Below are 55,855 nucleotides of genomic sequence, written 5' to 3'. Positions count from 1 at the left end.
GTGCGACACAGAAGTTGTGATTGAAGAAAACGGCGTCAAATATATTGTTGATATCGAAAACGGACAAAAAACGGGATTTTTCTTCGATCAGCGGCAAAATCGCGCTGCCATTAAACCGCTCATCGATGCCAATACCACTGTTCTCGACTGCTTCACTCACACAGGTTCGTTCATGCTGAACGCTTGCTTGTATGGGGCGAAGCACGTTACGGCCGTTGATATTTCTGAACATGCCATTGAAACAGCAAAGCGAAATGCCGCATTGAACGGCTTTACAAATGTCGATTTCGTCGTCGCCAATGCGTTCGACTATTTGCGCGAAGCCGTTCATGACGGAAAACGTTGGGATGTTGTGATCGTTGATCCGCCTGCATTCGCAAAATCGGCCCATGCCGTTCCGAAAGCGTTAGCTGGCTATAAAGATATTAACTTAAACGGCTTGAAGCTTGTAAAAGACGGAGGATTTTTTGTCACGGCAAGCTGCTCATACCATGTTCACGCCGACATGTTTCAAGCGATGATTGAAGAGGCGGCGTTCGATGCGAAAAAAATTTTGCGCCAAGTGCATTGGAGCGGAGCTGGTTACGATCATCCGAAACTGCTTGCGGCCGAAGAAGGCGACTATTTAAAATTTGCCATTTACGAAGTCTATTCACGCAAATAACGGACATCGAGATCGATGTCCGTTATCTTTTACCAGCCCATTCTCGATCGCAGCTGTTGTATATGCGCTGTATGATGTTTCCCGTGCCATGCGTACATCGCTACAAGAGTATACAAATCTACCGTTGCTTTTGTTCCTTCATGGTAAAATGTTTTTTGGAAGTCTTCCATTGCTAGTGATTCAAGCAACTGCGCCCATCTTCCATGAATTCCTTCAAGCAAACGAAGAGAGAAATCGACTGACAACGAACGAGCATCGATCGTTTCCGCCCAGGCGTTTTCATCAAACGGTCTAATGGAAGGAACGTTCTCGGTAAGAGTCCATTTCGTGCGCAAAAATGCATTCATGCTCGCGTCCGCCAAATGATGGACGACTTGTGCCACTGTCCAGCCACCTTCGCGATACGACGTGTTTAGCTGTTCTGCATTTAATCCGCTGACGGCTTCACGCAGCCCGTTCGGTAGTTGGCGAATATCATCAATCCATTTTTTTAAATCTTCTTCTTGAAAAGATGCTGGCTTTTCAAATGTTCCAATCGGATAACGAATTTTATCCATCTTTTTATCCCTCCTTTTTAATAAGTTCGGTAAACAGACAGAAAATCCCTCTTTTATATCGCCACTACTTCAACAAATATACGCGCGCCTCATATGGTTTCAATTTAAATCGCGTGGCGTTTTTATGCGGCTTCACTTCATAATTTTGTAGAACTAAATGGCTTGAAGAGAGCTTAATTGCATCATAGCGATAAAGAGTAGGCTGATCGCTCAAATTGACGATAATGACCGCTTTTTCGTTCCCCAGCGTTCGTGTATAAGCGTAAATCGCTTTGTCTCGTTCTAAAATGAGATCGTACGTCCCATAAATAAAAATTTCGTTTTCTTTGCGAAGACGGATCATTTTTTTATAGAAATTAAGAATAGAGTTAGCATCTTGCGTTTGCTTCTCCACATTAACATCTTTGTAATTTTCGTTAATGCCCATCCATGGCGTTCCGGTCGTAAAACCAGCATTCGCTTCTGCGGACCATTGCATCGGTGTGCGCGAATTGTCGCGGCCTTTTTTCCAAATAACCTCCATAATTTCCTCATGCGGCCGCCCTTTTTCCCGCTCAATACGATAAAAGTTTTTCATTGCGATGTCGTCGTATTCATCAATCGTTTGGAAACGGACATTCGTCATGCCGATTTCTTGCCCCTGATAAATAAAGGGAGTTCCTTGCATTAAAAAATAGAGAGCCCCTAACGCCTTTGCGCTTTCGACGAGATACTCTTTGTCGTTGCCCCATGTCGAAACAGAACGAGGCTGATCGTGATTTTCCAAAAACAAAGCGTTCCAGCCTCGATTTTCCAAACCTTTCTGCCACTTCGTTAACGTTCGTTTCAACTGCCGGACATCGACTGTGCCGCCTATTCCTTTTTCCCACAAGCCTAAATGTTCGAACTGAAAAATCATATTGAAAATGCCGTGCTCTTCTCCAACCCATTCTTCCGCTTGTTCTACTTTTACCCCGTTTGCTTCTCCGACTGTCATAATATCATAATGCGCAAACGTTTGCATTTTCAACTCTTTTAAATACTCCATAATCCCTTCTTGATTCATATGCGCATCGAACGATGGAACATAATCAAGTCCTTTCGGATTCGGCAGATCCGGAAGCCCTGGCTTCTTTTTAATATGCGAAATCGCATCAACACGAAAACCGTCAATTCCTTTATCAAGCCACCAATTAATCATTTCATACAACGCGCGACGCACTTCTTCATTTTCCCAGTTTAAATCTGGTTGTTTCGTTGCAAAAACATGCAAATAATATTGATCCGTCTTCGCATCGTATTCCCAAGCCGATCCGCCAAAAATGCTCTCCCAGTTGTTTGGCTCCTTGCCATTTTTGCCGTCGCGCCAAATATACCAATCGCGCTTCGGGTTGTCTTTCGACGAACGCGACTCGATAAACCACGGATGTTCGTCGCTCGTATGGTTGATCACAAGGTCTAAAATAACTTTCATGCCGCGGTTGTGCGCCTCTGCCAACAATTCATCAAAGTCCGCCATCGTACCGAACTCTTCCGCAATCGCGTGATAATCGCTAATATCATATCCATTATCAGCGTTCGGCGATTTATAGATCGGACAAATCCATATGATATCGATTCCAAGGTCGCGCAAATAATCCAATTTTGAAATAATCCCGCGCAAATCCCCTACTCCGTCTCCATTAGCATCCATAAAGCTTCGCGGATAAATTTGATAGGCAACCCCTTCTTTCCACCATGCTTTTTTCAATGCTGTATCCTCCTCTTTTCACCGGTATACAATTCCAATATTACCTTACATTATACGATGTTAATATACAATATACTTCTTGAAAAAATAAGTATTCGTTGTGGAAATTTCAAGGAAAAAAGGCTAGAAATTTTCTAGCCCTTCTGCTGTTCGTATAACTCCAAATGATGGTAAACCGCCTTGAGCAACGGTGCATCGATTTGGTGGTATTTTGCAATTTCAAGCAAATGCCCTTGCAAATGATCGGCTTCGACCATTTGTCCTTTCTCCATATCCCGCAGCATCGATGATTTTGTTTCCGGCGACATTTCCCTCATTTGTGCCCACTGTCTTTCTTCAATATCTTCCGCAATCGGTGCGCCGTGCGCTCTCATAATCCCCCCGATTTCCTTTAACAAGGATAAGACGATTTCTTGTCCGTACTCTCCCGACAACACTAATCCGATCGGTGCTCGGAACAATGTTGTAACCCCAGACATAGCCGCGATAAACAAATATTTATGCCACATATCTGTCACAATACGCTCACTCAAGTGAAATCGTGCATTGCAGTTCGAAAATAATTGCTCAAGTCTTTGTACCCGCTCCGTCACAGCACCTGACCATTCGCCAAATTTTACATCATGTACGGGACTCGTTTGAATAATTGATCCTTCCTCATCTAATGTCGTTTCTATAAAACAAAGACCCCCTAACACATTTTCCTTTCCAAACTCCCGCCAAAGAAGCTCCATATGGGCCATCCCATTTAGCAACGGCAAAATGATAGTTCCTTCTTCGACATATGGCTTGACATCGCGAATTGCCTCTTGTAAATGATATGCCTTGTTCGACAAGATCACAAGGTCAAACCGCCCCGCTCTTTCTCCTGCAATTAGGGTCTTCGGTGTTAACTGCGCATCGCCATGAACGCTCTGAATCACAAGTCCTCGCTCTTCCAATTGCTTTTTTCTCCGCTCACGAACAAGAAACGTTACGTCTTCTCCTTTCTCAAGCAATCTTCCGCCAAAATAACCGCCTACTGCACCGGCTCCAACCACTAATACACGCATCCGCCATTCCTCCCTCATGAAATCAATTGAAACAACACATATTAATTAACGAATCGCGTTATATGGAGGGAAATTATTATGAAAAAGAAAAATAAAGAAACAAAAACGGGACCGCAAAGCTCAAAGGCTGCCATCAATCCTGAAATCGCCAATGAGATGGTTGCACACAATGAATCATCGGTAACAAAAACATCCCGCTCGCGCTAATACAAAAGGGAGACTCGAGTCTCCCCTTTCTCAACAACAACGCGAAACTTTTCCGCCCTTGCCGTTATATCTTGCCTCTTGTGCTTCACAGAAAAATTCTTTTCGCGATTTAATTGGTTCTCCAGGATGATGTGTTTTCATATGCTCCACATAACGTTCGTAATTTGGTACACCCACAAGCAAATCAAGAAATTGCCTCCGGTACTTCTGCACTGATGAAAAAAGCTTATGCATAGTGTTTAACCTCATTTCCTCCATCACGCGGGATATAAGGTGCTTCTTTTAATGGTGTCGATTTATTGCTTAACACTTTAATCCACAAGTTTACAGACGAAATCAACACCGCTAACACGACAAGCATGAAAATTGCACATAATGTCGCATCGACATAATCGTTTGTAATAATTTGATGCATCTGCGCTTCCGTTGTCGCCGGAGCTATAATTTTTCCTTGGTTTAACGCATCTTTAAACACTTTGGCATGCGCCAAAAATCCAATTTTCGGATTTTCATGGAATAGCTTTTGATATCCAGCAGTCATCGTCACGACTAAAATCCATGTTGTCGGCACTAATGTCACCCAAGCATATGCCTTTTTACCCATTTTAAATAGAACAGTAGTACCTAGCAATAAGGCGATACCCGCAAGCATTTGGTTCGCAATACCGAATAATGGCCAGAGCGTATTGATTCCACCGAGCGGATCAATAACTCCTTGGTACAAGAAATATCCCCATCCGAACACGCAAAGTGTTGTCGCGATAATATTGGATGGCAAAGAATCTGTTTTGCCAAGCGGCTTGTAAATATGCCCTAAAATATCTTGAATCATGAAACGGCCAACACGTGTTCCTGCGTCGATCGTCGTTAAAATGAACAGCGCTTCAAACAAAATAGCAAAGTGATACCAAAACGCCATTAATGTTTTTCCGCCGATTACTTTGGCAAGAATAAAGGCCATACCGATCGCTAATGTTGGCGCTCCACCTGTCCGCGATAAAATCGTTTGCTCGCCTACGTCTTTCGCTAACTGTGTCAACATATCCGGAGTGACTGTAAAGCCCCAAGAAGAAACCGTGTTCGCTGCTTGCACAACATCTTGACCGATCACAGCCGGCGGACTGTTGATCGCAAAATACGCTCCAGGCGTCAGTACGCAAGCGGCGACAAGCGCCATCACCGCGACAAACGACTCCATTAACATCGCGCCATATCCAATCGGCCGAGAATGGCTTTCCAACTCGATCATTTTCGGCGTCGTTCCTGAAGACACTAAAGAGTGGAATCCTGAAACAGCTCCACATGCAATTGTAATAAATAGGAATGGGAATAAGTTTCCTGCAAATACAGGCCCCGTGCCATCGACAAACTTCGTCAGCGCTGGCATTTGCAAATCAGGAGCAACGACAAGAATGCCTAACGCCAAGCCAACGATCGTTCCAATCTTTAAAAACGTGCTTAAATAATCACGTGGCGCAAGCAACAGCCAAACAGGCAACGCGGAAGCGATAAATCCGTAAGCGATCATTAACAATGCAATCGTTTCGCCTTTGAATGTAAACATATTTGCCAATGTCGGATTTTCCGCTACATATTGGCCGCTAATGAGCGAAACGATCAATAAAATAAAACCGATTAGTGACGCTTCTCCTACTCGTCCCGGGCGAATGTAGCGCATATAAACCCCCATCAAAATCGCAATCGGAATCGTAGCTGCGATTGTAAACATTCCCCAAGGGCTTCCAACAAGCGCCTTCACAACAACTAGCGCCAAAACAGCTAATAAAATAATCATAATTCCTAAAATACCAAGCATAGAAATAAGACCTGTAAAGGAACCAATTTCCTCTTTAATCATTTCACCTAATGATTTTCCGTTTCGGCGCATCGAAGCAAATAAGATCACAAAATCTTGGACCGCTCCTGCCAACACAACGCCGACAACAATCCAAAGCGTTCCCGGCAAATATCCCATTTGTGCAGCTAAAATCGGGCCAACGAGCGGACCTGCACCGGCAATCGCCGCAAAATGATGCCCAAACAACACCCACTTGTTCGTTGGGACATAATCCTTTCCATCATTAAACACTTCCGCTGGCGTTTTTCGATTATCATCCAATTGGAATACTTTCTGTGCAATAAACTTACTATAAAAACGATAAGCCACTGCATATGAGCACACCGCTGCTACGATGAGCCAAATAGCATTAATCGTTTCACCGCGGTGCAAAGCCAGCACTGCAAATCCAACAGCGCCAAGGACAGAAATAAGCCCCCACAGCAAAATTGATTTAAGCGCTTTCAATCTTCTTTCCCCCTTTTGTCACATATTCAAATCAATTATACTAATTATTCAGAAAAGTTAGATAACCACTATCCCAACATGAATAAAATAAAACATAACATGTTGAAATAAACAACTAACATGTATTAGTTCCATTTTTTTACATAGCTATTTTATAAAAGTATAAAATGCTCTAATTTGCAAAAAATGTAATTATACAAAATGTAAAAAGGGGGATGATAAAAACAAGATAGGGACGGAACCCTTTCCATATACAGCTTTATCGGTATAGCCAGCATCCATCAAACAAAATCCATTAGTAAAGGGTTAAGAAAAAGTGAAAGCGATTGAACGGTTATTATGGAGTATTGCTTTACCAGGGTTTGGGCAACTTCTAAACAAAAAATACTTCAAAGGAACGATATTTATTTTGCTGGAGTTTATCGTAAACGTACAATCGAAGTTCAACGAAGCAATCCGGCTCAGTTTTTTAGGAAAAAATATAGAAGCAATTAAAATTATTGATTTTCAGTGGCTTATGTTTTATCCATGTCTATATTTTTTTGCAATGTGGGATGCTTACAAAGATGCGGGAGGAGGCCAATCCCCTTACGCTTTTCTCCCATTTGTTTTTTCCGCCTATTTTGTCACCGTCGGGCTTATCTATTCGACTCATGTCACTATTTTTGGCATTTTTTTTGGACCTATTTGGCTCCCAATTTTATCTGTCATTCCTGGTGTACTAGTTGGCTTATTGATCAAATCAATTCTTGTGAAGTTGCATTTATCTGGAAAGTAAACGCGCCCATAAAAGCGCGTTTTCGTTTGCGGCTAAAAAATATAGTTGAATTTTCCATTGATTTATTATATGATGGGACCAGCAATAAAATATACAATATGTTGTACCTTTAACACCTTTCACATCTACATATAGTGAATAATCAAACCGCAAGCAACGGTGTCCATCTGGACTTAATAGGGAATCTGGTGCAAATCCAGAACTGCCCCCGCAACTGTATGTGTGGACGAAATGGAGTTTCCACTGTATGCGAAAGCTGGCACGGCGCGTATACGGGAAGGATCCAAAGTAGAAGGAAGCACAAGTCAGGAGACCTGCCTTGCTTGTTTCGTTTCACATTCTTCGGGGATGGAGAAGATGAAACGATGGTTTAAGAAGGGCGTTCTCTACTCTTTTTATACTGTCGTTTCATCCACTCGACCGAGAGTGGATTTTTTTATTGGGATGAGGAGGAGACTATCATGCTGTCTACATTTCAAACATTTTCGCAAGAACAACTCGTTGCTTGGATTCACGATGTTACGAACGATTTTCCAGATTTACAAACAGATCGATATATCGAACGTGTCGTTCGCATCATCAAAAACAAACATGCAAATTCATTCGAACAAATAGCAAATGATTTAATCCTTGAAGGACTTTCGCTTATTAGTGAAACTGAACCGGATTGGACGTTTGTCTGTGCTCGGATTTACTTGCAGAAATTATACATTGAAGCAGCGAAACAACGAGGATACGCCCCAGAGCAGCGCTACGGGAACTTTTACGAATTGATTGCCGCTCTTGTGTCTCAAGGAATTTATAATCATTCATTGCTTGCTGACTACTCAAAAGAAGAGATGATAGCGCTTGGAACACTGATCGATCCAGAAAAGGACAAACTATTTACATATATTGGTCTTCGTACGCTTGCTGACCGCTATCTTGCGCGGGATTACGACCGCCATATTTATGAGCTGCCGCAAGAGCGATTTTTAATCATTGCAATGACCTTAATGGCTAAAGAGCCGAAAGCACGGCGCTTCTCTCTCATTAAAGAAGCCTATTGGGCACTAAGTAACTTGTATATGACCGTCGCCACTCCTACTTTAGCGAATGCTGGAAAAAGTTACGGACAATTGTCCAGCTGCTTTATCGATACAATCGATGATAGCTTGCAAGGAATTTATGATAGCAACACAGATATCGCGAACCTTTCAAAAGCTGGAGGCGGAATCGGGGTGTACCTCGGCAAGATTCGCAGCCGCGGCAGCGACATTAGAGGTTTTAAAGGCGTTTCATCCGGTGTCATTCCATGGATGAAGCAGCTCAATAATACCGCTGTTAGCGTCGACCAGTTAGGACAGCGAAAAGGAGCGATTTCTGTTTATTTGGATGTATGGCATAAAGATATTTTTGCTTTTTTAGATGCGAAACTAAATAACGGCGATGAACGGATGAGAACGCATGATTTATTTACTGGCGTCTGCATTCCTGACTTATTTATGGAGCAGGTAGAAGCACGGGGAGATTGGTATTTATTTGACCCTCATGAAGTGCGGAAAGTCATGGGATTCAGCCTTGAAGATTTTTATGATGAAGAAAAAGGAACCGGCAGCTTCCGCGAAAAATATTGGGAATGTGTCCACGAAGAGCGCCTACCGAAAGAAAAAGTGCCGGCTATTGAAATTATGAAAAGCATCATGCGCAGTCAGTTGGAAGCGGGCACGCCATTTATGTTTTATCGCGACGAGGTCAATCGAAAAAATCCAAACGCTCACCTCGGCATGATTTATTGCAGCAACCTTTGCACAGAAATCGCCCAAAATCAAAGCCCTACGATCGTCGAAACGCAATATACGAAAGACGGAAAAATTATTATTGAAAAAATCCCTGGCGACTTTGTCGTCTGCAACTTGTCTTCTATCAATCTTGCACGCGCCGTCACAGATCATGTGCTTGAACGGCTCATTCCCATTCAAATGCGCATGCTCGACAATGTAATCGATTTAAATAACATCCCCGTTTTACAAGCACAGTTGACGAATCGAAAATATCGCGCGGTCGGGCTCGGCACATTCGGATGGCATCATTTACTCGCTTTACAAGGCATTCGCTGGGAATCGGAAGAAGCGGTTCAGTATGCAGACAAGCTCTATGAAAAAATCGCTTATTTAGCAATTGAAGCAAGCGTAGAATTGGCTAAAGAAAAAGGCAGTTACCCTGCATTCACAGGCTCCGATTGGCAGACGGGGGCGTATTTTGAAAAGCGCGGGTATGATGCTGAGCGTTGGATCGAACTAAGGCAAAAGGTAGCCCAATACGGTATGCGCAACGGTTATGTAATGGCGGTCGCTCCAAATGCTTCAACGGCGATCATCGCTGGAAGCACCGCGAGCATCGATCCAACCTTTTTGAAAATGTACGCTGAAGAGAAAAAAGACTATAAGATTCCTGTTACCGTACCGGATTTGAATGAAAAGACGACGTGGTATTATAAATCGGCGTACCATATCGATCAACATTGGAGCATTAAACAAAATGCCGTGCGGCAGCGTCATATCGATCAATCCATCTCCTTTAACTTCTATGTAATGAATACGATCAAGGCGAAGGAGCTTTTAGATCTTCATCTCGCCGCTTGGAAGTCGGGATTAAAAACAACGTACTACGTTCGTTCTACATCAAGTACTATTGAAGAATGCGAATCATGCGCAAGTTAAGGAGGAAAAATCAATGCCTGATACATTAACAAAAAGAGCGATGATGGACCCGGAAGCGCCCAACCGTTCCACCGGCATCATTAACGGTAAATGTTCGAACGTTTTAAATTGGGATGATATCGCCTACCCTTGGGCCTATGCTAAATATAAACGGATGCTCGCCAACTTTTGGACACCGTTTGAAATCAATATGTCACAAGACGTAAAACAATTTCCGCTGCTAACGGCGCGCGAGCAGGACGCCTTTTTGAAAATTATCGGCCTTCTCGCGCTGCTCGACAGCATTCAAACGGATTACGCCGGAAAGGTGGCTGATTACATTACCGATTCAAGCATCAATGCGCTCATGATTATGCTGGCTCAACAAGAAGTGATTCACAACCATTCGTATTCTTACGTGCTTTCAAGCCTTGTGCCAAAACAGAAACAAGACGAAGTATTTGAGTTTTGGCGGAACGAACCGATTTTGCGGAAACGAAATGATTTTGTCACAAACGGCTACAAACAATTTGCCGAACAGCCAAACGCGGAAAATTTATTAAAATCGATTGTCTATGATGTCATTTTAGAAGGTCTATTTTTCTATTCCGGATTCGCCTTCTTTTACAATTTGGCGCGCAATCAAAAAATGGTCGCAACAAGCACAATGATTAACTACATTAATCGCGATGAGCACATCCATGTGGACTTATTCGCGAAAATATTTCAAGAAGTGCTGCGCGAATATCCGGAATATAATACGCCGGAACTTGCTTCTTTCGTACAGCAAACGTTTATTCAAGCTGCTGAGTTAGAAATTGAATGGGCCAACTACATTATCGGGAACGATATCGATGGCATCCATATCGATGATTTACATGACTACATTAAATTTTATGCCAATGTCCGCTGCCATCAACTTGGCTTTGAGCGTCCTTTCGATGGCTATCGAACAAATCCGCTTCCTTGGATTAAAGCATATGAAGAAGTGGATCTTGGAAAGTCCGACTTTTTTGAACAAAAATCACGCCAATATACAAAAGTGAATATTGATAATGGATTTGATGAACTCTAACGCAAAAGCCGCCAATCACCCGTTGGCGGCTTTTGCTTCCCCTTTATGTTCTTTGGACTTTTTTAGTGTTCCAGCAAGGATGACGCCTGCGACGATAAGAATCTCAAATCCGTACTTTACGATTGGATTAGCAAAATACCCTTTGATCAACGGTTCATCCACAATCATTTTCCCAGCTGTCCACGCAAGCACTCCTGCACCAATTGTAATAATGATTGGGAACCGTTCCACCCATTTTAAAATCAACGTGCTTCCCCATACGACAACCGGAACGGAAATAAGCAATCCTAAAACAACCAATAAAAAGCTTCCATGGGCAGCCCCAGCAACGGCTAAAACGTTGTCCAATCCCATGAGCGCATCGGCAATAATAATCGTGCGAATCGCTTCCCACATACTTTTTCCTGCTTCCACTTCATGACCTTTTTCTTCAACGAGCAACTTATAAGCGATCCAAATAAGCAAAATGCCGCCGACAAGGAGAAGTCCCGGAATTTTTAACAGCCATACAACCGCTAGCGTCGCTAAAATGCGAATAACAATTGCTCCGACCGTTCCCCATATAATCGTTTGCTTTTGCTGATGCTTCGGCAAATTCCGCGCCGCCAGCCCAATCACAATCGCGTTATCTCCCGCTAGCACCAAGTCAATAATAACAATCGATAAAAGTGCCGACCAAAAATCCAATGTAAACAGTTCCATCTACAAAATTCCTCCTTACATTCCATACTTCTGTTTTAAATGATCCGGTGCATCCTTTATCATTTTTTGCAAAATCAGCATCAATATTGTAATATCATCGGCTAGACCAAAAATCCCAATCCAGTCGGGAACGAGATCAAACGGAAAAAGAAAATATCCAATGATGCCGAGCATATATATTGCTTTTTGAAAAAATGCCACTTCATGCGAACGAAAAAACTCAATGATAAACGGGATTAAACGACGAATTTTCAAAAGCAGTCTCGCCTGCTTCCATACCTTCCCCATCGTCTCCCTCCTTTCCGCAGTAATAAAAAAGACCTTTACCGTTTTGGTAAAGGCCTTGCATACAAAAAGACCTTTACCATATTGGCAAAGGTCTTGCTAACAACGTCATTGTTGCCAACAAAGCCGAGGGCGTACAACCCTGAACTGACGACTTTGCTGTAAAAGCTACTCCCCTTTTACACACATTTCCATATATAATTACAATTTTATGATATTCGATCTTTTTCTTGCTGTCAAGATCCGTTGCACTATATTTCATTTCACAATTTGTTTTACCCGTCATTTATATAATCAGAAACTTTCAAGATTATTTTATAAAAATCCTTGCCAAAGTTATGTTATAATCCAAAAAAAGACTGGTTTGTATTAGGAGAGAATGTAAATGAATACGAAACAATTAGCCGCTCTATTTTTTCTTGCCGCTCTTTGGGGCGCTTCCTTTTTGTTTATGCGCATCGCCGCCCCAGCGATCGGACCTGTGCTTACTATAGAACTGCGTGTACTTATAGCTGGTATCGTTTTGCTATTATATGCTTGGCTGTTCAAAAAGACGGTGGATATAAGGAAATACTGGAAGGAATTTCTCGTTATCGGTGCGCTCAATGCGGCACTTCCGTTCACCTTGATTGCTACGGCTACTTTGCATATTAGCGCCTCAATGGCAGCGATTTTAAATTCCACAACACCTTTATTTACCGCTCTCGCTTCGCTTGTTTTTTTGCAAGAGCCACTAACACTAAAAAAATGGATTGCGATCTTCATGGGAACATTCGGAGTATCAATTTTAGTCGGGTGGAGCCCGCTTCCTTTTTCCTTAGAAACCATCCTTTCCGCATTATTCTCAATTTTAGCGGCATTAGCGTATGGATGTGCGGGCGTTTACGCTAAAAAAGCATTTGTCGGCGTCTCCTCGCTATCATTAGCTATTGGGCAACAGCTAGGCGCGGCGCTTGTATTGCTTCCTTTCGCGGCCAGCCACACTTCAATAAAAGCGATATCGCCAATAGTCGTGTTCTCTGTAATAGCACTGGCCGTTTTCTGCACCGCCATCGCCTACTTGTTTTATTTCTATCTTCTCGCTAGCGTCGGACCGACAAAAACGTTGAGCGTTACATTTCTCGTTCCTGGATTCGGTGTCATATGGGGAATGATATTTTTACATGAAAAAATTACTTTCGGCATGATCGTCGGATTAATCATTATTTTAAGCAGCATTTTCCTGTTATCGGATGTCAAAATGGAAACGCCAAATCAAACACTGCGGCGATTGCGCGCGAGATAACAATATAGCAAATATGAATAGGTTGCCGCCGACACGGACGGCGGCCTATTTTTATGCAAAAACTGAACCTTCTTTTCTTATTTCTCGCCTATATAATAGATACCATTTTTAGAAAGGAAAGGATGATTATATGAACAATGATGATGAACTTTTACTTAAATGCAGGAACGGCTCAAAAGAGGCGTTTTACGAGCTCGTTTCTCCCTATTTAGAAAAAGCATATCGTATAGCCTTTGCTATTTTGCGCTCTCACTACGACGCGGAAGACGCTGTGCAGAACAGTTTGTTGGAAACGTATCATTCCATCAAAGAAAACAGAGAGATTCGCCATTTTGCCGCATGGTTTCATCGGCTGGTTGTTCACCGGGCTATTGATCTTGCCAGAAAAAACGGAAAAGAAAAACATCACGCGGATATTACAGGTGTTCTGGCTTTTTTGCCTGACCGCCGCGACTTGCCCATTGATGAATTAATTCATAAAGAAGGCGAAAATGACTTAGCGACCTGTATTCTAAAGCTCGATATGAAATATCGCATGGTGATCGTCCTCCACTATTATTTCGATCTAAAAATTAGTGAAATTGCTGAACTTCTCAATATCAAAGAAGGAACGGTCAAATCGCGCCTGTTTCAAGCGCGCAGCCTGCTTTATCAATATTATCAAAAAGAACAGAAGGAGGAATTGCGATGAAACATGACGATTTGTTTAAACAAGAAGTGAAAACATCACTCGATCATATTAAAGTTCCCGAAAGCATCTTTTCGTTTGCCAAGGAACTACCTTACAAGATGGAAGAGAAACCCTCCTGCTTGTCAAACCGGTCGAAATGGCGGCAATGGACAACCGCAGCCGCAGTAACGTTGGCTGTTGGCGTTTCCGCAGGTACATACATTTCTCCTACCTTTGCGGCGTATATTCAATCGTTCTTCACACGTCCTGAACTTGACAACGGACTACAAGCCGCAGCGAAACAAGGGTTTTCCGAAAAAACAAACGCAGCGGTCACAGACCAGGGCATTACACTAAAAGTTAAAGAGGTTATGGCGGATGCGAACCGTCTCATTTTGACATATAGCCTTGAAAAAGAAAACGGCGGATATATCGACCCGACGATTTTGTTTAATAGCGAACAGCAGCTACTCGGGAGAACTGAGTATTTTGTTAAAGACTTCAACACGTTTTACATTACAGATGAAGACGGAAACATCGTATCGCGAAGCATCAACTATATGACAAAGGAAGGGAAGGATGTAACCCAATACATTCAAAGCGTCTTTCCACACGAACATTATGCCGATTTAATGTTTCTTCTTGATGCCGACAAGAATGCGAAGCAACTTTTTGCCAATATTCGTCTGAATAAAATTGGGATTGTGCAAGGAAAATGGAATTTGAAGGTACCGATTCACATTGAAAAAAGCGCCACCGCCACAAAAAATGTGCCGATTCATCAACGATACACGACCAAGGACGGGATTTCTATTACGCTGCAAAATATCGTGCATTCTCCTACTTTAACGGCCGTCCACATTGAAACGAAATGGACCGAAACTGGCATGCAGCGAAACAAAATGCAGCGTGAATACTCAGATGGCAACGGATCGTACTTCTATCGCCCTGTGTTCGACATCCTTGACAGCAAAGGGAACGTCGTCGCGACCACCGAATCATCAAGCGCTAATGATCCGAAGCGACCGCTTTTCATCGAAACAAATTCGTACGATCCGCGCACAACAACACCGATTCAATGGAACTATTCATTCCTTCCTTTGTCGAAGGGAGAAAAACTGACATTTGCATTTCGCGGCATTAAAAGAATCGAATTTCCAAACAAAGCGGTGACAATTGATCTTGCCAAATTAAAAAAACATCCTGTTTCACTTTCCTATAAAGACAATAATATAACGATCCGTAATTTCAAATGGGAGAAAAATCAAAAGGGTGAACGAGTCGGTGTGCTCGACATGGAAGAAACAACAGCCGAAACGATTGATTTAGGAGTAAGCGACAGTCAGCAAAAACAGTACATCCTCCATACGAAAGACCCGTTGCTTGTCACCGACGCCCGCTACAATCCTGACACGATGATGTACCACATCAAAAGCAGGCTAGAAATAGAAGGAATGGATAAAGCTCCATCTTCACTGACTTTGACTATTAAATCAGCAACCGTTTTATATAAAGATGCTGACTGGAAAATAAACATTGTGCAGTAAAAGCAGGGAATTCCCCTGCCTTTTTAATGTCCTGATGTTAACTTTAACCCGACTAGGCCGATAAGAATCATTAACAAAAAAATGAGCCTAGGCGCGTTGACAGGTTCATGGAACACAATCATGCCCATGATAACCGCCCCTGCCGCGCCAATGCCCGTCCACACCGCATACGCTGTTCCGATCGGCAGCGTTTTCGTCGCCAGCGCCAAGAAATAGAAGCTCACCCCCATCCCGCTTAACGTGATAAGAGATGGGACAAGCTTTGTAAATCCGTTTGCATATTTTAACGAAATGGCCCATACGACTTCGAAAATGCCAGCGATCATTAAATAAACCCACGACATATATCTTCACTCCTCCCACTCAATACAAAATAAAAAAGCCGCGACAGAAATATCGTCATGATATTCCTCCCGGGCTTTTGTCCCTCCGTGTACACAGACGCGGCTGTGCGTTTTCTCTCGGTCGCAGACTGGTTTTTCTATTAACCACGGAACCCTAGAAAACTTTCAATATAGCTAGATCTTCTATGCCATAGCGCAAACATTTTCTGTGAAAACCAAAAAACGAGACAGAAGCTGTATACCTCTATGTTCAAGTAAGTATACTACAAAATAAGTAAAGGAGGCAATAGGGAAGCAGAGACTTCCCATTTGTAGAGACTTTTGCCCCTTTACTAATATATAACAAAAAAAGTAAATAAAACCATTTTGGTTTACCGATTAATATTTTTGACTTTTATATAGTTGCTTTGAAATTTTCATTAATTAGGATAGGACGTAACTCCTTGACATTCTTAATTTCCATACTAATCTCAATTTCTTCTGATTGATTTATCAAATATAAATAAGGTGTAATATTAATTTTATATGTATTGAAAAGATATGGGGCTTTAATATATAGTATTGATTCATTAATGTTTTCTAAAATATATTCATCATTATTACTTTCATCATTGTTTATTAACAGGATTCTAAAGCTACTTTGATTTCCAATGGTGTTTAACTCTTTCAACACCCTTTTACATGTTGGGCATGTACTACTAATAAATAATAATAAGGCTTTTTTTTGCTTTAATATTTCTTTTAAGATAATTTTTCTACCCCTATAATCTAAAGTTCTAAAGAGTGGCGCCTTATCCCCATTCTGTAGGCTTCCAAATTGAATTCCTTTTACTGCTCTAATTTCAGCTAAGAAAGTTCTCACAAGTTTAATAATAGAATAAATTATATATGATTGAAAAAGCAATAACAATAGCACTAAAAAAAGCAGAGTATTTGAGAGCATAAATAACCATCCTTTCTATATATACTTAAAAATAAAACGCATGATTTCATTTATTTTTTTTAGTTCTTTTAAAATTTGAATATATATTAAAAATATATTTCCAATGAAAAATAATACCAAATTTTGAACTGTAAGGTAGTTAACGGAGTGTTTAGTTTTAAAGAAAATTAAAGCAATCAAAATAATTACTACATTTCTTAGCACCATCCAGTAAGAGAGTCTTTCATTTTCTAAAATCCCACCACATCCACACGAAAAGTTTTTGTTCCCCTTAAAAAGGTTAATCAATACAAATACTGAAAAGATAGTGAGTAGCAAAGATATAGTTACCAAACTATAAATAGTGACGCCTGACAAAAATAATGAGATCGTAATGAACCCCTCACTTAACACTATAAAAAAGTAGACAATTTTTATCAGGTTATTATTTTTAATACCATAATTCCTCAATATATGTTTGTACTTACTTTTATGAATAATCTTACTTATTAAGGAATATAAAAAAACTAATAGGATCAAGGTTAATAAAAAATCCGCAAACATAGAGTCATTAAAATTCATCTTAGCACTCCTCTCTGGAAGCTATACCAATGTGCTTGAGAATCGTACATTTTTTTATATTCCCCGTTAATAGAAAGAAGTTCATCGTGAGTACCTCTTTCGACAACTTGTCCATTTTTCATAACTAAAATTTCGTCCGCTAGGCTGGCAATCCCTAACCTGTGAGTAACTATAATGATAGACTTTTCACATTCATTTAATATTTCTTCCAAAATTTCTTTTTCCGATATAGGGTCAAGAGCTGCTGTAGGTTCATCTAAAATTATTAAGTCACTTTCTCGAAATAGAGCTCTACCTAGAGCTATTTTTTGCCATTGTCCCCCCGACAGTTCGTTTCCACCTTCAAAGTACCTACCAAGTAGAGAGTCAAACTGATTATTTAATCCATTAATTACCTCTAATAAATTAACTTTTTTAGCTACGTTTTGAAGTTTAGTATTGTCATCCATATCACCAATTCTACTTATACCGATATTTTCCCTTACTGTTAATTCATAGGATATAAAATCTTGGAATAAAACAGACATTCGTTCTCGCAAACTCTCGATATCTATGTCTTTAATCGGAATTCCATTTATAAAAATAGGTAAATTTTCATTTAAATATAATCCTGTTATGCACTTTATAAGTGTTGTTTTACCACTTCCGTTATCGCCTACTATAGCTATTTTCTTGCCATTATTAATCTTAAAACTTATTCCTTTTAATGTTTCTAAATGATTATTTGGATACTTGAAATAAAGATTTCTTATTTCCAAACTATATAGCTTTTCTATCTTTGTTAATTCTCTACTATTTGCCAGATTATTTATACGTATAAAATTCATATAGTCCTCAATAAAAATTAAAGTCCCTTTAAAATCAGAATAACTTTTGGCAATGTTATTTAAACTTGTCTGAAAAAGTTGTATAGATTGGATAGCAGCAACTAAATCTGCTGCCATGTTTGAATTTTTAAAATCAGAAATAATCACCAAACCAGCTAGACTAAAGGTTAATAAAATTATTAGTTCTGTAGAAAACAGCATTTTAGATTTGTTTTTTATAAAATTCAGTTTCTTTTCTGATAGTACTAAAAACTCTTTTTTCCATTTACTTTTTAAAAAATCAAAAGCATTAAACAGCATAATCTCTTTTAAAGTGCCTCGATTAATCAACAAATTTACAAAATACTGTTCTTTTCTAGTTATCGGCATGAGCCGATTAATCAAATTAAAGTTTTTTTCGTTAAATTTTATAGACATCAAAGTATAAGGTATAACACCCAAAGCAATTATAAAAACAATTATCCAGTTAATAGTTAGCAAGTATGCTAATACTGATATAGCGCTGATTATATGACTAATAAGAAGTATTAAGTGATTTACTGATTCAACGATATTGTTTGTGTTACTTGAAACTCTTTGAAAACTATCGTAAAAGGAAGGGCTTTCAAAATTGAGATAATCTAAGTTCTTTACTTTCTTTAGAATCAATGAAGTCGTTTCAAGAGATATTTTATTTTCAATAATCTGATTATTAATGTTTAGAAGGTGATTGAAGACAAAAGGGATTATATTGCTTATAATTTGCAAACTAAAAATAACCATTAACGCTCTTGCTGAATTAGGATTTTGTATAAAGGTCATAATTTCACTTATAAGCTTTTGAAATAGATAAATGCTAACTATAGGAATCATAGAATTAATAAAATTCAATAAAATCAATATTATTAGGTTAAATCTACATTTATACCAATAAGCATTAAATATATAATTTAATGTCATAAAATATAAATAAAACCTCCTTTATTTCATATTGACATTAATGTATATATTTACTAATATATTATCAGAAATATAAAAAAAATCAAATTATATTTCTTTTAATGTGAGGGGAGAGTTTTGTTAAATGTAATATCCTATATTTTATTTCTTATTTTGTCTATTTCGTATTCATTGAGAGCTTTACAAACTATCACAAACATGGATTCAAAAAATTCAGCACCGATATTGAATTATAAAAAAATTAATTATTCCAAGAATTTAGTTGGTTATCAATTAAAAGGAAAAAAAGGGGAAACAGCTTTTTTTGAAATCCATCCTAAATATTTAAATATTGTTGTAATTTTAAACAGCAACTGTCCACACTGTATAGAACACTTCGAAGAATTTTGGAATATTCTCACTTACAGAAATCTAAAAGTTTCTTTACAAATTTTAATTAACGAAAGCAGTGATAAGTTAATCGAATATTTAGATTTAGTAGATCCTCATTTATCGGTTTTTCAATACAACAACGACTTAATTGATGAATTTCAAATCCCTTACTATCCCGCTTTCATCATTTTAAATCAACAAGGAAAAATCGAGTTTATAACCCCAGATGTTTACGAATTAGATCTGTTGTTTTTAAGAAGAGATTCTCTTCTAATTAATAGTTAAATTTCTACGAGGAAAGGAAGGATTATTAATGAGTAAGTTTTTATTCGGATTAATTTCTCCTAATTATGTTCCTTGCACATCTACTTATTTTTACAAATGGTGCAGTACAGATAACCGTTGTGCCACTTATGGATTCCAAGCAACTTTAGGGGTATATAAAGATTCAAGAACTGGTGAACAGTGCTCTTCTGTACAACTCTGTAATTGCGGTTGCTAATTTAAAAATAAGAGAATCTCTTCTTCCACATAAAACAATAAGCTGGCGTTCCCCGCCAGCTTATTGTTTTAATTTTTGTATGTCCCGACACTAACTTGCTCTAACTGCAATTTGTATGACGAAGAGTTCTTATTGGATAAAGCTGCAAAAATTAGAGGGAGAATGATGGTAGAAAAGAGCGCAATCATAAAAATAAGGAGTGAGAAAGGATTAATGTCTTTACCAACTTCGTTTTTGTATTTTTTCTCAAATTTTTTTATTTCTGTATTTTTTTGGACCGTTCCAGCATCAATAATTTTTTGCGCATCTAAGTCATAATAGTAAATTTGTTTTGTGTCAAAGTAGAAAATGCTATCTCTAACTTCTTTTCCTTCCGCCAATACTACTTTAATGTTTTTAACTTGCTTTGCCCCCCCTTCCCCAACTTCAGTAGACGTGGTTATACTATCAAGTATTTGCGCTGAATGATCTTTGTAATAGGTAAGACTTTTTTTGAATTGTTCATTAACAGCCCCAGTCATCTCTTGATTACCAGCTGCCAATGCTGTAAAAGGGAATACACAAAATAGTGAAAAAATTAGACAATAAATGACTTTTTTCATTTTTTTCACCTCTTTTTATTTTTTAAAAAATTATACCATATATTATAAATAAATACCATATGAGATAAATTTTATAAAAACTATACCCGTGGTGCTAGATAAAATCAGACAAGCATAAAAATAGCCCTTGCATGAGGATCTCCTTAAAATGAAAGTGCGATTAAACATTGAAAAGGAGAATTCACATGCAAGAGCACTTCAAGGGCTCCCTATGGGATATGGGGTAACGGAAGCATCCTGTCACGTGCCACGATCGAACCGCAGCGGAAATCGCCATGACTCAAGTTCCTCACCCCTATAACTTGGGGGACAAAGGATTCATCAGTAGTGAATGGCAAAAAAAGTTGTATGAAGAATACCAAATCGCCTTTTGAACTCCATCTCGCAAAAATCAGAAACTCCGCCCATCTGAATCATGGGAGAAATGGCTCCAACAAAAACGTAAAGTGGTGGAAACGGTGTTCTCTGTCCTCGTCGACCCGTATCGTATCACAGACATTCGTGCCCATTCGATTGTTGGGTTTGAGGTAGCACTCGATGGCATCTTGTTGGTGTATTCACTTGTCACGCTTGGGCTAGTTGAGCGTTAGGATTCAACTAGCACCACGAGTAAAAAATTATATTTCGCACCTGTGTCGTGTAGAATATAGACAAATTTTATACCACGCTTAGACCGAATCGTATAGGATAACATGTACAACGGTTCAGTTAGACAAAATTGAATTTATTTCACTCCGCTGCGGTCATGGCTACCTGCTTCACCATTTGCAGAGCTTCACTTGTTTCTTTTATGCAAATCCTATACAGCAACCTACTCACTGTGTCTCCCAAAATACGTTGAATGGAATATTTCCTCGATGATACGTTTGCATAAGAAATGACGAAACGCTTTTATGAATAGTGGTTTCATACAACGGATTCAAAGGCGTACCATCGCATCATCACTAAAGAAATGGACACGTCTTCGCCAATGAATTGCACAACGTCGGTTTCATTCGCCCATTACTCACGATTGGCGTTCACTCAAAATATCCAAAACGATGAATGGAACGATATTGCTTGTCTTTATTTGGTATCGTGAATTCGTTGAAACAAGTCATACGATGTGCGAAGAGAGAAAGCTTCTTCATGATTTGACTCATTAGATTCGGATAAGTGGACTGGTAAATGACTTGAATGATTGTTGGCTGAGGTTGAAAAATGCGGCATCTATTCAGATATCACAACTTCATGAAGTCTCCCACCTACACTTCGCTGAGAGGTGGGAAACTTGTTAAAAGAGTAGTTATTCCTTCACTTTGAGCTGAATGCGGTGGCCTGATTGATCGACTGCAACCACTGCTTTTTCTTGGCACTTGACTGATACGCCAATCCCTTCCAATCGCTCAATGATTTTCGCCAATTCTTCTTCATTCGGTAGGTTGATGGAAAACATATGCAAACCGACAGCGTTATCCGGCGGCTGTGGCGCGCCGACCCCAGCCCATGTGTTAAGGCCAATATGGTGATGGTACCCGCCCGCTCCTACAAACAGCGCATGGTTCCCCATTCGAATGGCGATTTCAAACCCTAACCCTTGATGGTAAAACTTCTCCGCTTCTTGAAGATCCGCCACATGCAAATGGACATGGCCGATTTTCGTTTCCGCCGGAAGACCCATCCAAGGAACGCCGCCTGCCTCCGCCAACAATCCCTCTACATCAAGAGGCACAGTCGTCCCTTTATACTCGCCGCGTTCCGTCTTCTCCCACTCGTCTCTCGGTCTGTCAGCATAAATTTCAATGCCGTTTCCATCCGGATCAGCCAAATACACCGCTTCGCTAAATTGATGGTCGGAAGCACCGTGAAGCGGATAGCGTGTTTGCAATAGATGGAGAAGCGCCCGGGCGAGGCTTGCGCGATCGGGAACTAAAATCGCAAAATGATACAACCCGGTTGTCCGAGGCGGCTTTCTCACCGCCTCCTCCTTTTCTTCAAGCACAACAAGCGGCGTTGTTCCATCGGTCGTTAACACCGCCCTCTTTTCTTCTTGCTCTAACACTTGAAACCCTATGACCTCCGTATAAAAACGAAGCGAACGATCGAGCTTTGTCACAATCAAATGAATATGGCCAATTTCCGCTTGCGGATGAATTTGATATTTCATGAATACATGCTCCTTTTTTATTTGTTTTTATTTCATGATATTTTATTTCAAGATAAATTCGCAAGTGTTTCGAGCAAATAATTTTACATTTTATCATAAATATTAAATAATAATTAATATAAAATAATAGAAAATGTAGGTGATAAAAATGTCGATTTATCAATTTGACGTAAAAAAAGCAAACGGAGAGAGCATTTCACTGTCCAATTATAAAGGAAAAACACTTTTGATTGTGAACACGGCCAGCCAATGCCGTTTCACGCCGCAATTTCAAGATTTACAAAAACTGTACGAAAAATATCAACCAAACGGCTTGGAAATTCTCGGTTTTCCTTGCAATCAATTTGGCGAGCAAGAGCCGGGCAGCAACGAAGAAGCCGTCTCCTTTTGCCAATTGAATTATGGTGTGACGTTTCCGATTTTCGCTAAAATGGACGTGAACGGACCGCATGCGCACCCGCTGTTCCAATACCTAAAGCAACAAGCGCCGTTTCAAGGGTTCGATGAAACGAATTCAATGGCAAAATTGCTAAAATTGATGATTTTGGACAAAGCGCCGGAGTGGCTCGCTGGAGATGAAATTAAATGGAATTTTACAAAGTTTTTAATTGATGCCAACGACCGCGTTATTCGGCGATATGAGCCGCACGAAACGCCGTTGGACTTTGAAAACGATATCGCAGAATTGCTTGCGCCAAAAACGCTGTAATAGAAAACGGACAAAGCCTGCCTTCACTTAGGCAGGCTGTTGTGCTGCTTCTTTTAGCACAAATTCGTTTCCATCTTCGTCTTTGAATTGTACAAATGTGCCCCACGGCATTTGTTGCGGCTCTGCTAAAAATTCGACCCCGTTCGCTTTCATTGTTTCATATGTGCTCATGACATTATCGCACTCAAAAACGATAGAAGGCTTCTTTTTGTCCCAGTCGTTCATCATCGCTTTTGGATAAAGAACAAGAGCGGTTTGTGCACCTTTTGGAGCTACTTCGAGCCAAAACGCGTTCGACCCCATTGGGTGTTCCGCCACCACTTCAAACCCGACTTTTTCCGTCCAAAACTGTTTTGCTTTTTGTTGATCCTCAACATAAAGCGCGACTGTCGCAATGCGTTGAATCATTAACATCCTCCCCATCTAGCGTAAATAAGAACATATATTCCTGTTTTACCAGAAAAAAAGCAGGCGTAAACACCTTTTTTTATAAAATGTCGACCCAAATTTTAATAGCTGTCGCTAAAATTAAGATAGCTAAAATGACTTGGAGCACTTTCGTATTCATTTTTTGTCCCGCCTTTGCTCCTAGCGGAGAGGCGAGAATACTTGCCACCACCATGATTAACGCCGGAACAAACTGGACTTGGCCTGTTGCGATTTTGCCAAACGTTGATCCAATCGAAGAGATGAACGTAATCGCCAGCGAAGAAGCGATCGTCATTCTCGTTGGGATTTTGAGCACAACAAGCATAATCGGCACTAAAAGAAACGCACCAGCCGCGCCAACGATTCCCGAACCGACACCGACGACAAATGCAAGAATCGCAGCAAGCCATTGATTGAACGTTACCTTATCTAGCGGAATATCATCAATACCTTTTTTCGGAACGAACATCATAATCGCTGCTAATGCAGCAAGAATGCCGTAAATAAGATTAATGCTTGATTCTGTCATTAGTTTCGATCCATATCCGCCAATGAAACTACCAGCTAAAATACTAATCCCCATATAAAGAATGAGTTTTTTATTAAGATAGCCGCCCTTTCGGTACGCCCAGACGCCGCCGATTGTCGCGAAAAATACTTGCACCGCGCTCACACCGGCCACTTGGTGTGCGCTAAACGCCGCAAGGCCAAATAACGGCGGAAGATAAAGCAACATCGGATATTTAATAATCGAACCGCCAATTCCGACCATTCCGGAAATAAAAGAACCGATAAAGCCGATGAGAAAAATGACGATGATATAATTAAGTGTGACTTCCATGTTATAAAATCCCCCTTTGGTGAAAAACCGAGGGGGGCATTATGCGTCCCCCCCTGATTCGCTGTTTTTATTTTTAATGCGTATGATGAAGTGCACAACGGTTCGGTCCGATTTCGAGTTCTTGCTTTTGCTCCGCGTCTGCGGTTTTTAAGCCGCGGTTAATGGCCACAATATCTTCAAAGTTTGGAGGAGTTTCACTGTTGGCGTTTTGGACGACCATTTCGATAAATTCTTCTTGCGATTTATTTTGCATCATTTCGTTGCGGGCGCGGATGTTGCCAAGTGTGTCGCCGATATAACCTTCGTTGTTCATTTCGTCATCTAAACTTGCATAGTGCCCTGGCAACACGATGACATCGTCGGCGATCGCCGCAACTTTCTCATACACCGTATTGTATAAATCGACCGCCCACTCCGCTGCTTTTCCGCCTAAGTCCGGACGTCCTAAGCCGCCGACGAAAATGGTATCACCTGAGAAAAGAAGCTGGTTGTTTACAAAGAAGGAGACGCTTCCCGGCGTATGGCCCGGTGTTTTTACCGCCAATACTTCTAATTGAACTCGTTCAAACTCGATGGTATCGTGCGCTTCTAGCGGTTCAAAGTCATACACCGCCCCTTCGCTCTTCATGAGATAGTATTTTGCTCTTGTATGCTTTGCCAACTCCCTTCCTCCAGAAATATGGTCCGCATGCAAGTGCGAGTCGACGATATGCGTAATTTTGACGCCTTCTTCATTCGCGACATTCTCATACACATCGACAAAGCGAGAAGGATCCACAACAAGCGCTTCATTCCCTGAAATCACCATATAGGATAAGCAGCCTTTTCCGATGCGGATGAATTGATATACCTTCATTTTTTCGTCTTCATATACTTTTGCTTTGTGAAGGTGCTCGCTCCATGCTTTCATGCCATCAACAAGCGTATAGACATTGCCGAAGCCGGCTTCCTCAAGCTGCTCGGCGACAAACGTGGCTGAACCACCTTTGGCGCAAACAACGACTACATCTTTGTCTTTCGGCATACGATCGGCTACCGCCTCAATTCCATCGATTAGTTCGAAATATGGCACATTTAAGTATTCGAAATTTTCCCCTTCAATTTTCCAATCGTGAAAATCGCTTTCATTGCGCACATCAAAGATAAAAACGCTTTCTTTGTTTAACACTTTGCTTGTTAACTCTTTGACTGTCATTTGTTTCACAGCGACTATACCCCCATTAGTATTTTAAAATCCAGAAAAACCCCTTCACTTAAGGCAACTCTTTTTGCAGTGGCCCGGTCCATTGCGACATGCCCGGCATCACGTTCCACACATTCGCAAATCCTTGTTCCGCCAACTTCCGTGCCGCCAAATCGCTGCGGCTGCCTGTGCGGCACACAACGTAAATATGATGTTCTTTTGATAACTCCTCCATCCGTTGTTCCAATTCGCCGAGCGGAATCGAAATCGCCCCTGGAATATGTCCAAATGCATACTCTGCTTGTTCACGAACATCTAAAATCATGACACCTGCTTCATTTAACTTTATGAGCAGTTCCTCATTCGAGACGACGTTTGGAAATTCCAGCTCTTCTTTTGCCTCGTTTTCACTTGCTTTGCGAATGTAATGTTTTAACACGTTCCCCTCTTCAATCGTTCCGAGGTATTGATGTCCTGTGCTTTCCGCCCACGCTTTAATGTCGGCTTTCGACCCTTTATCGGTCGCCTCGACTTCTAACACTTGCCCTGGTTGCAATTCATTGATCGCCTTTTTTGTTCTTACAATCGGCATCGGACATGAAAGTCCTTTTGCATCAACTGTCATATTTGCTTGAATCATTTTTTCTTTCCTCCTTCACTTAATCGACAGGACCTTCCCACGCCAACATGCCGCCTGTCATATTCGTCACATTGTATCCGTAGCTTTCTAAAAATTGCACTGCTCGTGCGCTTCTTCCCCCTGAGCTGCAAACAACAATGTATTCTTTGTCTTTTGGCAATTCATTCATGCGGAATTCAAGAAGGCTTAGCGGAATGTTCACCGCCCCCGGAATCATTCCCGCTTTCACTTCCTCTACTTCGCGCACATCAATGATGCCGAGGCGATGCTCGCCATGAAGCAGCTGCTCCACTTCTTTTGCCGTGATTTCTTTCATCATTCTTCCCTCCGTTACATCCAAGCGCTCATGCCGCCTACGACGTTTGTAACTTGTTTAAATCCGAGTTTTTTCAATAACTTGCCTGCTTTCGTGCTTCTCATACCGCTTTGGCAAATCACAATAATTTCCTTGTCTTTGGATAATTCATGAATCCGCTTTTTCAGTTCGTAAAGCGGGATATTTTTAAACCCGCGAATATGATTCGCATTAAATTCCATTGGTGTTCGAACATCTATATATTGTACATTTCTTTTTCCTAATTCTTTTTTCAATTCATTTGTTGTAATCATCCACACACCTTTGGCTGGGAGAAGGCGTCCAGCAAGAAGCCACCCGATGAGCAGAAACAGCAATACGTTAACAATGGTTCCAGTCATAACACTCACCTTATATAAACAAGTTCACATTACCTTCTGAAGCATCCGCCAAGTAGGCCGCCACTCCAGCAAATTCAATGCCATCAATCAATTCTTCTTGTTTGAGCCCCAACAAATCGACCGTCATCTGACAGGCGACAAGTTTGACTCCTTGTTCTTTCGCCATCTCAATGAGGTCTGGAAGTGGCATGGCGTTATGCTTTTCGATTACATGCTTAATCAGTTTCGGACCGACTCCCGCGAAGTTCATTCGCGAAAGCCCCATTTTATCCGCCCCGCGCGGCATCATTTTCGCAAACATTTTTTCTAAAAATCCTTTTTGTACAGGCACATGTTCTTCTTTTCTTAGGGCGTTAAGACCCCAAAACGTATGGAAAATCGTCACTTCATGGTCATACGCCGCCGCGCCGTTGGCAATAATGTAGGCCGCCATCGCCTTGTCGTAATCCCCGCTGAATAAAATGATGGTTGTTTTCTTCTTTCCTCTGGACATTAAGCTGCCTCCTTTCTATATACCCGTATAGGTATATTTATTAATAAAAAAATTTAGGCTTTTTCAATCCAAAACGTAAAGACGCCGTTTCCCTCTTTCATGTCGATTAACTTATGGCCACTGGCTTGTGCCCATGCGGATAAATCGCTTTTCGCACCTTTGTCGGTTGTTTGCACTTCCAACACTTGACCTGAAGCAAGCCCGTCAATCGCCTTTTTTGTTTTTACAAGCGGCATTGGGCATGATAATCCTTTCGCATCAACAATTTTAGCAATATTCATGAATACACCTCCTTGTTTTATTACATATACCTGTATATGTATATTATTAAAATACAAAAAAATTGTCAACCCTTACTTTAAGAGTTGACGCTGGCTTGTTTTAACGGCTTTTCACTAAAAGCTCGACTGCCTCCTTTACCAGTTGTTCTGTTTGTTCCCCTTTTTCAATGTTTTCTCTAATGCAATGCTCTAAATTTGTACTTACGATAACAGCCATCGCTCGATCGATCGCATTTCTAGCCGCAGCCAGTTGGGAAACAACGCTTTTGCAGTCTTTGCCTTGTTCCATCATGGCAATGATTCCTTTTACTTGCCCCTCAATTCGCTTAAGACGGTTTTTAATTTCTTTATTATATTCCATTTCATACACCTCTTTTACCGTTTCAGCGGTCATGATTATCGCATCTATCCAAGCAACGTTGCTTACTCTACATTATAGCATGTATACCTTCAATTATATACTATATTAGGTATATAGACGACTGTTTGCCCCCGTTATTCCAACCCAATTACACGACATCAGATGTTGTTCTGTCTCGTTTTATTGTTTAATAAGCGACATAATCGCGTCAGGATCAAACCCGAACACCCATTGGCCGTTAATTTCTGTCTGCGGAACGCCCATATGGTTTGTTTTCGCTACGAGCTTTCTTGCTGCGGCCCGGTCGCGCTGTACATTCACTTCAGTAAATGGAATCCCTTGCTCTCGTAAAAAATTTTTTAGCTTGACACAGTAAGAACATGTCGTTGTCGTATATACAGTGACATGATTCATAAATTTCCCTCCATTTTATATACCCTTTCCTACCAACGCCATTGCACACTTCAATACTTAGTATTTGTAAAAAAGATGTTAATTAATGTCATATTTTTAATATATCTACCGAGAAGTCTCCCATCTCTTGACGAAGTGTAGGTGGTAGAGGTTCATTTTCTCGTTATTTTACATAAAAAGGAATAACCACATTTTGATTCGCAAATAATAGTTATGTATATCAAACTGCTTATTTTTTATAGGGAATAGATAATAATGCTTCATTTTTACATTGATAAGGTGAGGATATAAAGTGTCTTTGCTGATCCGGCACGAACTAGAATATATAGTAACGGCTGTTGCCATTGTAGGAAGTATTTTCGGCTCTTATTTTATCATTAAACTAGATTGGCGGAAATATGGACTTCTTTACTTAATTAGCGGAGTGTCGGCCAATATTGTATGCATATTGTTTTTAGCCCTCGATTTTTATAAATTTCCCGTCACTCCTTTAAACGGCGCTCTAACAATTCCATTTACCGCCTTATTAACAACCTTCCCTTACTACGTTTTACTAGGAGTTCGATACAGTCCAAGAAGATGGGCGTGGAAAATACCGTTTTATTGGGGAATGGTCCATCTCGGCGTCACCGCGGAAAAACTGCTTGAGGAATATACGAAAATTATTCAGTACGAAAAGTTTTGGGATACATTCGATTCGTACGCCGCCTGGTGGATTTATCTCCTTATTTTTGAATATGTCGGCGGCCGACTCATTCCTCCCCACTTAAGAAAACCGATTCACATAAAAGCGTTCCGCTACGGAAATTGGGCGTGGTTGTTGCTTCATTTTATATTAATTTTAAGCATTTTCTTAGCGGGAGTATATGTTGGAACATTGCTGTAAACTGAACAAGGATAGTCACCTTCTCGAAAGCACCAGATTCACCTTCGAGACGGTGACTATTTTTGTCACTGCACACCCTAAGCCCCATTTTTGTTCGTATACCGCTAAACTAGTGTTGCTCTTGCATCCTTTGCGCTTTTTTCTCGGTTTCATTCTTTGTCAAGACGCTATATTTCAAAACAAATTTTGAGTACGGCAAATAATGAATGACAAACCAGCGACCAGCGAGCTTCTCATTCAGATTTTGCTGTATCACAAATTCTTTGTTGTCTATTACCACTTCCCAATAGCTTGCTCTTCGCCGAGGAGAGTGGAATTCCAGCGTACTTGGAATCCCTTCGGCTACTTTATAATCACGTTGTAAATAAAATGGAAAATCAGTCCATTCACGAAACACTGACATAATCAAGATGGCGATTACGAATTGAACATACCGCTGCTTGCCAAACTCTTTCCGAAATATAATGGCGATTCCGACAATCCCTAATATGATCACCGGTATACTTCTTAACAAATAAACGGAAAAGTACGACGCTATGATCGAAACCATCAATAAAAGAAGCCAAAGAATATTCAATGTTTTCCCCCATAACGTGAGTTTCTCATTCACGTCCAGAAATGGCTCGTATCCTCCGAACAGCAGCGCTTTGATTCGTTTTCGAAGCGATCTTTTCACGGCTGGATCGATCGCTTCATCATCTTCCCCCGCTAACATTCCTTGCGAAACGCGAACAGGCAATTGCGGATGCATGTCTTTTAAAGCTGTTTCGATCGCAGCGCGCGCAACACTTTTCGGAATAATAAATTTATGTCTTTCCCCGTTGGCTAAGGTCAAAACGACCGTGCCGTTGTCGGCAAAACCTGTGTGGATTGTCGCTTCTCCTTGAATCGTTATTTCTTTGATTTCCTCTATGCGAATGAAAAAGTTCGGCTTTTTTCGCATCAAATTATTAATTTGTTGATGCTTTACTTTGTAATCGTATTCCGACTCTAACAAAGCCCGCTTTTTTTCAGCCTTTTTAAACCACTTCCAACATAAAATTTCAAGCAGCAATGGAAGTTGTTTTTCATATGCATTCCAATTATACAGTTGGCCGGCGATTTTAAAAAAATAAATTGCCTCCTCCATCACATACACTTTATAAAAAATATCGGATTTGGTGACTCTCGGTTTCAGAAGATAGAAGCTTTGGAACATATAGTATACCTTCGTTTCATAAGTTTTTAGCGGCTATTCTTATTATGCATCATGATTCCCTCTCAAAAAAATAATCGTGCTCCACTTTACAAATTCTTGTCGAAAATCTCTTATACCACTCCTTTTTTCCTTTTTCTTGCGCAAGTTGGTGTCGCGCATGCTCTTTCCAATTTTTAATCGCTTCAAGCGAGTCCCAATAAGAAACGGTAATTCCGACTCCGTTTTGATCCCGAACGCTTTCGGCTCCTAAAAATCCTGGCTGTTCGGAAGCTAATTGAACCATTTCCTTCGCCATTTCTCCGTATCCGTTGTCTCCTTCTGTTCGCTCTGAAGTAAAAATCACCGCATAGTACGGAGGATTCGGCGTTCTTGCAATGTTGCCCATGGTACAGCCCCTTTCATCTATCATTTCCTCATAGCTTATTTTATCAAAACACGAAAACCGCCGGCACGACCATGCTAGCGGTTTTATTCATACACTTTGATATACACGCTGCCAAACAGCTTGTCGCCGATATACGCATCTAATCGCCACATGCCGCTTTCAGGCAAAGACATAGTAGAAGGAACATGGCGATCCGCTCCGTTATGGGGGCCCGCAAACGGCACTCCTTTTAGAACCGTCACTTGCTTGCCATCCTTCTCGTGCGTTGCCATCACTTTCAAGTCGCCATCAAATTCTTCGTCTTTTCCCCAAAAATGCCACATATATTTTTGCGGTTTGTTCGGGTAAAACTTCATCGTTTCACTGTCGTCATAAATAAAGCCGAGTCGCCCGTTTTCGCCGAGCATCGTATAGCTTCCCGACTGAAACAATGGGCTTTCTTTCCATGGGCGCTGCGCTTTGTTTTTCGTTTGTTCAACCGCTTTTGCATCGCTGTGTTTGACAACTTCCACTTTTTCTTGGCAGCCGCTTAATAATGCGAACACGGCCAATGCTAAAAACAATTTTTTCATGAAATCTCTCCTCCTCATCCATAGTTTATTTTACTTGAATCACAAAAACGTGGCTCGCGTCGCCTTTTTCCCAGCTTGCATATACATCGTAAATATAAATTCCCTTTGTTTCAGGGGCTTTAAACATATTTCCAACTAAGTTCACGTCTTCTGCTTCATCCTCTCTCATCCATTGACGAACCCCCAGCGTTCCTTTGATCGGTTCACGCCGAAAGCCGATGCGCAATTCGGCCCCTGGAGAAACCACAACGGGTTGGAGTCGTTCGTGGCGAATGATATCAATAGGTGAACTCATATCGACACACATACCGTTAAACAAACCTGTCCAACAGTAGGTGCCTTGTGCTGTAGGAATGTTTGTAGCTCCCACTGTAATCCGAGGCGCAGGAGGCTTAGACTCTTTAATAATCCAATAGCCGAAACCAAAAACGCTCAATAACAGAATAGCGAATAGCCATTTTTTCATCCCATCCCTCCCGCAAGTATAACAAAACGCTTTCATCTCAATTAGACGAAAGCGTTTTGAAAAAGTTGCCTAGTTTTTGTGAAACTGAGTTTTTTCATACATATCCTTTCAACATCGCATGCAGCACGGCAAAGCAAAGTTCAGAATCGTGGATTTCGTTGTTTTCGATTTTCTCAAGGCAATCTTGCACCCTCATTTTGATGATGCGAATGTTCTCGTGTGCTTCAAGCTGTTGCTCCGCTTTGCGCTGCACTTCCTCCGTGTAAAACACATGTGTCACTTCATTCGTTCTCCAAAAAGCCGGAAGCAATTTTCCGAGATAAATAACAATACCCAAAGTTTCATGAGTGTCATCGATATATAAAAAGAGCTGCTAATAATCAGCAGCCCTTTTTATATATACTTCCGATGCACCGTTTTGCCATCGTATGTGAACAGTACCGGCTTGTTTTCGATGACCGTTTCCATGTGGACGGTGCGCCCCCATAGTTGGTGAATGTATGGAAGCACTTTTTCTAAATATTTGAGGTCGAGTTCAATGCCTTCGTACCAATGTTTCAAATACAGTTCGCCGTTTCGCATGTAGTCCCCGTCATTGACGGTAATATATGGAAAGCCGCCATTGACGCGCATGCTGACAAGTTGATCGCGGATATGCTCCCAATCTTTATCGACAATTTTGTAGTCTTTTCCTTGTTTTTGGAACAAGTACATGTCTTCGCGCATCACAAGTTCTTTCGTTAAGTAATTGCGAAGGAACGAAATATCAGAATCTAGTTCCCTCACTTCGAAAATTTTCTCCCGGCCCGAGCCCGGCTTAACGCCTGCCCGCTTCATCTCTTCCGTCGGATTGTTCCACCGTTCTTCAATATCTTCAAAGATTTTCAGACCTAAATAATATGGATTAATGCTTGTGCGCGACGGCTGCACGACGCCTGCATTCAGCTTCGCGAACTCAATCGCCTCGTCGCTCGTCAAATCCATCTCCCGTAAAATGCGCTGATGCCAATACGAAGCCCAGCCTTCGTTCATGATTTTTGTTTCAAGCTGCGGCCAAAAATAGAGCATTTCTTCGCGCATCATCGTTAAAATATCGCGTTGCCAATCTTCGAGTTCACGGCTGTACTCTTCGATGAACAATAGTATATCCTTCTCCGGCTGCGGCGGGAACTTCCGCCGTTTTTTGCGCGGCGGCGTCGTCGACTTGTTCTGTTTATCAAGCGTCCATAAATCGTCATACGGAGTTGGTTTCGCTGGCTCTTCCTCTTCGTACGCTTCCGTGTCTTCAAGCGTCCACGACAACTTCGGCCGAAGCAATGACGGGTCGATATGCTCCTGAATCGCAAGCACCGCATCTAAAAATTTTTCCACTTCCAACTTGCCGTATTGATGCTCATAATGTTTAACCCGCTCCGCCGTCGCCGCCATGCTTTCCACCATATCGCGCTTCGTGTTGCTGAAACGAACATTGTTTTTGAAAAAGTCGCTATGTGCTAACACATGGGCCACAATCAGCTTATTTTGAATTAATGAATTCGAATCCAATAAGAACGCATAGCACGGATCCGAATTAATGACAAGCTCATAAATTTTACTTAAACCTAGATCATATTGAAGCTTCATTTTATAAAACTGCTTCCCAAAGCTCCAATGGGAAAATCTCGTCGGCATGCCGTATGCACCGAACGTATAGATGATGTCGGCGGGACAAATCTCATAGCGCATTGGATAAAAGTCCAACCCAAACCCTTCAGCAATTTCCGTAATCTCCGCGATCGCACGCTCCAGCGCCTTTAAATCATCCGGTTTCATTCACATTCCCCCCTTTTCCTCTTACCTCAATGTATGAAAGAAAAGGGGATTTGATACGTGCTAACGGCTCGTTTATGAGGCAAAGAGCTCAAGGGGAGAGCATAGCATTTACGATACTTTCACCGTAAAAGGAACAGTGATCACATTGCCTTCGTGTTGAAACTGTGCCCAAATTTGATAAATGCCGTTCTTCGGGAATTGAACCATAAACACAGCATCAGGGCCTTTTGCTTGCTCGTCCATTGGATGAACATGCAAGTAGTCGTAACTATGCTCGCGAATAATAACAACATGTCCGACAGCGCCCAAGTACGGCTGTAAATTCGTAATCGACTTGCCCGTCTTTTTATCTTTAAAATGAAATGTCAGCGTCGCCTCACGCCCCGCTTTCAACTTGTCAAAAGATAATGTGATTTCCTTGCCTGCTACCACTTTTGTTAAATTTTTATCCGGCTTCAGCGCTACAGTTTTCGCCTTTGCCCCTTGAACTTCAACCGTGTAATTTTTGACGACTTTGCTTCCTCCTTTTGGAACATAATCGGCATACAGCTTATATTTTCCCCCGGAAGGAAAGGTAATGGCAGTTGTAAACGATCCGTTCCCTTTGTATTCAGGATGCAAGTGCTCAAAATAAGATAAATCTTCACTGACTACAATAAGATGCATTAGCTTTTCATGCTGAATCTCAAAATTTTGAATAGGCTTTCCGCCTTTATCGCTCACTTGAATGGTTAATTTCGTCGGTTCGTGGCTTTTTAAAGATGTATCCGCAAATTTCCAAGCGATTTGTGTAACTACATTTTTTGTTCCTTCTGTTTCATGATGCATTCCTTCATGATTTGTACTTTGTTCCATGTTTTCGTGGTTCATATGTTGATGTTCATGGCTACTATTCGTCTTGCCGCACCCGCTTACTGCCAGCAAAGTGGTTAAAAAGGCTAACATGATTCCTTTTTTCATTCTCCGCTTCCATCCTTTCTACATCAAAAATTTGTGGCAAAATGTTTGGTCTGCGAAACATGCTGCAAAAGCATAAAAATTAATCAATAACAAAACGACTGAAAGGACAAATGACTTTTTTGTAACAATAGGAATCGAAATAGACTTATTGGGATCGATCATTTGCAAAATACGATAATTAATGGAAGACTGGGCAAAATGCGCAGCCCCTTCGCTAAATGATCCGCCTTCCCCCATTTTCGCTACTTTTAACAATACCGCACCGATCGCAGTGTTATTCTTCCCTCTTCTCATTGCATAGCCGTCTGCAAGCAGCTCGCGCGAAATGTTATAATATTGGGCTAGACGCTTGAGCAGCGGAACATAACCGACTTGATCCGAAACTATCTTAACAAGCATGAGTTTAAGTGGGTCCCGATGCAGCAAATGAAATTGTTCGTGAAGCAATATGGCACGTAGCTCCTCATCTGAAAAACGTTTCGCGACAAACGTGGATATCACGATTTTTGGCTTGATAAATCCGATCGTCAGCGCGATAAACTCGCTACTTTCTATCACTAAAATTCGATTATTGAATTCTGGATATTTTACGTTGAGGCTTTCAGTGCTGATCTCATCCTTTAGCAATAAAAATGTTGTATACCATTTACTAGAAAGCCGAATCTGCTTTGCAATGAGCCAAACCGTTTTGACAAATACAAAGATAAAAAATGCACTGATCACCGTGCCAAGAACGAAAATGCCACCGTCCACCGCCATGAAATGATCAGGGATAAACCAATCTCGTATAATCCTGTGGAGATGATGGAATAGAAATATCGCCATTTCTGCGAGCGTAAATGCTCCAAATAGAAAAATCACTATCAATGCCGCTCTCGACTTGTTTTTCAAACTCATGATCTATTCCTTCTTTTCGCCTCGTTTAATTTCTCCTCCAGCTTTTGCAGTAAGGACGGATCTAAATCGCGAATCGCATCAACCATATGCGCTACCGCCAATCCGCCAAACTCCTCAATTAAACCGTAAGTGACCGATTTCGTTTGTTCGGATAAAAATTGCTCTTTCGTTTGCACCGCAGTAAAATACGAAATTCGCCCTCTCGTTTCTTTGTGAAGATGCCCTTTATCGACGAGCCTATTCATCACCGTCATCACCGCATTCGCCGAAATCGGCTTTTCTAGGCTGATGTGCTGCTGCACGTCTTTGGCGGTGACTTCCCCCGATGCCCAAATGTAGTTCATAATTTTTGCTTCCAGCGCTCCAAAGAAACGTTCCAAACCTTCCTCATTGATTTTAAAATGATTGATTTTCGTCACTATATTCTCCTCCCTACATCAAAACTACAGTGTGTAGTTTATACTACATATTGTAGTTTTAAAATTAAAAAAGTCAAATATAAAATAGCTAGGCAACATCAACGCAAAGAAAAAAGCCCGGAACAAAAATCCGGGTGTGCGCACTTTGACAGAAATTCTATTCTAGCCATGTGACCGCATTCGTATGCTTTCTAGGACTAATCGTCAAGAATAGTTACTACATTTCCGATGCTTCTGCAAATTAATTTAAATATTCATTTTCCCACTTTTCTTGTTTTTCCACGGGACTCATTTCTGAAAGATCGTCATATCCATAGTTGATTTTCATTCGGCCTGTGTTATCCAAAATGTAAGTTAAATTCGTCCATGGTTCTTGCTCTTGTTCTTTGAATTCTTCTCTTAATCTAGAAAAACAGCTATACAATTCATTTTCTAACCTATCAAATTCATTCTCATCGACATTAAATAAATCTGCTATATCAAGGCTATATACCGGCTCTCCTTCTTCTTCTGGATAATAATAGAAAAAAATTTTTTTATAGCCTTCTCTAAATTCGGCGTATAACAGGATTTTTCTCCATGCCTCAGGAATCATATTAACTAATATATCTGCAATTTGTTGGTATATATATTCCATTTTATACGTTTCCATCTTACTTACCTCCTGAATAGTTAATTAGTCTCTCCGAATATTTTTTACCATTTATGGAGTAGTCGATTTTAAATTCTTTCGGTCTAACCGATTGCCCCTCATATATAGGCTTCACTTTAATCATTACCTCTTTCCCCTCTTCTAAAGCTTTTTTCCATGTATTCTCTAGAGTTTTATACTCACTCCTATTTAGTGTAGCATTCATAGGTACTAAGTTATCAATATCGCCAGACCCTTTAAATATACTTGCTATTAAATGACCACCTTCATCATTTGGTAGTCTATCTTCCCTTCCTACTACTTTTTGAGCGTACGAATTTCGGTTGGCTTTTCCTAACTCTAATTTAGCTTCAACACTAGAAATACGTCCCCTATCATCAGTGGTATATCTATATCCTTCTTTTGTTGTGTACTCTACATTTGGCTTTAAGGTTTTTTTACAATTAACCCTTGTATATTGTTCACCATATTTAACATTCTCTATTTCCTTAGACGCTTTTTCAGAAACCCCTTCGCTCCGGCTCATTCGCTGGTACAGTTCTTTCGCGTGTTGGACGAAGTGGGAGCTTCCTGTTGTCGCTAAAGTGGCTCCATGAGTGGCTCCGGCAACAGCGATGGCAGTGGCTGGGGCTCCGACCGCCGCTCCTACTCCCGTGCTGCTAAGGGCGATGCCGCCTGCTTCTAAAGCGGTGAACCCGACTGTTTCGATTGCCCCGGCTACAGTCGATACAGCGTGTCCCGTCATTTGTCCCAATCCATGGGCGACAAGGGGGCTATTATGACAGCGTGAACCTCGAAATACAACTGAGATGCGGAAGTTTTGATATATTTTGTGTAGACTCTCGAAAACAAAATAGCAAACAAGGCTATATATATCTAGTGGTGGGTCCTAAAGCGGTGAACCCGGCTGTTTCGATTGCCCCGGCTACAGTCGATACAGCGTGTCCCGTCATTTGTCCCCATTCGTAGGCGACAGGATGCGGACTGTTATAAGGACGGTGTGCCATATTGTATGTCACGTCTTGTAAAGCCGCATCTCCCGCTCCTCTCACAAACTCCACTGTGCTTTCAATGGGATGTTTCGTAAATCCATGCCATGATTTTTCTGCGTTCTTCGCTATTTGCCGAGCCGTTTGTTCGACTTTTTGTCCTGCATGTATTATATCATGAACGGTCTGTTTCGCGATATGCTCTGCTTTCTGTTCTATTTTGTGTGCGCCACGATAAGCGGTTTTCTCCAAAGTTTTGATTTCTTGTCCGATTTTGTGCTCCATTTGATGAGCCGCTTGATGGATCGCCTTCTCGGCTTTTTTTACATCGTGAGCCACATGCTGTACAGCTTGTTCCGCTTTCTTTTCTGCATGCTGAAATACTTCCTTTGCTTTATGGCCGATATGCACCGCATCTTTCACTACTTCTTTGGCCGCGTGTTCAACTCTCTTTTCAACCTTATGCACCGCTTGATGCACGACCTTCTCGGCTTTTTTCACATTGTGCGTTGCATGTTTGACCACTTGTTCTGCTTTCTTTTCTGCTTGACGAAACGCTTCTTTCGCTTTGTGGCTGATGTGCACCACATCTCTCTTTACTTCTTTGGCCGCGTGTTCAACTCTCTTTTCAACCCTATGCACCGCTTGATGCACGGCCTTCTCGGCTTTTTCACATTGTGCGTTGCATGTTTGACCACTTGTTCTGCTTTCTTTTCTGCTTGATGAAACGCTTCTTTCGCTTTGTGGCTGATGTGCACCACATCTCTCTTTACTTCTTTCGCCGCGTGTTCGACTCTCTTTTCAACTTTATGTACCGCTTGATGCACGGTCTTCTCTGCCTTTTTCAAGTCACTGGTCACGTGTTTGGCTGTGCTTTCCACTTTTTTCTCTACATAGTGACTCGCCTTGTTCACCATTTTGCCTATGGACTTAAAAAAAGACATATTCATCCCACCTACCTCTTATATCAAATTGATTCTCTCACCATGATATATCGGTAGGTTTTATAGTTTTTTTATACAATTATTTAAAAATTTTACAAAAAATTTTCTACACCTTATCCTCTCTTTCCATCTAAAAATACTTGAACATGTACGATTTTTCCTCCTTTACATTACGATCAACATTGCCGAATGTATTTCCAAAAGCGGTTCTTTGCTCATCAAAATCTAAATATAACTGAAACAGCACAAGCGAAGAGATGCGAATCTTTCCATTGCGGTGATCTCAGTGGCACAGAATGAAAAAAACACCACATCCATGTGGTGTTTTTGAAATAATGGGGGTTTTTAACGTTCCTGCAGGCTTGATACGGCCACTCGTTGCTTATTGCTTGGATTTCCTAGCGGATAAATAACCGCCATTTCGCTTTGTTCATCCACTTGTTCAATATAAATGCGCTCGCCGTTGTAAGTGACATTAGCCATAACTGGAGAAGCGGCGATTTCTCGCGCTCGTCTTACGTCCATCACGATGTCCTCCTTTTCGATTGGTAACGATTATAATATTTGCTATTGGCTCAATGAATATGCATATGGAAAACATCAAAAATAACATCATACAAGGAGGTGATCTCGATGACGCAATCAAAACGGCAAAAGGAACGGCAATGGACGGTGCGGAAGCAAGCACAAAACCCGCCGCACGGAAAAACGCCATCCTTCGAACAACTGGGAAAAGAAGAAAAATAATACACTCGTTCTTTCCTCCGCACATATCATAAATCGGAAGGAGGAAAGAACTCATGTACTATTACCCATATCCACATTACAACCGCGAACAAGCGAAGCCAGGCAGCATTCGAAAGTTAGCGAGCGATTTGTTGAACGCCATCAAAGGAGAAGCGACGGCAATCCAGTTTTATAACCAGCTTATGCAGATGGCCAGAACAAACGAAGAACGTTCCTACATCGCCCACGCTCTTGAGGATGAACAAACTCACCTGCGGCAATTTATCAACCTATATACTTCATTGTTTGGGGCTCAGCCTGTTTATCAAGCGGAACAAAAAACGTTCTCATCGTTTGCTGAAGGGTTGAAGATAGCGAGAGAAGATGAATTCGAAGCATATGAAAGTTACCGGAACGTTTATTTATCGACGAAAGACATGAAGGTTCGCGATGTTTTCTTCCGGGCGATGACAGATGAGATCGAACATGCGCTTCGTTTTTCCATTTTAGCCCTTGAACAACCAAGAAGCTGACGCCTCAAGCGCCAGCTTCTTGTAAAGGGCATTCACCATTTCCTGTTCTTATTTTAAAGGCTTATGAAGCTATTTCTTTTGACCCAATAAATCGTTTATAATGGGGGAGAAGCTTAACTTGAAAATCAAAGTGCGGTGGTTAAATGGAGCAGCATTTGCATCACTTTATTGAACATTTTGGCTATATTGGCATCATGATTGCTTTAGCAGGCGGAATTATTGGGCTTCCTGTTCCCGATGAAGTGCTATTAACATATACCGGATATAACGTTTCCACAGCAATGATGTCATATTCTCTCGCGTTGTTATGCAGCCTAATCGGGGCGCTTTTGGGCATTTCCATTAGCTATTATCTAGGCATCCGTTTAGGTCTCCCTTTTTTACATAAATTTGGACCGAAGATTCATATTACGGAAAAACGAATTGAACAAACAAAAATCCTTTTCTCGAAAATGGGGCCATTCGTTTTGTTTATTGGCTATTTTATTCCTGGTGTCAGGCACGTGTCCGCATTTCTTGCCGGAATCAACGAATATCGCTTCAAAAAATTCGCTCTCTATGCTTACAGCGGCGCCTTTTTTTGGGTATTTACGTTTATTACGCTCGGGCAGAAATTAGGTAATGACTGGAAAATAATTAAACATTATGTCGAACACTATAGTACATACCTCGTTTTATTGATTGTTTTGTTTGTAATAATAGGAGGGGCTATTTACTATTATCGGACAAAAAAAGAGCGCGTCCAATGAAATGAAAAGGTGTCCCATTAAGGACACCTTTTATAATTAGAAAAAGCCGCATCTAAGAATTCGTTTCTGCTTTTTGAAAAGTATCTGTTAAAATCCCCATAAATGTTCCAAAACCAAACATAAACATCGAGGCTCCCATAATCCCTAAACTAATGATCGTTAAGAAAAAGTCTTTGTTGTAACCGTCTGCGATGAAGCTCAGCAAAAATAAAGAAAATCCAACAATCAATCCAACAGAAGCAATCATTTTGCACATTTGTGTAATTGCTTTACCTTCGTGCCGTGCATTCATCCTTATCATCCCCTTTCTTTAAGGATAATATTTTTGTCACAAAATTGCAACATTTTCATTCGCACATTTAACCCATTTTCGTTTATAATTTATTTTTTGGCTAATCGCGTAACATTTACAGCGCAAGAAATACACGGCCTTTCATAAACTAACAATGACTCCTCAATGAAGGAGGAAAGAACATTGAACACAATTGATTACGATCGAGCATTGTATTATACACACCGGTCTGAGTGGGATAATCTCCTTATTTTAATGGTACGCACTCAAGACGATTTACTTTCAAAAAAAATTGAGCATTTCCTTCACGCCTATAATTTTGAGCATGATTATTCGGTAATCGAGCGGCGGCTTACTGCGCTATTGCGTTATATTGACCACGCTTTAGAAACAAGCGATTTAGAAACTGAAGCCGAACCTGCATATTACTAAAGACAAAAAAGGAAGGGATTTCCCCCTTCCTTTTACAATGTACCTGATATATTGTGTTCTTTTTTCATAAACGAAGAGAACTTTAGCACAATCAATGTCGAAACGACTAATAGCACACTTAATACCGCATATGGAAAAAGAATGTGCTGCGCCGAAACCGCTCCTGTAAACACACTTATCAACAGTGAACGGATCATAAACCCTAACGTGCGGAACAAACTGTCCACTCGGCCAATTTTATCATTCGGAATTCTCTCCATCATCAACGAACTGCGCGCAACTCTAGCCCCTGCGTTGCCGAATGCCGTCAGCACCACTAATATATAAAAAATGCTCGTTTGTTCAAACAGAAGGAACATGCTGATGGCAAATGCACAAATGCCTACATTTAACACGACCGTTGCCTCTGTGCTCATCCGTTTCATTAAGATCGGCACTACAAATCCCGCCAAAGCCGCTCCGAGTCCGTACACCATGCTTTGAATCCCATAGACCGATCCATCTTCTTTCAGTACATCAGCAATATAGATCGGATGAAGATAATTCGTCATCATGACCGTGATAAACGGCATCAAGGAAGCAAGAAAAAACCAAAATAATGATGGACGTTGCTTCATGTACCGATATCCTTCTAACATCTTCTCCTTAAATGAAACATGGCTCTCTCTCCTAACTGAGCGTTCGTACGGAATGAGAAGGATGCATAAAAATGCCGCTATATAAGTCAGCATATCAAACGATAAAATCCAGACGAACGGTATCTTTTCGATCATCACGCTCGCCATTCCTCCGGACACAACGGTTGCCAGCTGCCCTTGAATTTCCATAACGCCATTTAGCGCCTTGTACTGTTTACGGCTAAACAATTCTTGATTAAAGGCAAATAAAGTCGGATAAAAAAGAAAGTAATACAATGAACCGCTCGCAAACAGTATCGTTAAATGCCATATTTGATACTCTCCTATCATTCCTATAAAAACAAACAAAGCAGTAATCGTTAATCCAATTGCTTCTCCAAAAAGCAGAATAGATTTTCGGGAAAAGCGGTCGATCCACATACCGATATATGGAGTAAGCACAAACATTATAACTGTCATAATCGTTGTTATATATCCTAATATTGTTTCACCGCCATTCTTTTGGATCATTAGCCAAGGAACGGCGGTCATCGTGATTCCTGTGCCAACCGATGACAGCGTGTTGGCAATTAATAACTTGTGCAACCGATGATCCCGATAAAGGCTATTCATGTTGCGTTTTCAGCCATTTCGCCGCATTCATATAGCGCTTTAATTCTGCTATCACCGCGTCAACCTGCTCGGCTGTCTCTACGGTTACGTTCCCTTCAGCAAAACTCGATGGCTCCAACACCAACTGTCTCGGAATGGCGTTGGCGTACACACCGCGCATAACAGTGCGCATATTGTTCAGAGCGTTAATACCGCCCTTTCCACCGCCGCCGACGGCAATCAATGCGACTGGTTTGTGCTCAAATTGGCTGCTGCCTAGAAAATCAAGCGCATTTTTTAAAGCGCCGCTCATTGCATTATGATACTCGGGAGAACAAAGGATCACCCCGTCAGCTTGTTGAATCAGTTGGCGCAAATGCTGAACCGCCGGCAAAAACCCTTGGCTTTCTTCTCCATTGTAAAGCGGCAATGGTTGATCGCTTAAATCAATTAACGCGGCACTATACTTAGCTGCGATATATCTAGCAACAATTCCCGTTCTCCCTGATTTACGCGGACTTCCATTAATGACGACCATTTTCATTTTTATCTCTCCTCGTTCATTGTTCTATTTATAGTGTAAGCCACACAAACTGTTTACAAATCGACAAAAAAACTGATTTTTCCTACGTAAATAGCCAGAAACAAACCTACGACTAAAGTCCGAGATGTTTAACTGCATAGAGGGCTGCTTGCGTGCGATCGGCAAGGTTCAATTTAGCTAAAATATTCGATACATGTGTCTTTACCGTTTTTTCTGTAATCATCAAAGAAGCAGCGATTTCTTTATTGCTTTTTCCTTTAGCGATTTCAGCTAACACTTCCTTCTCCCTTTTTGTCAGCTCCTCTAGCAATTGTTCTTCCTTTTTTTCGCCTTGATATAAATGGGTCATCACATGGGAAGCGACCTTTGGATGGAGCTGGCTTTCTCCCCGATGTATGGAGCGAATCACTGCAACAAGCTGATCAGGTTCAATATCTTTTAATTGGTATCCAGAGGCGCCAGCACGAATGGCCGGGATGACATGATCTTGATCAGAGAAACTTGTTAAAATGAGAACTTTCGTATCGGGCGATGTTTCCTTAATTTTTTTGGTTGCCTCCACTCCATCCATCACAGGCATGACGAGGTCCATAATAACAACATCAGGTCGACGCTCATTGACAAGTCGTACCGCTTCTTCGCCGTTTGTTGCCTCACCGATAATTTGAATATCTTTCTGCGTTTTTAAAAAAAACATCAACCCTCTTCTCACTACATGGTGATCATCGACAATTAACACTTTAATGCTCATACCTTCCTCCCCTTCCTTAACGGAATCGATACTTCTACTGTCGTTCCTTTTCCAATGGCGCTTTTAACGCTGAATATGCCGCCGACTGTCTCAATTCGTTCCTTCATACTTTTTAATCCAAGCGACAATGTTTCTTCGCCTGTATAATGAAATCCGTATCCTTTGTCGCTAATTTTCAATCTCACCCGCTCTTTTTGCGCCGAAATCAGAATGGCCACATCGGAAACGCCCGCATGCTTTTTGCAGTTGTTTAGCGCTTCCTGCCCGACTCGCCATAAACACTCTTCCACATCGCTCGGTAGATCAAGCACTCCTTTAATATCAACCTTAACGCTTAAACCGAGCATTTTGCCATAGTTCATTAAAGCGCTGGCAACCCCGTTTTCTAAACCTTGCGGACGCAGCTGCCAGATGAGCGCGCGCATCTCATGAAGCGCCTCTTGCGCTAGCTGTTGCATATCGCTTAGCGCTCCTTTTATGTTGTCTTCTGTTGCCATTTCTTTTGCCCCGCGCGCTGTTAAAAGCAATGAAAAAAGCAGTTGGCTGACCGAATCGTGCAAATCGCGCGCTAGTCGGTTTCGCTCCGCCAATAAGGCAAGTTTCTGTTCATTTTCAACAAGTTTGATGCGTTTAATCGCAGTGCCGATTTGGTAAGCGACCGATTCCAATAGAGCGAGTTCTTCGTCTGAAAAATAATTTTTATGAGGCGATGCCACATTTAATAGCCCAAATTTCTCTTCACCTGCGCGCAAAGGAATCGTTGCATGATGGGTAATCCCTTTTGTCTCTCCCCATTTTTCAGCAATGGCATCTTCTAATCGTTTGCATTCAATAATATTCGCTGCACGCTGCAGCCGTCCGTCATGGTAACGGTCTATGCACCAGCAATCGCCCTCGCACATCGGCTTTTTGTTTTCCCGCATCAAAGCTGGAGGTAATTCATAATCGGCCGCTAAAGAATAGGCTCCTTTTTCGTCAATCAAAAAGATCCAGCCGCATTCTAGTCCTGTGACATCCATCAGTTGTTTTAAAACAGTATGTAACATTTCTTGTAGATCATTGGCTTCGTTTAACGTTTCGGCAATCGTCTTTAACGTTCGCAGCTCATGAATATGTGCTTTCTCGTTAGGCATAAAGTTCTCCTTCCTAATCCATATAGAAAAAGACAACGCCGAAAACGGCATTGCCTTTTTCTTATATTATGCAATCGGATACGTTTGAATAAGAGGATGAAGGACAATTTCGTCAATGAGCATATGTTTCGGAGCGCTCGCCATATAAACGACCGCTTTGGCAATGTCATCGACCCTTAGCCAATTTTGTTTTTCCGGAGCGCCTTGCACCGAGTTAGCGAAATATGTGTCCACCATGCCTGGATTAATGGTGCCAACGCGGATGCCATATTCTCTTACTTCTTGCGCAAGAGAGCCAGAAAAGCCTTGAACGGCATATTTTGTCGCCGTATAAGCAGCGCCGTTAGGAATGGTATAGCGCCCTACATCTGACGAAATCGTAATAATCGTTCCCGATTTGCGCTCCTTCATATGTGGCAATACCGCCTTCGCTCCGATAAATACCCCTTGGACGTTCACTTCGAACACTTTTTTCCACTCTTCGATCGATGTTTCATCAACCGGCTTAAAAAAGCCGATACCCGCATTATTTACAAGTATATCGATCTGACCAAATGATTCAAGCGTCTGCGCCACTACTTCATTCATCTGTTGTTCATTCGCTACATCAGCTTGAAATGTTTCTACATGTTGAAATCCTCGTTGTTTTAATTCCGAGCCCGTTTGGTGGATATCTGCCGAACTTCCTACAAGCGCCAGCTTAACGCCTTGTTCAGCGAGTTGAAAAGCGATTTCTTTTCCGATTCCGCGTGAAGCACCTGTTATAATTGCTACTTGATCCTTTAGCACGATAAACATCCTTTCTGCAAAATACAACTTGACTACATGAAGAATAAGGGGTTCTTTAACTTTCTATGCATTTATTCATAGATGAAACGACATGTCATTGCATTCAGAAACAAGCGACTACGGTGTTTGTTTTTAAAAGCGTTGGGCTGTCGCATTTAAGCATGCATGAACGCGCTTCATGACCGCTTCAGATAGCTGTTCTAGCTGAGTTTTACTCTCTGTTAAAGAACGGCCTTTAACTCCGAAATATACTTTTGCTTTCGGTTCCGTGCCGGACGGGCGAAGGCAAAACCATGAGCCATCTTCTAAAACATATTTTAATACATTTGATTTTGGAAGAGTAATGATCGTCTTCTCGCCAGTGACAGTATCCACCCGCTCGCTTGTTTTGTAATCTTCGATCATGACGATTTTTTTGCCTGCCATTTCGATTGGTGGCTGTTTACGGAACGCCGCAAGAAGCGATTGAATTTGTTCCGCCCCTTCTTTTCCTTTAAGTGTTAGCGACTGCAATCCTTCGCGATAGTAACCGTACTGGTCAAATAACTGCATTAGACCTTCATACAATGACATGCCTTGTTTTTTGTAAAAAGCACATACTTCTACCGCCAATACAGCCGCCTGAATCGCGTCCTTGTCGCGCGCGAAATCTCCAATTAAATAACCGTAGCTTTCTTCATACCCAAATTGGAATTTATATTGTCCCGTTTGTTCGTACTCTTTAATTTTTTCGCCAATAAATTTAAAGCCTGTTAACGTATTGACCGTATCAACACCGAATGAGGCAGCAATATCATGGCCAAATTCCGACGTGACAATTGTTTTGAGCATAACCCCGTTGTCTGGAAGGATTCCTTTTTCCTTCTTTTGCGAGAGGATATAATGAAGCAATAACCCCCCGGTTTGGTTTCCAGTTAATACTACATATTCACCGTCTTCATTTTTTACTGCAATCCCAAGACGATCCGCATCCGGGTCAGTAGCGATGAGCAAATCCGCATCAATTTCTTTACCTAGTTGAATGGCTCGTTCAAACGCAGCGTGTTCTTCCGGATTAGGCGACTTCACCGTTGAAAAGTTCGGGTCAGGCAATTCTTGTTCTTTAACAATCTTTACATGCTTGTAACCAAGCGCCTCAAGAGCGCGCCGCACTGGTTTATTAGCCGTTCCATGAAGCGGTGTAAACACAACTTTTACATCCACTTCTTTCGAAAGTTGCGGATTGAGCGAAATGGTCTTTAATTTTTCAATATACGCACGATCTACCTCTTCACCAATTATTTGAATGAGCCCTTGCTGTTTTAGGGTCATTTCTTCCTCTACTTCAATCTCCAGTTCATTTTCTACCCCATTGACATAACGAATGACCTCATCCGCAGTGTCTGGAGGAAGTTGTCCACCGTCTCGACCGTATACTTTATAACCGTTATATTCAGGAGGGTTGTGGCTTGCAGTGACGACAATGCCGGAAAACGCATTTAAATAACGAACAGCAAACGAAAGCTCCGGTGTTGGGCGCAGCTCGTTAAACACATACGTTTGAATCCCGTGAGTAGCAAGCGTTTTAGCTGCCTCCATCGCAAATTCAGGCGATTTATGCCGCGAATCGTAAGCGATTACAACCCCTTGCTTTTTCGCCTCTTCACCAAATGATTCTATGTATCGCGCTAATCCTTCTGACGCTTTGCGCACCGTATATATGTTCATCCGGTTCGTGCCGGGGCCGATTTCCCCTCGCATGCCTCCTGTACCGAATTCTAAATTTTTGTAAAAACAATCCTCTAACCATTTATCATCATCGTTTTTTTGCTGAAGCATCATCTTTATTTCTGCATCCAAATGTTCATATGCCATCCATTGTTCGTACTTCTCTCTCCAATTCAATGTGTATCCCTCCAAATTAGATTCCCTTATTTTCTGTATTCGCCGCTATGGTACAATATTCCTTTTCATCAAAAAAGCAAAAGTTAGATTATTGACTATCAAATCATGCTGAAAACTCCAATATGTCGAAATTCGTAAGCGTTGATTCCCTTTCGTCATATGCCGCTTAAAGAATAATAAATAAAAGCAAACACAAATGTTTCATAAATTCAATGATTTGTCAAGTGCATTGTGTTGCTGCTATTCGCCAATTCGCTCTCTTATTCTGCAGCAAAGCGGAGAATTAAGGGGAACTCGTATTTCAAGGATCGTAAATAGAAAAAGAAAGAGGCTGTCCCCAAAAGATCGATTGAACGACCCTTTAGAACAGCCTCTTTTGTTAAGCTTGTGGTTGAGAAGGTTCAGAAATGTTTGTAAGCGCTTGTTCCGCAGCTTGATCATATTGGTGATTTGTCGCAATATCACCTAAAGCCACAATACCGCGGAGCTGATTGTTTTCGACGATTGGAAGGCGGCGAATTTGATGCTGTGCCATGACATTTGCTGCTTCCTGAACACTCATATTTGGTGTTCCTGTCACAATGTTTGTCGACATGATTTGCGAAACTGGAACAGAAGCATTTTTTCCTTCTGCTGTTGTCCGAAGCGTAATGTCACGGTCAGTAATCATTCCTCTTACTTGACCATTTTCGACTACTGGAAGAGCACCGATATTTTTTTGGCTCATCAACTGAGCTGCTTCCTGAACAGTCTGGTTTGGAGAAATAGTCGCCACGTTTGTCGTCATAATGCTTTCAACAGTTTGTTTATTCAATGTCATCCTCTCCTTTCACCGATTATTTTCACCATTTTTTGCGGACATATATATAGAAAATAATGTTTGCATATTTCAATTTGCCGGTAAAAAAATAAAAAGGCGATCTATATCAAGATCGCCAATGAGCACACTTATTGTATTTTATAAACGCGCGCTTCCCATGGGCGCAAGCGGATTTCGCGGAGATCTTCGTTTTCATGGACATTGTAGTTGCTAATAAGCAGTTCTTTTGTATTGTATACAATCTCCTTCGGAAGGCGGAAAATTGGTGTCTCGCTTGAAAAGTTTGTAATTACCACTAATTTTTCGTTTCCAAGCGTGCGCGTATAAGCATAAATCAATGGATCATCTTCTAAAATTAAGTCATATGTTCCATACACAATGATGTCATGCTGCTTGCGAAGCTGAATCAGTTTTTTGTAATAGTGGAAAACAGAATTTGGATCGTCCATCGCTGCTTTGGCGTTAATTTCTTTATAATTCGGATTGACTTGAATCCATGGGGTTCCCGTCGTAAATCCGGCATGTTCGCTGTCGTCCCACTGCATCGGCGTGCGAGCGTTGTCACGGCCTTTATAATAAATTTTTTCCAATATCCTTTGCGGATTCTCACCATACTCCTCAACCTGCTCTTTATACATATTCAACGTTTCAATATCGCGATAATCATCAATTGAAGGGAATTTTACATTGGTCATACCGAGTTCTTCCCCTTGATAAATGTACGGCGTTCCTTGCATCATATGAAGAAATGTGCCGAGCATTTTTGCAGATTCGACGCGATATTGGCTGTCATCTCCAAATCGTGATACCGCTCGAGGTTGGTCATGGTTATTTAAATAAAGGCTGTTCCATCCTTTTCCTTCCAATTCCTTCTGCCATTTCGTCATCGTCTTTTTCAAATCAGCCAACGTCCACGGCTGAATGTCCCATTTTCCACCCGGCCCTGAATCTAAATCGACGTGCTCGAATTGAAACACCATATTGAGTTCATTGCGGGACGGATCTGTGTATAAAATGCCTTCTTTTGGCGTCACCCCTGGTGTTTCACCAACAGTCATAATATCGTAACGGGACAACACTTCCCGATTCATCTCTTGCAAAAACTCGTGCACGCGCGGACCATTCATAAAATAGCGGGAACCTGACGCATATTTTTTGCCTTCTTGCACTTCTCCATCCGGCAATCCTGGCACTTTCGAGATCATATTAATAACATCCATGCGAAATCCATCAACGCCTTTTTCAAGCCAAAACCTCATCATATCATATACTTCTTGACGCACTTTCGGGTTTTCCCAGTTCAAATCCGGTTGCTTTTTCGAGAATAGATGCAAATAATATTCACCGGTCGCTTCGTCATACTCCCATACTGAACCGCTAAAACACGCCTCCCAATTGTTCGGCTCTTTTCCATCTTTTCCGGGGCGCCAAATATAGTAATCACGGTAAGGATTGTCTTTCGATTTTCTTGATTCGATAAACCATGGATGCTCATCGGATGTGTGGTTGACAACCAAGTCCATCACTAGCTTAATGCCGCGCTTATGCATTTCCGCAAGCAGTTCTTCCCAATCTTCCATCGTTCCAAACTCATCCATAATCGCCCGGTAGTCGCTAATATCGTAGCCATTATCGTCATTTGGCGATTGATAAACAGGAGAAAGCCACACGACATCGATGCCCAACTCTTTCAAATAATCCAGCTTCGAAATAATGCCGCGGAGGTCGCCAATTCCATCGCCGTTAGCATCCTTAAAACTACGCGGGTAAATTTGATACACAACCGCCTCTTTCCACCACTTGCGCTCCATGATTTCACTCCTATCATTTTATATGAAAACGATTTCACATTTATATTTTACTACAATCTACCATACATGCCTATAAATTTTACAAAATTCTTCCCCTCAACTATAATGAGTAATAATAACAATAATATTTTAGGGAGTAGCTATTTATGGCAGGAACAGAAAAGAAGCTTGAGAACTTGTTGCTCGGTGCATGGGGTGTCTCTCTCATAGCTACATTGGGGAGCCTTTATTTTTCTGAAATCATGAAATTCATTCCATGCGACCTTTGCTGGTTTCAGCGCATTTTTATGTATCCGCAAGTCATTATTTTAGGATTGGCAGCCATCCGCAAAGAGTATGAAATCGCGCGCTATAGTTTAGTCCTATCGATTATCGGCGGAATGATCTCTCTTTATCACTATTTGTTGCAAAAAGTGCCTTTCTTTCAAGAGCATGCGATTGCTTGCGGACGTATTCCATGCACAGGCGATTACATTAATTGGCTTGGGTTTATTACTATTCCGTTTCTCGCATTAACGGCTTTCTGTATGATTAGTATATTAAGCGTTCTTATTATGAAGACGTTAAAGGAAGGGAATCGCAGTTGAAGAAAATCATTATTTTCGGAACCGTTATTATCGCTTTGTTTTTAGCCATCTCTTGGATCACGTCTTATCAACAAAAAGAAAAAGCAGCCAACAATCCTTACAAAAAAGCGGAGTTAAATCCGGCGACCGTTGCTCAGTTGGACGATCCTAACTATAAAAATATCATTTTGCCGGATGAATTAGCAAAAAAACTTGCCAATCACGAAACGGTCACTGTCTATTTTTATAGCCCTACTTGTCCGCATTGTAAAAGAACAACACCGATTGTCGTTCCGATGGCAAAAAAAATGGGAATTGATTTAAAACTGTTCAACTTGCTTGAGTTTGAAGATGGTTGGGACAAGTACCATATCGATGGAACACCGACCATTGTCCATTTTGAAAACGGAAAAGAAGTGAAACGGATTGATGGATACCGTGAGAAAAACGTTTTTCGTGATTGGTTTGAATCTATTAAGTAAAAAGGGCTCTCATGAAAGAGTCCTTTTTACATGACCCAATCATTTGACGGTGGAGAATACATACTAAAAATAAATGGACGCTTCTTTTGAAACTGGTCAATCGTAAAAGGAAATAGAATCCCATGTTGCTCAAGCAACCGGACATTCCGCTCAAACATGTGCCGATATTCTTCATTCACTCCATTTACTTCTATGCATTCGATAATTGTAAGCAACGATTGCAACGATGAAATCATTTGCAGCGCTTCCCGCATTGTGCCATTATAATCATTATTCGACAAAGATAGAACTTGTAAATATTCAAATTGCTTAATTTGATCATCATCAAAATAGCGAGGAAATACATGGCTATAAAAATAACGGATTAAATTCTCGATATATTCCTCCTGCTCTTTGGTGGCTGCATATACAATTCTCAATGCTCCATACCCCTTTTCGGCAATCATTCTCTTCTTGCATTACATCATCATTCAGCGATACTATGAGTTTATCATACCTTATAAATCGATGGCGGTAGAAATTCTTTCCACCGTCGCTGAAAAATTTACTGAAAAATGAAGGTGAAATAGCGTGTTGACGGCTAAAAAAGGAGAATGGCTCGAATTTACCGTTCCTTCCGAATGGCAAGGACAAACGATCGAGTCTTTATTAAAAATGACTTGGGGCGCTCCGAAGAAATGGCTGCACCAACTTCGAATGGAAAAGGGCGTCAAACTAAACGGTCAAATGGTTTCGTGGCAAACGCCTCTCCACCCAAATGATCGCCTGCAATTATGGCTATACAAACCGGAACAAACAGACATTCAACCAAATTATCGGGAACTCGAAATTTTATGGGAGGATGAGCATCTCCTTGTCATCAACAAAGAACCTGGAGTTGATGTCCATCCAACGGATCCCCAGCAAACAGATACGCTAGCAAATGCGGTTACATTATATCTTCAAACGGAAGGGATCTTCACAAAAGCGCGGCACATCCACCGCCTAGATCGAGACACATCGGGAGCCATTTTATTTGCCAAACATGCGCTAGCGGGAGCCATATTAGATCGTATGCTAGAACAGCGGCAAATCAAACGGACGTATGTTGCCCTTGTGCATGGCATCTTAAAGAAAAAAAGCGGGACAATTGAAGCGCCAATAGGGCGTGATCGCCACCATCCAACGAGAAGAAGAGTGTCGCAAACAGGAATGGCCGCTGTGACCCACTATCGGGTGCTTGACACCTATCATAAAGAGCAAACATCGCTTGTCGAACTGACATTAGATACGGGGCGTACACATCAAATTCGTGTTCATATGAGCTACATTGGCCATCCTTTAGTCGGCGATGTTTTATATGGGGGAAGCCTAGGGCAATGGTCAAGACAGGCGCTTCATGCACTCAAGCTTACCTTCCCGCATCCGTTTACGCGCGAGCCGATTACATGCATTGCTCCTTGCAGAGACGGGTGGTTTCCGGGTGCTCTTTGGCAATAAAAAACAAGGCAGTTGAATAACTGCCTTGTCCGTTTTCAATATCAATAATGGAACTGCGCCCCTTCATCTTCATTCACCGTCTTATTTTCTCCGTACGGCTCTTTTTTCGTTGCTTCGATTGTCTTCACATGATGTCCATCCATCTCAAGAACTTTTAAAGAATAGCCATCAACGTCTATACATTCCCCTACTTTAATATCGTAATGCTCCGTCAAAATCCAACCACCGATCGTGTCGACGTCACTATCGTCAATTGACAGGCCAAATAAATCATTTATTTCGCTAATGAGCACTTTTCCATCGATCATAGTACGCGTATCGTCAATTTTTTGAATCATCGGCGTCTCATCAATATCGAACTCGTCTTGGATTTCACCAACGATTTCTTCGAGAATATCCTCGACGGTCACAAGCCCGGATGTACCGCCATATTCGTCAACTAAAATAGCCATATGAATCCGTTCTTTTTGCATTTTTACTAGCAAATCATGAATCGCAATCGATTCAATCACTTGAATAATCGGGCGAATATAATCTTTCAACTCTTTTTCTTCAGATCGATTGGTCACGAGATCAGTAAATACTTCTTTGACGTTAATCAAACCAAGAACATGATCCTTGTCCCCATCAATCACCGGATAGCGTGTATATTTTTCTTCTTTAATGATCTCCAAATTTTCTTTTACAGAATGATTGATATCAAGCGCCACAATTTCTTTGCGGGGCACCATAATTTCTTTAGCTACCCGATCGTCAAAGCGAAAAATGTTGTTGACGTATTTATACTCAGACTGATTAATTTCCCCACTTTTATAGCTCTCTGATAAAATGAGCCGCAACTCTTCCTGGGAATGAGCCAGTTCGTGTTCTGAAGCGGGTTTTAGACCAAACAGGCTAGTTACTATACGAGCGGATGTATTTAGCAGCCAAATAAATGGATACATGATCCGATAAAATAAAATCAGCGGTTTGGCTGTAAATAGTGTAATTGCTTCGGCTTTTTGAATCGCAAGCGTCTTCGGCGCCAATTCTCCAACAACCACATGTAAAAACGTGATGCTCGCAAAGGCAATGACAAATGACAACACATGAGCAAGAGATTCGGATAAATTCAATCGCTCAAACAGTGGAAAGAGCATTCTCTCAACCGTTGGCTCCCCTAACCAACCTAATCCTAAAGATGTAATTGTAATCCCCAGCTGGTTAGCCGATAGATACTCGTCAAGATTTGAAATGACTCTTTTCGCAGCCAAAGCCCGCCGATTTCCCTCACCAATTAGTTGGTCAATTCTTGAGGCGCGCACTTTGACAATGGCAAATTCTGAGGCGACGAAAAAGCCTGTAATTGCAATTAATAATGCTACAATCAATAAACTAAATATGTCCAATTGGTTTCCGCATGCGTAGTTCGCATGCGGATTACACCTCCTACAAAACGGATTGTATTTTAATCTTCATCGCTGCTTTGTGCAAAAATAAGGATATATTTTGTCAATTCGAGCACAGAAATGAGCGCGGCTGCGACATAGGTCAGCGCGGCTGCTCCGAGCACTTTATTCACGCCGCGTTCTTCATCGCGGTAAATGATGCCTTCAGCAAGCATAAATTTTTTCGCTCTTGAACTTGCGTTAAATTCCACAGGAAGCGTAATTAATTGAAACGCGACCGCAAATGAAAAGAAAATAATGCCAAGGCCAATAAGCGAAAGTTGCTGAAGAATAAATCCTACCAACAACAAAATCGGTGCAGCTCCCGACGTGAAATTAACGATTGGAAACATGCGGTGGCGAAGCACTAATGCCCCGTATGATTGTTTGTGCTGCACAGCATGCCCCACTTCATGTGCCGCCACTGAAATCGAAGCGATCGAACGGCCATAGTAAACTGGTTCTGATAAACGCACAGTCCGCGAAATCGGGTCATAATGATCGGTTAATCTTCCCGGCACTACTTCCACAGGGACATGGTAAAGTCCGTTGCGGTCTAAAATCATTCTCGCTACTTCCGCACCTGTCAGTCCGGAAGATGCCGACACTTTCGACCACTTTTCGAAATTTCCCGACACCTTAAATTGCGCCCATAAGGAAATGCCGAACGCAATAATAATTAAAAAATCCATCGGATGAAAAAACATTCACAAACCCTCCGTTAATTGTCGTATAACATATTTGAAAATATGTTTATACTAATAATTATTTTACTTTACCGATCGTTTTCCCGTCAAATAAAGCCCTCTTATCCATTAGTATGCGAAAAGTGAATACATACTACAAATACCTTTTTATGGCTATTGAACTACTCCCACTTTCACTTTGTTTCAAAGTGGGAGATTCCTACGAACACCGAAGCCTCCTTCGGTTCTCTTAGTAGGCGATCCCCGTCGTCCCAACGGTTCCGTTGTCTAACACGACAACAAGCGCAGTCCTTCTTTTAGAATATTGATACTCGCGTTCTGATCCCGATCGTGATGGGTTCCACAAGATGGGCATCTCCATTCACGAAGGCTCAGATGTTTCACGTCTTTGTGTTGGTAGCCACAGCACGAACAGAGTTGGGAAGAAGCAAATGTTCTCGATATGGTCACCACTTGTTTCCCGTACCATTTCGCTTTGTACTCCAACATGGTGCGAAACTG

The 55,855-nt window shown here is 41.3% G+C and carries 69 protein-coding genes, 1 pseudogene and 2 riboswitches (1 of these 72 cut by a window edge); of the genes and pseudogenes, 20 read left to right on the top strand and 50 right to left on the bottom strand.

The annotated features are described in order from the left end of the window. A protein-coding gene (locus tag N667_RS0112405; RefSeq protein WP_027409872.1) for a class I SAM-dependent rRNA methyltransferase crosses the window boundary here: on the top strand, positions 1–664 show its 3' portion. It extends 521 nt beyond the left edge of the window; the window shows 664 of its 1,185 coding nt (coding positions 522–1,185); the start codon falls outside the window, past its left edge; the stop codon is at positions 662–664. 29 nt (positions 665–693) lie between these two features. Here N667_RS0112405 and N667_RS0112400 read toward each other — a convergent pair whose 3' ends face one another. The 3 genes from N667_RS0112400 to N667_RS0112390 all read right to left on the bottom strand — a co-directional run bounded on the left by N667_RS0112400 (position 694) and on the right by N667_RS0112390 (position 4,002). Continuing rightward, the gene (locus tag N667_RS0112400; RefSeq protein ID WP_027409871.1) at positions 694–1,221 is read right to left on the bottom strand and encodes a YfiT family bacillithiol transferase; all 528 of its coding nucleotides are present in this window, start codon (positions 1,219–1,221) and stop codon (positions 694–696) included. A gap of 64 nt (positions 1,222–1,285) precedes the next feature. Beyond that, positions 1,286–2,950 carry a glycoside hydrolase family 13 protein gene (locus tag N667_RS0112395; protein ID WP_027409870.1) on the bottom strand — a complete coding sequence of 555 codons (1,665 nt, stop codon included), beginning with the start codon at positions 2,948–2,950 and terminating at the stop codon, positions 1,286–1,288. A gap of 134 nt (positions 2,951–3,084) precedes the next feature. Then, positions 3,085–4,002: a ketopantoate reductase family protein gene (locus N667_RS0112390; RefSeq protein ID WP_027409869.1), complete on the bottom strand. Its 918-nt coding sequence runs from the start codon at positions 4,000–4,002 to the stop codon at positions 3,085–3,087. 78 nt (positions 4,003–4,080) lie between these two features. Here N667_RS0112390 and N667_RS20345 point away from each other — a divergent pair, with 78 nt between their 5' ends. Next, on the top strand, positions 4,081–4,209 hold the full coding sequence (locus N667_RS20345; RefSeq protein WP_269528357.1) for a hypothetical protein: 129 nt from the start codon (positions 4,081–4,083) through the stop codon (positions 4,207–4,209). Between the two features lie 30 nt (positions 4,210–4,239). On the opposite strand, the gene N667_RS0112380 is transcribed toward N667_RS20345, so the two are convergent. Together N667_RS0112380 and N667_RS0112375 are read right to left on the bottom strand one after the other, a co-directional pair. Continuing rightward, entirely contained in the window at positions 4,240–4,443 is a 204-nt protein-coding gene (locus N667_RS0112380) for a YbdD/YjiX family protein (protein ID WP_027409868.1), read from the bottom strand. Next, positions 4,436–6,514 carry a carbon starvation CstA family protein gene (locus N667_RS0112375; protein ID WP_027409867.1) on the bottom strand — a complete coding sequence of 693 codons (2,079 nt, stop codon included), beginning with the start codon at positions 6,512–6,514 and terminating at the stop codon, positions 4,436–4,438. The genes N667_RS0112380 and N667_RS0112375 overlap by 8 nt, the downstream gene beginning before the upstream one ends. A gap of 316 nt (positions 6,515–6,830) precedes the next feature. Here N667_RS0112375 and N667_RS0112370 point away from each other — a divergent pair, with 316 nt between their 5' ends. From N667_RS0112370 to N667_RS0112360, 3 genes are all read left to right on the top strand, one after another. After that, positions 6,831–7,292: a hypothetical protein gene (locus N667_RS0112370; protein WP_027409866.1), complete on the top strand. Its 462-nt coding sequence runs from the start codon at positions 6,831–6,833 to the stop codon at positions 7,290–7,292. Between the two features lie 140 nt (positions 7,293–7,432). Beyond that, positions 7,433–7,629, top strand: a riboswitch (cobalamin riboswitch). Between the two features lie 124 nt (positions 7,630–7,753). Further along, positions 7,754–9,994 (top strand): ribonucleoside-diphosphate reductase subunit alpha, encoded by a 2,241-nt coding sequence (locus N667_RS0112365; RefSeq protein ID WP_035098880.1) that lies wholly within the window; start codon positions 7,754–7,756, stop codon positions 9,992–9,994. 13 nt (positions 9,995–10,007) lie between these two features. Continuing rightward, complete coding sequence (locus tag N667_RS0112360) at positions 10,008–11,048, top strand: ribonucleotide-diphosphate reductase subunit beta (RefSeq protein ID WP_027409864.1); 1,041 nt, start codon at positions 10,008–10,010, stop codon at positions 11,046–11,048. Between the two features lie 15 nt (positions 11,049–11,063). Here the strand turns inward: N667_RS0112360 and N667_RS0112355 are convergent, their stop codons facing one another. After that, entirely contained in the window at positions 11,064–11,750 is a 687-nt protein-coding gene (locus N667_RS0112355) for a TerC family protein (protein WP_027409863.1), read from the bottom strand. Between the two features lie 15 nt (positions 11,751–11,765). Next, positions 11,766–12,038 (bottom strand): YkvA family protein, encoded by a 273-nt coding sequence (locus N667_RS0112350; protein WP_027409862.1) that lies wholly within the window; start codon positions 12,036–12,038, stop codon positions 11,766–11,768. A gap of 382 nt (positions 12,039–12,420) precedes the next feature. On the opposite strand from N667_RS0112350, the gene N667_RS0112345 reads away from it, so the two are divergent. From N667_RS0112345 to N667_RS0112335, 3 genes are all read left to right on the top strand, one after another. Continuing rightward, entirely contained in the window at positions 12,421–13,320 is a 900-nt protein-coding gene (locus N667_RS0112345; protein ID WP_027409861.1) for a DMT family transporter, read from the top strand. A gap of 130 nt (positions 13,321–13,450) precedes the next feature. After that, entirely contained in the window at positions 13,451–14,011 is a 561-nt protein-coding gene (locus N667_RS0112340) for an RNA polymerase sigma factor (RefSeq protein ID WP_027409860.1), read from the top strand. Then, positions 14,008–15,537: a DUF4179 domain-containing protein gene (locus N667_RS0112335; protein ID WP_035098878.1), complete on the top strand. Its 1,530-nt coding sequence runs from the start codon at positions 14,008–14,010 to the stop codon at positions 15,535–15,537. The genes N667_RS0112340 and N667_RS0112335 overlap by 4 nt, the downstream gene beginning before the upstream one ends. 23 nt (positions 15,538–15,560) lie before the next feature. On the opposite strand, the gene sugE is transcribed toward N667_RS0112335, so the two are convergent. The 4 genes from sugE to N667_RS0112315 all read right to left on the bottom strand — a co-directional run bounded on the left by sugE (position 15,561) and on the right by N667_RS0112315 (position 19,151). Beyond that, on the bottom strand, positions 15,561–15,881 hold the full coding sequence (gene sugE / locus N667_RS0112330) for a quaternary ammonium compound efflux SMR transporter SugE (RefSeq protein ID WP_027409858.1): 321 nt from the start codon (positions 15,879–15,881) through the stop codon (positions 15,561–15,563). A 64-nt stretch (positions 15,882–15,945) separates the two neighbouring features. Further along, positions 15,946–16,050: riboswitch (guanidine-I (ykkC/yxkD leader) on the bottom strand. A gap of 225 nt (positions 16,051–16,275) precedes the next feature. Further along, entirely contained in the window at positions 16,276–16,824 is a 549-nt protein-coding gene (locus tag N667_RS0112325; protein WP_027409857.1) for a TlpA family protein disulfide reductase, read from the bottom strand. A 15-nt stretch (positions 16,825–16,839) separates the two neighbouring features. Continuing rightward, positions 16,840–17,367, bottom strand: a complete 528-nt coding sequence (locus N667_RS20410; protein WP_409978189.1) for a MauE/DoxX family redox-associated membrane protein — start codon at positions 17,365–17,367, stop codon at positions 16,840–16,842. A 14-nt stretch (positions 17,368–17,381) separates the two neighbouring features. Then, entirely contained in the window at positions 17,382–19,151 is a 1,770-nt protein-coding gene (locus N667_RS0112315; RefSeq protein WP_027409855.1) for an ABC transporter ATP-binding protein, read from the bottom strand. A gap of 117 nt (positions 19,152–19,268) precedes the next feature. Here N667_RS0112315 and N667_RS0112310 point away from each other — a divergent pair, with 117 nt between their 5' ends. Continuing rightward, a complete protein-coding gene (locus tag N667_RS0112310; protein ID WP_027409854.1) occupies positions 19,269–19,808 on the top strand; it encodes a TlpA family protein disulfide reductase in 540 nt (179 codons plus the stop codon). 285 nt (positions 19,809–20,093) lie between these two features. Here N667_RS0112310 and N667_RS18710 read toward each other — a convergent pair whose 3' ends face one another. Then, a complete protein-coding gene (locus N667_RS18710) occupies positions 20,094–20,627 on the bottom strand; it encodes a hypothetical protein (protein WP_051530048.1) in 534 nt (177 codons plus the stop codon). A 199-nt stretch (positions 20,628–20,826) separates the two neighbouring features. Here N667_RS18710 and N667_RS19510 point away from each other — a divergent pair. Then, positions 20,827–21,217: pseudogene (locus tag N667_RS19510) on the top strand (transposase); the annotation flags it as partial. Positions 21,218–21,912: 695 nt separating this feature from the next. Here the strand turns inward: N667_RS19510 and N667_RS0112300 are convergent. Then, entirely contained in the window at positions 21,913–22,773 is an 861-nt protein-coding gene (locus N667_RS0112300) for a VOC family protein (protein WP_027409853.1), read from the bottom strand. A gap of 148 nt (positions 22,774–22,921) precedes the next feature. Here N667_RS0112300 and N667_RS0112295 point away from each other — a divergent pair, with 148 nt between their 5' ends. Continuing rightward, a complete protein-coding gene (locus N667_RS0112295; RefSeq protein WP_027409852.1) occupies positions 22,922–23,482 on the top strand; it encodes a glutathione peroxidase in 561 nt (186 codons plus the stop codon). 27 nt (positions 23,483–23,509) lie between these two features. On the opposite strand, the gene N667_RS0112290 is transcribed toward N667_RS0112295, so the two are convergent. The 10 genes from N667_RS0112290 to N667_RS0112245 all read right to left on the bottom strand — a co-directional run bounded on the left by N667_RS0112290 (position 23,510) and on the right by N667_RS0112245 (position 28,820). After that, positions 23,510–23,890: a VOC family protein gene (locus N667_RS0112290; RefSeq protein WP_027409851.1), complete on the bottom strand. Its 381-nt coding sequence runs from the start codon at positions 23,888–23,890 to the stop codon at positions 23,510–23,512. A 79-nt stretch (positions 23,891–23,969) separates the two neighbouring features. Beyond that, positions 23,970–24,752, bottom strand: a complete 783-nt coding sequence (locus N667_RS0112285) for a sulfite exporter TauE/SafE family protein (protein WP_027409850.1) — start codon at positions 24,750–24,752, stop codon at positions 23,970–23,972. Positions 24,753–24,825: 73 nt separating this feature from the next. Continuing rightward, positions 24,826–25,947, bottom strand: a complete 1,122-nt coding sequence (locus tag N667_RS0112280; RefSeq protein WP_035098895.1) for an MBL fold metallo-hydrolase — start codon at positions 25,945–25,947, stop codon at positions 24,826–24,828. A gap of 58 nt (positions 25,948–26,005) precedes the next feature. Then, on the bottom strand, positions 26,006–26,575 hold the full coding sequence (locus tag N667_RS0112275) for a sulfurtransferase TusA family protein (protein ID WP_027409848.1): 570 nt from the start codon (positions 26,573–26,575) through the stop codon (positions 26,006–26,008). Positions 26,576–26,594: 19 nt separating this feature from the next. Next, entirely contained in the window at positions 26,595–26,891 is a 297-nt protein-coding gene (locus N667_RS0112270; protein WP_027409847.1) for a rhodanese-like domain-containing protein, read from the bottom strand. Between the two features lie 14 nt (positions 26,892–26,905). Continuing rightward, positions 26,906–27,271, bottom strand: coding sequence for a rhodanese-like domain-containing protein (locus N667_RS0112265; protein ID WP_027409846.1), 366 nt, complete (start codon positions 27,269–27,271; stop codon positions 26,906–26,908). Between the two features lie 10 nt (positions 27,272–27,281). Further along, positions 27,282–27,764, bottom strand: a complete 483-nt coding sequence (locus N667_RS0112260; RefSeq protein WP_027409845.1) for a DsrE/DsrF/DrsH-like family protein — start codon at positions 27,762–27,764, stop codon at positions 27,282–27,284. 53 nt (positions 27,765–27,817) lie between these two features. Beyond that, positions 27,818–28,045, bottom strand: a complete 228-nt coding sequence (locus N667_RS0112255) for a sulfurtransferase TusA family protein (RefSeq protein WP_027409844.1) — start codon at positions 28,043–28,045, stop codon at positions 27,818–27,820. Between the two features lie 100 nt (positions 28,046–28,145). Next, complete coding sequence (locus N667_RS0112250; RefSeq protein ID WP_027409843.1) at positions 28,146–28,406, bottom strand: metal-sensitive transcriptional regulator; 261 nt, start codon at positions 28,404–28,406, stop codon at positions 28,146–28,148. Positions 28,407–28,586: 180 nt separating this feature from the next. After that, positions 28,587–28,820: a glutaredoxin family protein gene (locus tag N667_RS0112245; RefSeq protein ID WP_027409842.1), complete on the bottom strand. Its 234-nt coding sequence runs from the start codon at positions 28,818–28,820 to the stop codon at positions 28,587–28,589. Positions 28,821–29,112: 292 nt separating this feature from the next. On the opposite strand from N667_RS0112245, the gene N667_RS0112240 reads away from it, so the two are divergent. After that, a complete protein-coding gene (locus N667_RS0112240; RefSeq protein WP_232223968.1) occupies positions 29,113–29,706 on the top strand; it encodes a CBO0543 family protein in 594 nt (197 codons plus the stop codon). A gap of 109 nt (positions 29,707–29,815) precedes the next feature. Here N667_RS0112240 and N667_RS19160 read toward each other — a convergent pair whose 3' ends face one another. From N667_RS19160 to N667_RS19155, 11 genes are all read right to left on the bottom strand, one after another. Further along, positions 29,816–30,904 carry a hypothetical protein gene (locus tag N667_RS19160; RefSeq protein ID WP_051530047.1) on the bottom strand — a complete coding sequence of 363 codons (1,089 nt, stop codon included), beginning with the start codon at positions 30,902–30,904 and terminating at the stop codon, positions 29,816–29,818. Positions 30,905–30,953: 49 nt separating this feature from the next. Next, positions 30,954–31,289 (bottom strand): antibiotic biosynthesis monooxygenase family protein, encoded by a 336-nt coding sequence (locus tag N667_RS0112230; RefSeq protein ID WP_027409840.1) that lies wholly within the window; start codon positions 31,287–31,289, stop codon positions 30,954–30,956. Positions 31,290–31,372: 83 nt separating this feature from the next. Continuing rightward, on the bottom strand, positions 31,373–31,861 hold the full coding sequence (locus N667_RS0112225) for a hypothetical protein (RefSeq protein ID WP_027409839.1): 489 nt from the start codon (positions 31,859–31,861) through the stop codon (positions 31,373–31,375). Between the two features lie 25 nt (positions 31,862–31,886). Next, positions 31,887–32,327: a hypothetical protein gene (locus N667_RS0112220; RefSeq protein ID WP_027409838.1), complete on the bottom strand. Its 441-nt coding sequence runs from the start codon at positions 32,325–32,327 to the stop codon at positions 31,887–31,889. 94 nt (positions 32,328–32,421) lie between these two features. Beyond that, a complete protein-coding gene (locus N667_RS18700) occupies positions 32,422–32,607 on the bottom strand; it encodes a hypothetical protein (RefSeq protein ID WP_051530046.1) in 186 nt (61 codons plus the stop codon). A gap of 113 nt (positions 32,608–32,720) precedes the next feature. Next, positions 32,721–34,139 (bottom strand): SpoVR family protein, encoded by a 1,419-nt coding sequence (locus N667_RS0112210; protein WP_027409837.1) that lies wholly within the window; start codon positions 34,137–34,139, stop codon positions 32,721–32,723. A 108-nt stretch (positions 34,140–34,247) separates the two neighbouring features. Next, complete coding sequence (locus N667_RS0112205; protein ID WP_027409836.1) at positions 34,248–35,099, bottom strand: hypothetical protein; 852 nt, start codon at positions 35,097–35,099, stop codon at positions 34,248–34,250. Between the two features lie 18 nt (positions 35,100–35,117). Further along, a complete protein-coding gene (locus tag N667_RS0112200) occupies positions 35,118–35,996 on the bottom strand; it encodes a M56 family metallopeptidase (protein ID WP_027409835.1) in 879 nt (292 codons plus the stop codon). Then, the gene (locus N667_RS0112195) at positions 35,993–36,415 is read right to left on the bottom strand and encodes a BlaI/MecI/CopY family transcriptional regulator (RefSeq protein ID WP_035098874.1); all 423 of its coding nucleotides are present in this window, start codon (positions 36,413–36,415) and stop codon (positions 35,993–35,995) included. Before N667_RS0112195 ends, N667_RS0112200 begins: the two co-directional genes overlap by 4 nt. 241 nt (positions 36,416–36,656) lie before the next feature. Continuing rightward, the gene (locus N667_RS0112190; RefSeq protein ID WP_027409833.1) at positions 36,657–37,067 is read right to left on the bottom strand and encodes an immunity protein YezG family protein; all 411 of its coding nucleotides are present in this window, start codon (positions 37,065–37,067) and stop codon (positions 36,657–36,659) included. A 1-nt stretch (position 37,068) separates the two neighbouring features. Next, entirely contained in the window at positions 37,069–37,593 is a 525-nt protein-coding gene (locus N667_RS19155; RefSeq protein WP_084279191.1) for a DNA/RNA non-specific endonuclease, read from the bottom strand. 70 nt (positions 37,594–37,663) lie between these two features. Here N667_RS19155 and N667_RS20215 point away from each other — a divergent pair, with 70 nt between their 5' ends. Then, the gene (locus tag N667_RS20215) at positions 37,664–37,849 is read left to right on the top strand and encodes a hypothetical protein (protein ID WP_156936128.1); all 186 of its coding nucleotides are present in this window, start codon (positions 37,664–37,666) and stop codon (positions 37,847–37,849) included. Between the two features lie 84 nt (positions 37,850–37,933). On the opposite strand, the gene N667_RS19150 is transcribed toward N667_RS20215, so the two are convergent. From N667_RS19150 to N667_RS0112175, 3 genes are all read right to left on the bottom strand, one after another. Then, complete coding sequence (locus tag N667_RS19150) at positions 37,934–38,698, bottom strand: hypothetical protein (RefSeq protein WP_156936127.1); 765 nt, start codon at positions 38,696–38,698, stop codon at positions 37,934–37,936. Continuing rightward, positions 38,653–39,000, bottom strand: coding sequence for a hypothetical protein (locus tag N667_RS18685; RefSeq protein WP_035098872.1), 348 nt, complete (start codon positions 38,998–39,000; stop codon positions 38,653–38,655). The genes N667_RS19150 and N667_RS18685 overlap by 46 nt, the downstream gene beginning before the upstream one ends. A 345-nt stretch (positions 39,001–39,345) precedes the next feature. Then, complete coding sequence (locus tag N667_RS0112175) at positions 39,346–39,525, bottom strand: small acid-soluble spore protein H (RefSeq protein ID WP_027409832.1); 180 nt, start codon at positions 39,523–39,525, stop codon at positions 39,346–39,348. A 108-nt stretch (positions 39,526–39,633) separates the two neighbouring features. On the opposite strand from N667_RS0112175, the gene N667_RS20210 reads away from it, so the two are divergent. The 3 genes from N667_RS20210 (at position 39,634) to N667_RS0112160 (ending at position 41,008) form a co-directional block, all read left to right on the top strand. Further along, the gene (locus N667_RS20210; protein WP_232223967.1) at positions 39,634–39,747 is read left to right on the top strand and encodes a DUF6254 family protein; all 114 of its coding nucleotides are present in this window, start codon (positions 39,634–39,636) and stop codon (positions 39,745–39,747) included. Between the two features lie 53 nt (positions 39,748–39,800). Beyond that, the gene (locus N667_RS18680; RefSeq protein ID WP_035098867.1) at positions 39,801–40,259 is read left to right on the top strand and encodes a ferritin family protein; all 459 of its coding nucleotides are present in this window, start codon (positions 39,801–39,803) and stop codon (positions 40,257–40,259) included. Between the two features lie 143 nt (positions 40,260–40,402). Continuing rightward, complete coding sequence (locus N667_RS0112160) at positions 40,403–41,008, top strand: DedA family protein (RefSeq protein WP_027409831.1); 606 nt, start codon at positions 40,403–40,405, stop codon at positions 41,006–41,008. 52 nt (positions 41,009–41,060) lie between these two features. Here the strand turns inward: N667_RS0112160 and N667_RS0112155 are convergent, their stop codons facing one another. Then, complete coding sequence (locus N667_RS0112155; RefSeq protein ID WP_027409830.1) at positions 41,061–41,300, bottom strand: hypothetical protein; 240 nt, start codon at positions 41,298–41,300, stop codon at positions 41,061–41,063. 183 nt (positions 41,301–41,483) lie between these two features. On the opposite strand from N667_RS0112155, the gene N667_RS0112150 reads away from it, so the two are divergent. Further along, positions 41,484–41,732, top strand: a complete 249-nt coding sequence (locus N667_RS0112150; protein ID WP_027409829.1) for a YhdB family protein — start codon at positions 41,484–41,486, stop codon at positions 41,730–41,732. 32 nt (positions 41,733–41,764) lie between these two features. Here the strand turns inward: N667_RS0112150 and N667_RS0112145 are convergent, their stop codons facing one another. From N667_RS0112145 to N667_RS0112110, 8 genes are all read right to left on the bottom strand, one after another. After that, positions 41,765–42,982, bottom strand: coding sequence for an MFS transporter (locus N667_RS0112145; RefSeq protein WP_027409828.1), 1,218 nt, complete (start codon positions 42,980–42,982; stop codon positions 41,765–41,767). Then, entirely contained in the window at positions 42,975–43,505 is a 531-nt protein-coding gene (locus N667_RS0112140) for an NADPH-dependent FMN reductase (RefSeq protein WP_027409827.1), read from the bottom strand. The genes N667_RS0112145 and N667_RS0112140 overlap by 8 nt, the downstream gene beginning before the upstream one ends. A 112-nt stretch (positions 43,506–43,617) precedes the next feature. Continuing rightward, on the bottom strand, positions 43,618–44,256 hold the full coding sequence (locus N667_RS0112135; RefSeq protein WP_027409826.1) for a response regulator: 639 nt from the start codon (positions 44,254–44,256) through the stop codon (positions 43,618–43,620). Then, positions 44,253–45,389, bottom strand: a complete 1,137-nt coding sequence (locus N667_RS0112130; RefSeq protein ID WP_027409825.1) for a GAF domain-containing sensor histidine kinase — start codon at positions 45,387–45,389, stop codon at positions 44,253–44,255. The genes N667_RS0112135 and N667_RS0112130 overlap by 4 nt, the downstream gene beginning before the upstream one ends. A gap of 66 nt (positions 45,390–45,455) precedes the next feature. After that, complete coding sequence (locus tag N667_RS0112125) at positions 45,456–46,178, bottom strand: SDR family oxidoreductase (protein WP_027409824.1); 723 nt, start codon at positions 46,176–46,178, stop codon at positions 45,456–45,458. Between the two features lie 132 nt (positions 46,179–46,310). Then, on the bottom strand, positions 46,311–48,062 hold the full coding sequence (locus tag N667_RS0112120; RefSeq protein ID WP_027409823.1) for a phospho-sugar mutase: 1,752 nt from the start codon (positions 48,060–48,062) through the stop codon (positions 46,311–46,313). Between the two features lie 379 nt (positions 48,063–48,441). Next, complete coding sequence (locus N667_RS0112115; RefSeq protein ID WP_027409822.1) at positions 48,442–48,882, bottom strand: CBS domain-containing protein; 441 nt, start codon at positions 48,880–48,882, stop codon at positions 48,442–48,444. 128 nt (positions 48,883–49,010) lie between these two features. Next, a complete protein-coding gene (locus tag N667_RS0112110) occupies positions 49,011–50,693 on the bottom strand; it encodes a glycoside hydrolase family 13 protein (protein ID WP_027409821.1) in 1,683 nt (560 codons plus the stop codon). A 146-nt stretch (positions 50,694–50,839) separates the two neighbouring features. Here N667_RS0112110 and N667_RS0112105 point away from each other — a divergent pair, with 146 nt between their 5' ends. Together N667_RS0112105 and N667_RS0112100 are read left to right on the top strand one after the other, a co-directional pair. Then, complete coding sequence (locus N667_RS0112105) at positions 50,840–51,280, top strand: disulfide oxidoreductase (protein ID WP_027409820.1); 441 nt, start codon at positions 50,840–50,842, stop codon at positions 51,278–51,280. Then, the gene (locus tag N667_RS0112100; protein WP_027409819.1) at positions 51,277–51,741 is read left to right on the top strand and encodes a thioredoxin family protein; all 465 of its coding nucleotides are present in this window, start codon (positions 51,277–51,279) and stop codon (positions 51,739–51,741) included. The genes N667_RS0112105 and N667_RS0112100 overlap by 4 nt, the downstream gene beginning before the upstream one ends. Positions 51,742–51,767: 26 nt before the next feature. Here the strand turns inward: N667_RS0112100 and N667_RS0112095 are convergent, their stop codons facing one another. Then, entirely contained in the window at positions 51,768–52,160 is a 393-nt protein-coding gene (locus tag N667_RS0112095; protein WP_027409818.1) for a YhcU family protein, read from the bottom strand. A gap of 154 nt (positions 52,161–52,314) precedes the next feature. Here N667_RS0112095 and N667_RS0112090 point away from each other — a divergent pair, with 154 nt between their 5' ends. Beyond that, on the top strand, positions 52,315–53,220 hold the full coding sequence (locus N667_RS0112090; protein WP_027409817.1) for an RluA family pseudouridine synthase: 906 nt from the start codon (positions 52,315–52,317) through the stop codon (positions 53,218–53,220). A gap of 41 nt (positions 53,221–53,261) precedes the next feature. Here the strand turns inward: N667_RS0112090 and N667_RS0112085 are convergent, their stop codons facing one another. From N667_RS0112085 to N667_RS19505, 3 genes are all read right to left on the bottom strand, one after another. Then, positions 53,262–54,608, bottom strand: a complete 1,347-nt coding sequence (locus tag N667_RS0112085) for a hemolysin family protein (RefSeq protein WP_027409816.1) — start codon at positions 54,606–54,608, stop codon at positions 53,262–53,264. Between the two features lie 59 nt (positions 54,609–54,667). Next, positions 54,668–55,354, bottom strand: a complete 687-nt coding sequence (locus N667_RS0112080) for a zinc metallopeptidase (RefSeq protein ID WP_027409815.1) — start codon at positions 55,352–55,354, stop codon at positions 54,668–54,670. Positions 55,355–55,621: 267 nt separating this feature from the next. After that, on the bottom strand, positions 55,622–55,855 hold a 234-nt coding region (locus N667_RS19505), incomplete at its 5' end, for a zinc ribbon domain-containing protein (RefSeq protein WP_156936126.1).

It is taken from the genome of Anoxybacillus tepidamans PS2 (assembly GCF_000620165.1).
Classification (GTDB): domain Bacteria; phylum Bacillota; class Bacilli; order Bacillales; family Anoxybacillaceae; genus Anoxybacteroides; species Anoxybacteroides tepidamans_A.
This window is presented reverse-complemented; position numbering and strand designations above follow the sequence as displayed.

Excerpts from the sequence above, each read along its gene's own strand:
- N667_RS0112400 (WP_027409871.1), bottom strand. The coding sequence starts at position 1,221 with ATGGATAAAATTCGTTATCCGATTGGAACATTTGAAAAGCCAGCATCT.
- N667_RS0112390 (WP_027409869.1), bottom strand. The coding sequence starts at position 4,002 with ATGCGTGTATTAGTGGTTGGAGCCGGTGCAGTAGGCGGTTATTTTGGC.
- N667_RS20345 (WP_269528357.1), top strand. The coding sequence starts at position 4,081 with ATGAAAAAGAAAAATAAAGAAACAAAAACGGGACCGCAAAGCTCAAAG.
- N667_RS0112380 (WP_027409868.1), bottom strand. The coding sequence starts at position 4,443 with ATGCATAAGCTTTTTTCATCAGTGCAGAAGTACCGGAGGCAATTTCTT.
- N667_RS0112365 (WP_035098880.1), top strand. The coding sequence starts at position 7,754 with ATGCTGTCTACATTTCAAACATTTTCGCAAGAACAACTCGTTGCTTGG.
- N667_RS0112360 (WP_027409864.1), top strand. The coding sequence starts at position 10,008 with ATGCCTGATACATTAACAAAAAGAGCGATGATGGACCCGGAAGCGCCC.
- N667_RS0112355 (WP_027409863.1), bottom strand. The coding sequence starts at position 11,750 with ATGGAACTGTTTACATTGGATTTTTGGTCGGCACTTTTATCGATTGTT.
- N667_RS0112350 (WP_027409862.1), bottom strand. The coding sequence starts at position 12,038 with ATGGGGAAGGTATGGAAGCAGGCGAGACTGCTTTTGAAAATTCGTCGT.
- N667_RS0112345 (WP_027409861.1), top strand. The coding sequence starts at position 12,421 with ATGAATACGAAACAATTAGCCGCTCTATTTTTTCTTGCCGCTCTTTGG.
- N667_RS0112340 (WP_027409860.1), top strand. The coding sequence starts at position 13,451 with ATGAACAATGATGATGAACTTTTACTTAAATGCAGGAACGGCTCAAAA.
- N667_RS0112335 (WP_035098878.1), top strand. The coding sequence starts at position 14,008 with ATGAAACATGACGATTTGTTTAAACAAGAAGTGAAAACATCACTCGAT.
- sugE (WP_027409858.1), bottom strand. The coding sequence starts at position 15,881 with ATGTCGTGGGTTTATTTAATGATCGCTGGCATTTTCGAAGTCGTATGG.
- N667_RS0112325 (WP_027409857.1), bottom strand. The coding sequence starts at position 16,824 with ATGCTCTCAAATACTCTGCTTTTTTTAGTGCTATTGTTATTGCTTTTT.
- N667_RS20410 (WP_409978189.1), bottom strand. The coding sequence starts at position 17,367 with ATGTTTGCGGATTTTTTATTAACCTTGATCCTATTAGTTTTTTTATAT.
- N667_RS0112315 (WP_027409855.1), bottom strand. The coding sequence starts at position 19,151 with ATGACATTAAATTATATATTTAATGCTTATTGGTATAAATGTAGATTT.
- N667_RS18710 (WP_051530048.1), bottom strand. The coding sequence starts at position 20,627 with ATGAAAAAAGTCATTTATTGTCTAATTTTTTCACTATTTTGTGTATTC.
- N667_RS0112300 (WP_027409853.1), bottom strand. The coding sequence starts at position 22,773 with ATGAAATATCAAATTCATCCGCAAGCGGAAATTGGCCATATTCATTTG.
- N667_RS0112295 (WP_027409852.1), top strand. The coding sequence starts at position 22,922 with ATGTCGATTTATCAATTTGACGTAAAAAAAGCAAACGGAGAGAGCATT.
- N667_RS0112290 (WP_027409851.1), bottom strand. The coding sequence starts at position 23,890 with ATGATTCAACGCATTGCGACAGTCGCGCTTTATGTTGAGGATCAACAA.
- N667_RS0112285 (WP_027409850.1), bottom strand. The coding sequence starts at position 24,752 with ATGGAAGTCACACTTAATTATATCATCGTCATTTTTCTCATCGGCTTT.
- N667_RS0112280 (WP_035098895.1), bottom strand. The coding sequence starts at position 25,947 with ATGACAGTCAAAGAGTTAACAAGCAAAGTGTTAAACAAAGAAAGCGTT.
- N667_RS0112275 (WP_027409848.1), bottom strand. The coding sequence starts at position 26,575 with ATGATTCAAGCAAATATGACAGTTGATGCAAAAGGACTTTCATGTCCG.
- N667_RS0112270 (WP_027409847.1), bottom strand. The coding sequence starts at position 26,891 with ATGAAAGAAATCACGGCAAAAGAAGTGGAGCAGCTGCTTCATGGCGAG.
- N667_RS0112265 (WP_027409846.1), bottom strand. The coding sequence starts at position 27,271 with ATGACTGGAACCATTGTTAACGTATTGCTGTTTCTGCTCATCGGGTGG.
- N667_RS0112260 (WP_027409845.1), bottom strand. The coding sequence starts at position 27,764 with ATGTCCAGAGGAAAGAAGAAAACAACCATCATTTTATTCAGCGGGGAT.
- N667_RS0112255 (WP_027409844.1), bottom strand. The coding sequence starts at position 28,045 with ATGAATATTGCTAAAATTGTTGATGCGAAAGGATTATCATGCCCAATG.
- N667_RS0112250 (WP_027409843.1), bottom strand. The coding sequence starts at position 28,406 with ATGGAATATAATAAAGAAATTAAAAACCGTCTTAAGCGAATTGAGGGG.
- N667_RS0112245 (WP_027409842.1), bottom strand. The coding sequence starts at position 28,820 with ATGAATCATGTCACTGTATATACGACAACGACATGTTCTTACTGTGTC.
- N667_RS19160 (WP_051530047.1), bottom strand. The coding sequence starts at position 30,904 with ATGTTCCAAAGCTTCTATCTTCTGAAACCGAGAGTCACCAAATCCGAT.
- N667_RS0112230 (WP_027409840.1), bottom strand. The coding sequence starts at position 31,289 with ATGGGCAACATTGCAAGAACGCCGAATCCTCCGTACTATGCGGTGATT.
- N667_RS0112225 (WP_027409839.1), bottom strand. The coding sequence starts at position 31,861 with ATGAAAAAATTGTTTTTAGCATTGGCCGTGTTCGCATTATTAAGCGGC.
- N667_RS0112220 (WP_027409838.1), bottom strand. The coding sequence starts at position 32,327 with ATGAAAAAATGGCTATTCGCTATTCTGTTATTGAGCGTTTTTGGTTTC.
- N667_RS0112210 (WP_027409837.1), bottom strand. The coding sequence starts at position 34,139 with ATGAAACCGGATGATTTAAAGGCGCTGGAGCGTGCGATCGCGGAGATT.
- N667_RS0112205 (WP_027409836.1), bottom strand. The coding sequence starts at position 35,099 with ATGAAAAAAGGAATCATGTTAGCCTTTTTAACCACTTTGCTGGCAGTA.
- N667_RS0112200 (WP_027409835.1), bottom strand. The coding sequence starts at position 35,996 with ATGAGTTTGAAAAACAAGTCGAGAGCGGCATTGATAGTGATTTTTCTA.
- N667_RS0112190 (WP_027409833.1), bottom strand. The coding sequence starts at position 37,067 with ATGGAAACGTATAAAATGGAATATATATACCAACAAATTGCAGATATA.
- N667_RS19155 (WP_084279191.1), bottom strand. The coding sequence starts at position 37,593 with ATGAGCCGGAGCGAAGGGGTTTCTGAAAAAGCGTCTAAGGAAATAGAG.
- N667_RS18685 (WP_035098872.1), bottom strand. The coding sequence starts at position 39,000 with ATGTCTTTTTTTAAGTCCATAGGCAAAATGGTGAACAAGGCGAGTCAC.
- N667_RS0112175 (WP_027409832.1), bottom strand. The coding sequence starts at position 39,525 with ATGGACGTAAGACGAGCGCGAGAAATCGCCGCTTCTCCAGTTATGGCT.
- N667_RS20210 (WP_232223967.1), top strand. The coding sequence starts at position 39,634 with ATGACGCAATCAAAACGGCAAAAGGAACGGCAATGGACGGTGCGGAAG.
- N667_RS18680 (WP_035098867.1), top strand. The coding sequence starts at position 39,801 with ATGTACTATTACCCATATCCACATTACAACCGCGAACAAGCGAAGCCA.
- N667_RS0112160 (WP_027409831.1), top strand. The coding sequence starts at position 40,403 with ATGGAGCAGCATTTGCATCACTTTATTGAACATTTTGGCTATATTGGC.
- N667_RS0112155 (WP_027409830.1), bottom strand. The coding sequence starts at position 41,300 with ATGAATGCACGGCACGAAGGTAAAGCAATTACACAAATGTGCAAAATG.
- N667_RS0112145 (WP_027409828.1), bottom strand. The coding sequence starts at position 42,982 with ATGAATAGCCTTTATCGGGATCATCGGTTGCACAAGTTATTAATTGCC.
- N667_RS0112140 (WP_027409827.1), bottom strand. The coding sequence starts at position 43,505 with ATGAAAATGGTCGTCATTAATGGAAGTCCGCGTAAATCAGGGAGAACG.
- N667_RS0112135 (WP_027409826.1), bottom strand. The coding sequence starts at position 44,256 with ATGAGCATTAAAGTGTTAATTGTCGATGATCACCATGTAGTGAGAAGA.
- N667_RS0112130 (WP_027409825.1), bottom strand. The coding sequence starts at position 45,389 with ATGCCTAACGAGAAAGCACATATTCATGAGCTGCGAACGTTAAAGACG.
- N667_RS0112115 (WP_027409822.1), bottom strand. The coding sequence starts at position 48,882 with ATGACATTGAATAAACAAACTGTTGAAAGCATTATGACGACAAACGTG.
- N667_RS0112110 (WP_027409821.1), bottom strand. The coding sequence starts at position 50,693 with ATGGAGCGCAAGTGGTGGAAAGAGGCGGTTGTGTATCAAATTTACCCG.
- N667_RS0112105 (WP_027409820.1), top strand. The coding sequence starts at position 50,840 with ATGGCAGGAACAGAAAAGAAGCTTGAGAACTTGTTGCTCGGTGCATGG.
- N667_RS0112080 (WP_027409815.1), bottom strand. The coding sequence starts at position 55,354 with ATGTTTTTTCATCCGATGGATTTTTTAATTATTATTGCGTTCGGCATT.